General features: G+C 68.7%; 41 protein-coding genes (1 of these 41 running past the window's edge). 19 read left to right on the plus strand and 22 right to left on the minus strand.

Translation table 11 applies throughout. The features are described from left to right. Positions 1 to 156: 156 nt before the first annotated feature. The 3 genes from ABD260_RS31405 to ABD260_RS31415 all read right to left on the minus strand — a co-directional run bounded on the left by ABD260_RS31405 (position 157) and on the right by ABD260_RS31415 (position 4,940). Positions 157 to 729, minus strand: coding sequence for an NADPH-dependent F420 reductase (locus ABD260_RS31405; protein ID WP_344239423.1), 573 nt, complete (start codon positions 727 to 729; stop codon positions 157 to 159). Positions 730 to 836: 107 nt separating this feature from the next. Beyond that, the gene (locus ABD260_RS31410) at positions 837 to 1,277 is read right to left on the minus strand and encodes an SRPBCC family protein (protein WP_344239425.1); all 441 of its coding nucleotides are present in this window, start codon (positions 1,275 to 1,277) and stop codon (positions 837 to 839) included. Positions 1,278 to 1,514: 237 nt separating this feature from the next. Continuing rightward, positions 1,515 to 4,940, minus strand: coding sequence for an error-prone DNA polymerase (locus tag ABD260_RS31415; protein ID WP_344239427.1), 3,426 nt, complete (start codon positions 4,938 to 4,940; stop codon positions 1,515 to 1,517). A 110-nt stretch (positions 4,941 to 5,050) separates the two neighbouring features. Here ABD260_RS31415 and ABD260_RS31420 point away from each other — a divergent pair, with 110 nt between their 5' ends. The 4 genes from ABD260_RS31420 (at position 5,051) to ABD260_RS31435 (ending at position 7,775) form a co-directional block, all read left to right on the plus strand. Further along, positions 5,051 to 5,695, plus strand: a complete 645-nt coding sequence (locus ABD260_RS31420) for a helix-turn-helix domain-containing protein (protein ID WP_344239429.1) — start codon at positions 5,051 to 5,053, stop codon at positions 5,693 to 5,695. Further along, positions 5,685 to 6,908, plus strand: coding sequence for an MFS transporter (locus ABD260_RS31425; RefSeq protein WP_344239431.1), 1,224 nt, complete (start codon positions 5,685 to 5,687; stop codon positions 6,906 to 6,908). The genes ABD260_RS31420 and ABD260_RS31425 overlap by 11 nt, the downstream gene beginning before the upstream one ends. Before the next feature lie 186 nt (positions 6,909 to 7,094). After that, positions 7,095 to 7,319, plus strand: a complete 225-nt coding sequence (gene infA, locus ABD260_RS31430) for a translation initiation factor IF-1 (RefSeq protein WP_344239433.1) — start codon at positions 7,095 to 7,097, stop codon at positions 7,317 to 7,319. Positions 7,320 to 7,439: 120 nt separating this feature from the next. Beyond that, entirely contained in the window at positions 7,440 to 7,775 is a 336-nt protein-coding gene (locus ABD260_RS31435; protein WP_344239435.1) for a hypothetical protein, read from the plus strand. A 45-nt stretch (positions 7,776 to 7,820) separates the two neighbouring features. Here the strand turns inward: ABD260_RS31435 and ABD260_RS31440 are convergent, their stop codons facing one another. The 5 genes from ABD260_RS31440 to ABD260_RS31460 form a co-directional block, all read right to left on the minus strand. After that, entirely contained in the window at positions 7,821 to 8,942 is a 1,122-nt protein-coding gene (locus ABD260_RS31440) for a baeRF11 domain-containing protein (protein WP_344239437.1), read from the minus strand. Positions 8,943 to 8,970: 28 nt separating this feature from the next. Further along, positions 8,971 to 11,082, minus strand: a complete 2,112-nt coding sequence (locus tag ABD260_RS31445) for a transglycosylase domain-containing protein (protein ID WP_344239439.1) — start codon at positions 11,080 to 11,082, stop codon at positions 8,971 to 8,973. Positions 11,083 to 11,103: 21 nt separating this feature from the next. Continuing rightward, the gene (locus ABD260_RS31450) at positions 11,104 to 16,614 is read right to left on the minus strand and encodes an ATP-binding protein (RefSeq protein ID WP_344239441.1); all 5,511 of its coding nucleotides are present in this window, start codon (positions 16,612 to 16,614) and stop codon (positions 11,104 to 11,106) included. 146 nt (positions 16,615 to 16,760) lie between these two features. After that, the gene (locus tag ABD260_RS31455) at positions 16,761 to 20,504 is read right to left on the minus strand and encodes an RICIN domain-containing protein (protein WP_344239443.1); all 3,744 of its coding nucleotides are present in this window, start codon (positions 20,502 to 20,504) and stop codon (positions 16,761 to 16,763) included. 157 nt (positions 20,505 to 20,661) lie between these two features. Next, complete coding sequence (locus ABD260_RS31460; RefSeq protein ID WP_344239445.1) at positions 20,662 to 26,889, minus strand: RHS repeat domain-containing protein; 6,228 nt, start codon at positions 26,887 to 26,889, stop codon at positions 20,662 to 20,664. Positions 26,890 to 27,038: 149 nt separating this feature from the next. Between ABD260_RS31460 and ABD260_RS31465 the strand changes: the two genes are divergently transcribed. After that, the gene (locus tag ABD260_RS31465; protein WP_344239447.1) at positions 27,039 to 28,403 is read left to right on the plus strand and encodes an FAD-binding oxidoreductase; all 1,365 of its coding nucleotides are present in this window, start codon (positions 27,039 to 27,041) and stop codon (positions 28,401 to 28,403) included. On the opposite strand, the gene ABD260_RS31470 is transcribed toward ABD260_RS31465, so the two are convergent. The 4 genes from ABD260_RS31470 to ABD260_RS31485 form a co-directional block, all read right to left on the minus strand. Next, the gene (locus ABD260_RS31470) at positions 28,393 to 29,136 is read right to left on the minus strand and encodes an amidohydrolase family protein (RefSeq protein ID WP_344239449.1); all 744 of its coding nucleotides are present in this window, start codon (positions 29,134 to 29,136) and stop codon (positions 28,393 to 28,395) included. The genes ABD260_RS31465 and ABD260_RS31470 overlap by 11 nt on opposite strands. Beyond that, positions 29,133 to 29,810 (minus strand): amidohydrolase family protein, encoded by a 678-nt coding sequence (locus ABD260_RS31475; protein WP_344239451.1) that lies wholly within the window; start codon positions 29,808 to 29,810, stop codon positions 29,133 to 29,135. Before ABD260_RS31475 ends, ABD260_RS31470 begins: the two co-directional genes overlap by 4 nt. Continuing rightward, positions 29,810 to 31,057 (minus strand): ABC transporter substrate-binding protein, encoded by a 1,248-nt coding sequence (locus ABD260_RS31480; RefSeq protein ID WP_344239453.1) that lies wholly within the window; start codon positions 31,055 to 31,057, stop codon positions 29,810 to 29,812. The genes ABD260_RS31475 and ABD260_RS31480 overlap by 1 nt, the downstream gene beginning before the upstream one ends. A 93-nt stretch (positions 31,058 to 31,150) precedes the next feature. After that, positions 31,151 to 31,612: a DUF5997 family protein gene (locus ABD260_RS31485; protein ID WP_344239455.1), complete on the minus strand. Its 462-nt coding sequence runs from the start codon at positions 31,610 to 31,612 to the stop codon at positions 31,151 to 31,153. 33 nt (positions 31,613 to 31,645) lie between these two features. Here ABD260_RS31485 and ABD260_RS31490 point away from each other — a divergent pair, with 33 nt between their 5' ends. Together ABD260_RS31490 and ABD260_RS31495 are read left to right on the plus strand one after the other, a co-directional pair. Beyond that, a complete protein-coding gene (locus ABD260_RS31490) occupies positions 31,646 to 32,449 on the plus strand; it encodes a LysR family substrate-binding domain-containing protein (RefSeq protein ID WP_344239457.1) in 804 nt (267 codons plus the stop codon). Between the two features lie 32 nt (positions 32,450 to 32,481). Next, positions 32,482 to 33,000, plus strand: coding sequence for a VOC family protein (locus ABD260_RS31495; protein WP_344239459.1), 519 nt, complete (start codon positions 32,482 to 32,484; stop codon positions 32,998 to 33,000). Between the two features lie 342 nt (positions 33,001 to 33,342). On the opposite strand, the gene ABD260_RS31500 is transcribed toward ABD260_RS31495, so the two are convergent. Beyond that, complete coding sequence (locus ABD260_RS31500; RefSeq protein WP_344239461.1) at positions 33,343 to 35,505, minus strand: GMC oxidoreductase; 2,163 nt, start codon at positions 35,503 to 35,505, stop codon at positions 33,343 to 33,345. Between the two features lie 194 nt (positions 35,506 to 35,699). Between ABD260_RS31500 and ABD260_RS31505 the strand changes: the two genes are divergently transcribed. After that, positions 35,700 to 36,470: an SDR family NAD(P)-dependent oxidoreductase gene (locus ABD260_RS31505; protein ID WP_344239463.1), complete on the plus strand. Its 771-nt coding sequence runs from the start codon at positions 35,700 to 35,702 to the stop codon at positions 36,468 to 36,470. 1 nt (position 36,471) lies between these two features. Here ABD260_RS31505 and ABD260_RS31510 read toward each other — a convergent pair whose 3' ends face one another. Beyond that, positions 36,472 to 37,479, minus strand: coding sequence for a glycoside hydrolase family 113 protein (locus ABD260_RS31510; RefSeq protein WP_344239465.1), 1,008 nt, complete (start codon positions 37,477 to 37,479; stop codon positions 36,472 to 36,474). A 61-nt stretch (positions 37,480 to 37,540) separates the two neighbouring features. Between ABD260_RS31510 and ABD260_RS31515 the strand changes: the two genes are divergently transcribed. Continuing rightward, a complete protein-coding gene (locus ABD260_RS31515) occupies positions 37,541 to 38,140 on the plus strand; it encodes a TetR/AcrR family transcriptional regulator (RefSeq protein ID WP_344239467.1) in 600 nt (199 codons plus the stop codon). On the opposite strand, the gene cpt is transcribed toward ABD260_RS31515, so the two are convergent. Continuing rightward, the gene (gene cpt / locus ABD260_RS31520) at positions 38,137 to 38,673 is read right to left on the minus strand and encodes a chloramphenicol phosphotransferase CPT (RefSeq protein WP_344239469.1); all 537 of its coding nucleotides are present in this window, start codon (positions 38,671 to 38,673) and stop codon (positions 38,137 to 38,139) included. The genes ABD260_RS31515 and cpt overlap by 4 nt on opposite strands. Before the next feature lie 9 nt (positions 38,674 to 38,682). Beyond that, entirely contained in the window at positions 38,683 to 39,930 is a 1,248-nt protein-coding gene (locus ABD260_RS31525; RefSeq protein WP_344239471.1) for an MFS transporter, read from the minus strand. Between the two features lie 96 nt (positions 39,931 to 40,026). On the opposite strand from ABD260_RS31525, the gene ABD260_RS31530 reads away from it, so the two are divergent. Then, complete coding sequence (locus ABD260_RS31530) at positions 40,027 to 42,006, plus strand: potassium transporter Kup (protein WP_344239472.1); 1,980 nt, start codon at positions 40,027 to 40,029, stop codon at positions 42,004 to 42,006. Between the two features lie 24 nt (positions 42,007 to 42,030). Here ABD260_RS31530 and ABD260_RS31535 read toward each other — a convergent pair whose 3' ends face one another. Next, the gene (locus ABD260_RS31535; protein ID WP_344239473.1) at positions 42,031 to 42,654 is read right to left on the minus strand and encodes a maleylpyruvate isomerase family mycothiol-dependent enzyme; all 624 of its coding nucleotides are present in this window, start codon (positions 42,652 to 42,654) and stop codon (positions 42,031 to 42,033) included. Between the two features lie 84 nt (positions 42,655 to 42,738). Between ABD260_RS31535 and ABD260_RS31540 the strand changes: the two genes are divergently transcribed. The 5 genes from ABD260_RS31540 to ABD260_RS31560 all read left to right on the plus strand — a co-directional run bounded on the left by ABD260_RS31540 (position 42,739) and on the right by ABD260_RS31560 (position 48,745). Then, on the plus strand, positions 42,739 to 43,953 hold the full coding sequence (locus ABD260_RS31540; protein WP_344239475.1) for a helix-turn-helix domain-containing protein: 1,215 nt from the start codon (positions 42,739 to 42,741) through the stop codon (positions 43,951 to 43,953). A 104-nt stretch (positions 43,954 to 44,057) separates the two neighbouring features. After that, positions 44,058 to 46,007 (plus strand): outer membrane protein assembly factor BamB family protein, encoded by a 1,950-nt coding sequence (locus ABD260_RS31545; protein ID WP_344239477.1) that lies wholly within the window; start codon positions 44,058 to 44,060, stop codon positions 46,005 to 46,007. 61 nt (positions 46,008 to 46,068) lie between these two features. Next, positions 46,069 to 47,295: a DegT/DnrJ/EryC1/StrS family aminotransferase gene (locus ABD260_RS31550; protein WP_344239479.1), complete on the plus strand. Its 1,227-nt coding sequence runs from the start codon at positions 46,069 to 46,071 to the stop codon at positions 47,293 to 47,295. Continuing rightward, positions 47,292 to 48,020 carry an amidohydrolase family protein gene (locus ABD260_RS31555; protein WP_344239481.1) on the plus strand — a complete coding sequence of 243 codons (729 nt, stop codon included), beginning with the start codon at positions 47,292 to 47,294 and terminating at the stop codon, positions 48,018 to 48,020. Before ABD260_RS31550 ends, ABD260_RS31555 begins: the two co-directional genes overlap by 4 nt. Continuing rightward, positions 48,014 to 48,745 (plus strand): amidohydrolase family protein, encoded by a 732-nt coding sequence (locus ABD260_RS31560; protein ID WP_344239483.1) that lies wholly within the window; start codon positions 48,014 to 48,016, stop codon positions 48,743 to 48,745. Before ABD260_RS31555 ends, ABD260_RS31560 begins: the two co-directional genes overlap by 7 nt. Before the next feature lie 55 nt (positions 48,746 to 48,800). On the opposite strand, the gene ABD260_RS31565 is transcribed toward ABD260_RS31560, so the two are convergent. The 4 genes from ABD260_RS31565 to ABD260_RS31580 all read right to left on the minus strand — a co-directional run bounded on the left by ABD260_RS31565 (position 48,801) and on the right by ABD260_RS31580 (position 51,739). Beyond that, positions 48,801 to 49,322 carry a GNAT family N-acetyltransferase gene (locus ABD260_RS31565; protein ID WP_344239485.1) on the minus strand — a complete coding sequence of 174 codons (522 nt, stop codon included), beginning with the start codon at positions 49,320 to 49,322 and terminating at the stop codon, positions 48,801 to 48,803. Positions 49,323 to 49,370: 48 nt separating this feature from the next. Further along, the gene (locus ABD260_RS31570) at positions 49,371 to 49,850 is read right to left on the minus strand and encodes a hypothetical protein (protein WP_344239487.1); all 480 of its coding nucleotides are present in this window, start codon (positions 49,848 to 49,850) and stop codon (positions 49,371 to 49,373) included. A 77-nt stretch (positions 49,851 to 49,927) separates the two neighbouring features. Next, the gene (locus ABD260_RS31575; RefSeq protein WP_344239489.1) at positions 49,928 to 50,584 is read right to left on the minus strand and encodes a CPBP family intramembrane glutamic endopeptidase; all 657 of its coding nucleotides are present in this window, start codon (positions 50,582 to 50,584) and stop codon (positions 49,928 to 49,930) included. 570 nt (positions 50,585 to 51,154) lie between these two features. After that, on the minus strand, positions 51,155 to 51,739 hold the full coding sequence (locus ABD260_RS31580; protein WP_344239491.1) for a TetR/AcrR family transcriptional regulator: 585 nt from the start codon (positions 51,737 to 51,739) through the stop codon (positions 51,155 to 51,157). Between the two features lie 46 nt (positions 51,740 to 51,785). Here ABD260_RS31580 and ABD260_RS31585 point away from each other — a divergent pair, with 46 nt between their 5' ends. Continuing rightward, entirely contained in the window at positions 51,786 to 54,200 is a 2,415-nt protein-coding gene (locus ABD260_RS31585) for a beta-glucosidase (protein WP_344239493.1), read from the plus strand. A gap of 18 nt (positions 54,201 to 54,218) precedes the next feature. Here the strand turns inward: ABD260_RS31585 and ABD260_RS31590 are convergent, their stop codons facing one another. Continuing rightward, positions 54,219 to 55,190 carry an ArsR/SmtB family transcription factor gene (locus ABD260_RS31590; RefSeq protein WP_344239495.1) on the minus strand — a complete coding sequence of 324 codons (972 nt, stop codon included), beginning with the start codon at positions 55,188 to 55,190 and terminating at the stop codon, positions 54,219 to 54,221. Positions 55,191 to 55,248: 58 nt separating this feature from the next. Between ABD260_RS31590 and ABD260_RS31595 the strand changes: the two genes are divergently transcribed. The 3 genes in view from ABD260_RS31595 to ABD260_RS31605 are tightly spaced (each overlapping or abutting the next) and all read left to right on the plus strand, a layout consistent with a single transcriptional unit that may run on beyond the window. Further along, entirely contained in the window at positions 55,249 to 56,535 is a 1,287-nt protein-coding gene (locus tag ABD260_RS31595; RefSeq protein WP_344239497.1) for an MFS transporter, read from the plus strand. Then, positions 56,447 to 57,262, plus strand: a complete 816-nt coding sequence (locus ABD260_RS31600) for an ABC transporter ATP-binding protein (protein WP_344239499.1) — start codon at positions 56,447 to 56,449, stop codon at positions 57,260 to 57,262. Before ABD260_RS31595 ends, ABD260_RS31600 begins: the two co-directional genes overlap by 89 nt. Continuing rightward, on the plus strand, positions 57,259 to 57,671 hold the 5' portion of the coding sequence (locus tag ABD260_RS31605) for a hypothetical protein (RefSeq protein WP_344239501.1). It continues 244 nt past the right edge of the window; the window shows 413 of its 657 coding nt (coding positions 1–413); its start codon is at positions 57,259 to 57,261; its stop codon lies beyond the right edge, outside the window. The genes ABD260_RS31600 and ABD260_RS31605 overlap by 4 nt, the downstream gene beginning before the upstream one ends.

Raw genomic sequence — 57,671 nt, forward strand, 5'->3', positions numbered from 1 at the left:
GGCGGTGAGATTCTGGGGGGCCACCCCGCCGTCTCAGGGGCCAGCCCCTGAGACGGCGGGCGGCGGGGTGCGGGCGGCGGCGTGGTGCCGTGTGGTGCCGCGTGGTGCCGGTGCCGTGTGGTGCGGGTGGGTTGGGGTGGGTGGAGGAGGTGCGGGTCAGGCGAGGGTGAAGCCGCCGGTCCAGGGGATTTTTTCGGCTGCGGCGAGGGTTAGTTGGAGGAAGCCCAGGGCCTCTAGTTCGCGTGCTCGCTTGAGGCCGCCGGCGTCGACGGCGCGCAGACCGCCGGCGGAGATGATCCCCGCGAGCAGCGCCTTGGCGTCGGCGTCGTCACCGGCGATCAGCACGCAGGTGGGCAGCTCTCCGGCCTTGCCCGACGCGACCGTGGCCGCGAACGTGGTGTTGAACGCCTTCAGCACCTTGGCTCCCGGCAACTTCCCGGCCAGCTCGCCGGCAGCAGACCCGTCCGCCGGAACAACCAGCGAGTCAAACGTCTCGAAGTTCAACGGGTTGGTGATGTCGACGACGACCTTGCCGGCCAGCTGCTCAGCACGATCAGCAACCACCTGGGCAAGCGCCGGGTACGGCACCGCCAGAATCACAACCTCGCCAGTCACCGCCTTGTCCTTGTCCCCCGAGCCGAACAGCTCCACGGTGTTACCGCCTTTGGCGACCACCGACGAGATCGCCTGCCCCATGTTCCCGGTACCGATGATGCTGACGTGCGTCATGCTTTCCGCTCCTTCGGTTATGGCTTCAACCCCGGACCAAACCGCCCAACCAACCGAACTCCTTGCTCCAGCCGAACTCCTTGAGCCGGCGAAACTCCTTGAGCCGGCTAGCGCGACTCGAGCAGTTCCTTCAGGCGGGCCAGGTCCTTGGTGTTCGCGCGGCGCATCGACGCTGCCATCAGCGGTGCGGCGATGCCGGCGAATCCACTTGGCTCGCCGCGGTTCCGCAAGGTCATCCGGGTGGTACCCACGCCGGCCGGAATCCACTCGTAGCTGGTCTCCATCGGGAACGGTCCTTGCGCCGTCCGCATCACCAGCCGCTGACCGGGCACCAGCTCGACCACCTCGTACGTGTACGTGAGCCGCCGTCCCAGGAAATGCGCGACGAAATCCATCCGCGACCCGACCGCGACCGGCGGCTCCGACTGCCACACCACCGACTCGATGTTCGCGTACCACTCCGGAGCGTTGGACGGATCACCCGCGTACGCCGCGACAACCTCCACCGGCCGGTCGATGACAAGCTCCGTCAGCACGTCGACTGCCATAACTCGAATGTAGCCCCCAGCAAGCACCTCACCCCAACCACCAGCAGCGCTCGGCGGCCCGGGTGAAGCTGCTGGTTCGGCGCAACCCCGCTCTGGCGGCCGACGCGACCGGCGGCCGCGCGCACCTGATGCGTCACGGGTGGGTGGTGCAGGTGGGTGGGTGGTGCCTTGGGTTGCGGGTGGTCCGGTGGTTCTGGAGGGGTGTGGCGGAGGGCGGGTGGGGGTCGGCTGGGGTGGTTAGCGGAAGTCGCGGGATTTGGTGCGGGTGGCTAGGGGGAGGCGTTGGAGGTGTTCGGCGGAGAGGTTGGTGACTGCGCCGGCGCGTTCGACGCGGCCGCGGATGATCAGGGCGGCGGCGTTGCGGGCGACGGCGGCGTGGTGGTGCCAGCAGCCGACGGTGATGATGATGTTGGCCATGCCGGTCTCGTCTTCGAGGTTCATGAAGGTGACGCCGGAGGCGGTGGCGGGGCGCTGGCGGTGGGTGACGACGCCGGCGACGCGGACGCGGGTACCGTTCGGCACTTCCTTGAGCTGGGCCGCGGACAGGATGCCCTCGGCGCGGAGCTGGTCGCGGACGCGTTGCATCGGATGGCTGCTGGTGGTGATCGACGTGGACCACAGGTCGGCCATGTCGGCCTCGACGTCGCTCATCCCGGGCAGGGTCGGCGGTGGCCCGGCCGCGGTGACGCCGGCCAGCTGCCCGGGACGTTCCTCGGCGGCCCGGCCCGCTTCCCACAGCGCCTGCCGCCGGTCGAGCCCGAAACCCTCGAACGCCCCCGCGGTCGCGAGCGCCTCGACCTGCGCGGCGGTGATCCCGGTCCGGCGGACCAGGTCGGCCATCTCGGTGAACGGCCCGCCGCGTTCCCGCTCCTCGACGATCAGCTTCGCGCCCTTCTCCCCGATCGTCCGCACCTCGGCCAGCCCGAGCCGGACCGCGAACGCACCGTCCCGCCGGTGCGCCGTGGTGTCGAAGGGAGCATCCGGATCGAAATCACCGACCGGCGGCTGCGGGTCGGCCAGGCACGCGTCCATCCCGGTCGGCCCGGTCAGCTCCTGCCCGTCGACCAGCAGCTCCAGCCCGGCGTCCACCCCGGACCGGTGCAGCTCCGGTCGCCGGATCTCGACCCCGTGCCGGCGCGCATCCGCGACCAGCGACTGCGGCGAGTAGAACCCCATCGGCTGAGCCCGCAACAGCGCGGCCAGGAACGCGGCCGGATAGTGCAGCCGCAGCCACGTGCTGGAGTAGACGAGCAAGGCGAAGCTGATCGAGTGTGACTCGGCGAAACCGAAGTTCGCGAACGCTTCGATCTTGGCGTAGATCTCGTCGGCCAGCTCGCCGCTGATCCCGTTGCCCGCCATCCCCGCGTACAGCTTGTCCTTCAGCGACGAGATCTTCTCGATGCCGCGTTTCGAACCCATCGCCCGGCGGAGCAGGTCGGCCTCGTCACCGTCGATCTCACCGACCGCCATCGCCATCTGCATCAGCTGCTCCTGGAACAGCGGCACCCCCATCGTCCGCTCCAGCACCGGCCGCAGCTTCGGATGCAGGTAGGTGATCGGCTCCTCCCCGGTCCGGCGGCGGATGTACGGGTGCACCGCACCGCCCTGGATCGGCCCCGGCCGGATCAGCGCGATCTCGGTGACCAGGTCGTAGAACCGGCGTGGTTTCAACCGTGGCAGCGTCGCCATCTGGGCCCGGGACTCGACCTGGAAGACACCCACCGAGTCCGCCCGGCAGAGCTGGTCGTACACCCCGGCTTCCTCGCGCGGGATCGTGTGCAGCTCCCACCCCTCGCCGATCTGCTCTTTGACCATGTCCAGGCAGTACCGCAGCGCGGCGAGCATGCCGAGCCCGAGCAGGTCGAACTTCACCAGCCCCATCCAGGCGCAGTCGTCCTTGTCCCACTGCAGAACCGTGCGGTTCTCCATCCGGGCGTGCTCGATCGGCACCACCTCGCCGACCGGCCGCTCGGTCAGCACCATCCCGCCGGAGTGGATGCCCAGGTGCCGTGGGAACTTCAGCAGCTCGGTCGCCATCGCCACCACCTGCGGCGGGATGTCGTGCTGGGTCGAGGTGATCTCCGGGCTCCAGCCGTCCACCTGTTTCGACCACGCGTCCTGCTGACCGACCGAGTACCCGAGTGCTTTGGCCATGTCGCGGACCGCCGACTTCGGGCGGTAGGAGATCACATTCGCCACCTGCGCCGCGTTGCGCCGGCCGTACTTCGTGTAGACGTGCTGGATCACCTCCTCCCGGCGCCCCGAGTCGAAGTCGACGTCGATATCCGGCTCCTCGGCCCGGGTAGTGGCCAGGAACCGCTCGAACGGAAGGTTGTACAGGATGCTGTCCACCGCGGTGATGCCGAGCGCGTAGCAGACCGCCGAGTTCGCCGCCGATCCCCTGCCCTGGCAGAGGATTCCGTTGTCGTGCGCGAACCGGACGATGTCCTCGACGATCAGGAAGTACCCCGGGAATCCCTTCTCCTCGATGACGTCGAGCTCACGCTCCAGCCGCTCGTACGCATCCGGTCGTTGCGCACGGGTCCCGTATCTCTGGGCGGCGCCCCGGAAGGTCAGCTCCCGCAACCACGACATCGGGTCATGACCCTCGGGCACGTCGCGCAGCGGCAGCTTCGGTTTCGCCCGGGCGAGGTCGAACGCGAGCTGCTCGGCCAGCGTCACCGAACGCGCCACCGCACCCTTGTACCGGTGGAAGCGGGCGGTCATCTCCGCGCCGGACCGAAGGAACGCCGCCCCGCTCGGCGGCAGCCAGCCGTCCATTTCGTCCAGGTCGCGGCGGGCCCGGACCGCCGCCAGCGCGGCCGCCAGCTTGTGCTCACTGGGGGCCGCGTAATGAACGTTGTTCGTGGCAACGACCGGGAGGCCGCGGTCGGCGGCCAGGGCGGCCAGCACCTGGTTCCGGGTGGTGTCCGTGGGCAGGTGGTGGTCGATCAGCTCGACCACCACCCGGTCCTTGCCGAACAGGGCAGTCAGCCGGTCCAGCTCCCACCCGGCCGCTGCCGGCCCGTTGGCATGGCCGCCGAGCTCGAGCGCCTGCCGGACCAGACCCTTCCGGCAGCCGGTCAGGATCACCCAGTGACCGGCGCCCTTCGCCGCCAGCCGCTCCAGCGAGTAGACCGGCTTCCCCTTCTCCCCACCGGCGAGCTGCGCCTCGGTGATTTCACCGGCGAGCCGGTGATACCCCTCCTGTCCTTCGGCGAGCACCAACAGGTGACTGCCCTCCGGGTCGGGCACCCCGTTCTGCGGACCGGTCAGGTCGAGCGACAGCTCCGCCCCGAAGACGGTCGGCAACGCGTACGCCGCCGCGGCCTCGGCGAACCGGGCCGCGCCGTAGAACCCGTCGTGATCGGTCAGCGCCAGCGCGTGCAGCCCCAGCCGGACCGCGGTCTCGACCAGGTCCTCCGGCTGGGAAGCACCGTCCAGAAAGGAGAAGTTCGAGTGCACGTGCAGCTCCGCGTACGGCACCGAATGCTCCGGGCGACGGACCAGGTCCGGTACGTACGGCCCGCGATGCTGGGACCAGGCCGGACTGTCCCCGCCGTCGCCCGTCACCGGCCGCCCACCATGACTCCCCGGCCGCGACCGATCCGACAGCTTCCGCTCCAGCTCCGACCACTTGATCGGCGGATTGTCGTACCCCATCCTCAACACCTCCCGTCGACGCCAAGAATAGAACACCTGTTCGAGCAAACGCCAATCGGAAACCCAGAAGAACTCTTCGCGAAGAACTCTTCTGGGTTTAGACTGAGGCCATGAGCGAACCCCCGGGCGACATCGTCCTGGACGCCGCCACCCTGCGAGTGCTGGCGCATCCCATGCGGCTGACCCTGCTTGAGCACCTGCGCCAGCGCGGCCCGGCGACAGCGCGACAACTCGCGGCGTACTACGAGATCGACTCCGGCGCGGCGAGCTACCACCTGCGGCGGCTGTCCGACGGAGGCCTGATCGAGGAGGACCACGAGCGCGGCACCCGGCGCGACCGCTGGTGGCGGGCTCGACATCGTTCGTCGGTGCACCAGCCGGCCGACAGCGATCCCGCTGAGCGGCAGGACAGCCGGGCGTACCTGAACGCGGTCCTGCTCGCATACAGCGAACAGCTACGCCGACTGGCCTACACGGCACCACTGCTGCCGGACGACTGGTACGAAGCGTCAGTGTTCAGCAACTACACGCTGCGACTGACACCGGAAGAACTGAACGAAGCAAAGGCCGAGCTGGCCGCGGTGATCAAGAAGTACCGCGACCGAGACACCACGACGGGCGTACCGGTCGCCCTCCAACTGCACGCGTTCCCACTGCTGGAACCGAACGACCCAGAGCCGAACACCCCAGAGCCAACCGATCCAGAGCCAACCGATCCAAAGCCAACCGATCCAGAGCCGACCGATGACGCTTGACGGCACCGCCACGCCCGCCGTCGCCTACCGCGACGGCAACGTCCTGCGCTGGGCAGCGGCCTACACCGCATCTGTCGGCGGCGACGTCGTCTTCTTCCTGACCCTGTCCTGGGCAGTGACCCGGATGGCCGGGCCTGCCGAGGTCGGCGCGGTGCTCGCCGTCGGAGCCATCCCCCGGGCGGTGCTGATGCTGCTCGGCGGAGTGATCGCCGACCGGTACGGACCACGCCGAGTGGTACTAAGCAGCGACCTCGCCCGCTGTCTGGTCGTGTTCGGCGCCGCCGCGCTGATGCAGTTCGCCGGAGCCGGACTGTGGATGTTGTTCGCCATCGCACTCGTCTTCGGCGTGATCGACGCACTGTTCATGCCTGCGGTCGGCGCGCTGGCGGGGCGGCTCACCGACCCGGGCCAGCTCGGCCGCGTGCAGGGACTGCGCATGCTGGCAGTCCGGCTCAGCAACGCGGTCGGCCCGATGATCGCGGCACTCGTACTGACCGCCGCAGGAGTCGCCGCCGGGTTCGGCCTGGCCGGCCTACTGTTCAGCTTGTCCGTCGGCCTGCTGCTGATGGTCCGCCTGAACCGCATCCAGCCCAACAGCGTACGAGCAGCAAACTCACCTTGGGGCGATCTCCAGGACGGACTGCGGCACCTACGCCGAAACCGGCAGCTGGCCCGGCTGGCTGTCGTGGTCGGGCTTGGCGAACTGTGCTTCAGCGGTCCGGTCGGCGTCGGCCTGGTCCTGCTGACCGCCGAACGGCACTGGAGCGCCGCCGTCCTCGGGTGGACCCTCAGCGCGTTCAGCATCGGCGGTGCCGTCGCCGGGGTGCTGCTCACCGCCCTGACACGCGTCCCGCGGGCCGGTGTCGCACTCGCATGCTCCCTGCTGATCACCGCCGTTCTGGTCGGCGCCCTGGGACAGGTCACGACGGCCGGCGCACTCATCGCCGGTTCCGCCGTGCTGGGTGTGACCAGTGGCGCGGCGTCGGCGATCGGCAACGCCCTGCTCCAGCACAAGACCGAACCGCAGTACCTCGGCCGAGTAGGTTCAGTGACTTCCCTGTGTACGTTGGGCCTGAGCCCACTGCTCTACCCGATCGCCGGTGTGGTCGCGGCTGCCTGGGGAACCGGGACCTTCTTCGCCGGCTGCGCGCTGGTCTGCCTGCTCGCAGCCGCAACCGCCGCGACCAAAACCATCCGTGGCTCCGAGCTCTAAACCAGTTGCCTACACCGGCAGGTGCGCTGTTAGCTTGCTGGAGTCCGTGACATCACAGTTGGAGGTGAGGCCCGATGAACGCTGCAGAGCGGTCGGTACTCCCCCACTCGTGGTCACGGGCGGGCGATTGACGTAGGTGTCGTCGGGAGTACCTGAAGAAGCCGGTACTTCCGAAGGAGCTACGTCATGAAATCTTCCAGCACGGCCATCGAAGTCGAGGGCATCGTCGTCGAATGCCTCCGCAACGCCAACTTCCGGGTCGAACTCAGCAACGGCCACAAGGTGCTCGCCCACATCAGCGGCAAGATCCGGAAGAACTACATCAAGATCCTCCCCGAGGACCGCGTCCTGGTGGAGCTCAGCCCCTACGACCTGAACCGGGGCCGGATCGTCTTCCGCTACCGCAACTGAGCCGAACCACCGATCCGAGCCGAACCGTCAACCTGAGCCGAACCGTTGTCGCCCATCCCACACACCTCCCGTCCCGATCAAGACTAGAACATGTGTTCGATCAGGCGTTAATCTGAAAACATGTTTGGTCGGTTCACGGTTCGCCCGTCCGACGACGGAACCAACAGGTTCGGCGTCTGGGACGGTGCGGTCAACGGGTGGCGTGCGACAGGAATCGACGACGAAGGGAAGGCGCGGGAGCTGGCCTCCGATCTTGATGTTCAATACGACGCGCACGGGCCGCGGGCGGCCGACGCGGTGCGGCACGTCGAACCCGCCCTGCGGGTGCAGCGGGCCAGTTGGTCGGACGGTGAGCTGGACGTCTGGGTCCGCGAGCACGGCGAGTGGATCGGCCGCTTCCGGGACCAGGACGGCAACGTCGTCTGGGTCCCGGGCGCGGACCTCCGACCGCTCTGAGGTCCCGGGCGCGGACCTCAGACCGCTCTGATCCCGCGCCAAGACCTAGACCGGGTAGCGGAAGATCGCGGCGGCCGCCGCCTTCTCGGGGACTTCGTCGGTACGGACGGCCAGGACCCGCCCGCCGGACTGCAGGGTTCGGCGGGCGAGTTCGTCGATGACGCCGTAGCTGGTGGCATCGTCGGCGGCCGGCGTGATCACGCCGGTTTCCTCGTCCACCTGGCCGGGGAACTTGTCGTCGATGTCGACGATCAGCGTGCCGACGGCGCCGAAGGTGGCGGCCCGGGCGATGGTGGCGAGGTCGGTGGAAGCGCGGCCTTGGGCGAAGCGCTGGTCGTACAGTTCGCCCACTTCGGCCAGCTGCTGGGCGTAGATCTGGTCCAGTACCGGCCGTGCCGCCGCCGCGAGGTCCGCGTCGGTGGCCTCTTCCGGACTGCCCGCGATACGCGGGGCAGCCAGATGTGGATACGTGTTGACCGACCGGTAGATCGCGTCCAGCGGCTCGGTGGCGGCAATGATCAAGGGCAGTTCCAGCCCGGTCAGTACGCCGCGCAGCGCCTGGTCGATCTTCCGAGCGTACTGGCGCAACCGCACCTTCTGGCCCTCGGAGCCCTGGATCCGGCCCACCGGCGCCCGGTCGGCGATCGACGACTTGCCGGCCGCCGACGCCGCGTCCTTCGGCAGCCCAGGGACCTCGACCGTGAACGGCGGACCGTCCCGCGTCACCTCGACGAGCCGCACAGCGCCACCGGCCAGCGCGAGCACGAACGCGGCCTGTGGAAAAGTCACCGCCCGCAGCAGCGGCTTCAGATAGAACCGGTCCCCCACCTCGACCAGGCTGGTCAGCTGGTTCGGCAGCCGGTACGTGGTGAGGCCGCCCGGCCACGCGAACACGGCCAGACTGCGCGCCTGCTCGGCCCAGAACCGGTTGTCCTCGACGAGTTCGTCCAGCGACTCCCGGATCTCCTCGGCCGTACGCCGGTCCGCACCAGCCGCCTCGAACTGCCGGGACGCCTCCGTGGCCAGGTTCTTCAGCTCGATCCGGTCCGCTTGCGCCTCCTGGGTGACCGGGCTGGTCGGCAGATAGATCGAGACGCTGAGCGGATCCCGCGCCCCGATCAGCCGTTCCAGCTCGGTCCGTGCGGGTATGTCCGTGTGCAGCGTCATACGCCCTCCCCTGTCACCGAGCCGAGGCTCAGCGGTTCGGCTTGGTCCCTGGTTTGTCGGATGCCGGCGGCTTCGGGTTCGGGTCACCGATCATCTTGCGGGGCGGTGCGACGAAGCGTGCGTTCGGCAGGCCGCGGACCGCGCCCTGCATGGCCGTCTCCCAGAGCGGTCCGGCGGTTCCCGAACCGGTCGGGTCGGCGATGTCGCGGCCGTTCAGCGTGTGCCCGTACATCAGGTTCGTGTACGGCAGGCTGGCGTCCGCGACCACCGCGGCCGCCGCCAGGTTCGGCGTGTACCCGGCGAACCAAACAGCCAGGTTCTGCTGGATCGTTCCGGTCTTGCCGCCCATGTCCCTGGTCCCGAACCGCAGCTTGCCACCGGTACCGCCCGGCATCATCACCGCGCTCAGCACCCGGTTCACCCCATCGGCGACCTGCCGCGGCAGCACCTGCTTGCAGTCGAACCCAGGCCCCGGAACCGGCCGCCCGGCCTTGTCCCGGACCGAGGTGACGACCAGCGGCTTGCAGTACTTCCCGCGCGCCGCGAAGGTCGCGTACGCGTTCGACAGCATCAGCGGCGTCACGTACCCGACGCCCAGTGTCATCGACACCACCTGGTCGAGCGGCTTGATCGACTGCGCGTCGTACATCCCGAGGTGTGAGGCGATCCGCGCGATCGAGCACAGCCCGGTCCGCTGGGACAGTTGCAGGAAGTACGTGTTCGTCGAGTACCGCGCTGCTTCGACCATCGTCAGGTCACCGCTGTGGGTCGAGTTCTTCGGCTGGTACGTCGGGTCGCGGGTCCAGCCGGAACAGGTCCGGAACCGCTGGTTCCGCAGGTCGATCTGCTCCGGTGAGTTGATCCGGTAGTCCATCGGGATGCCCTTGGACAGTGCCGCCGCGATCGTGAACGCCTTCATCGTCGAGCCGTTCTGGAAACCACCGTACCCACCGGCGTACGACTTCTCGACGTTGTAGTTGTAGTTGGTGTGGTACCGCCCGTTCCCGTACGGCTTGCTCTGCACCATCGCCTTGACCAGGCCGGTGCCCGGCTCGACCACCGTGATCGCGGCCACCGCCGTGTCCCGGGGCTTGGTGTGCTTGGCGATCGAAGCCTGCGCGGCCGCCTGCATCTTGGGGTCGAGCGAGGTACGGATCAGCAGTCCACCGGTCTTCAGGTAGTGATCGCGCTCCTTGACGGTCGCGCCGAGCGCCGGGTTGGCGAGCAGTTTGGAGACCGCGTACTCGCAGAAGAACGGGTACCGCGAGTTGGCGCACCCGTTCGGCACCGGCTCGACCTTGGCCAGGTCGATCGGCGTACGCAGCGCCTGGTTCGCCTGCGCGACCGTGATCACGCCGAGCTCGAGCATTCGTTTGATCACGACGTTCCGGCGCGCGGTGCCCCGGGACAGGTTGTTCACCGGGTTGTAGCCGGTCGGGTTCTTCACGATGCCGGCCAGCAGCGCCGCCTGCGGAAGGGTGAGCTCGGCGGCGCTGGTCCGGAAGTAGTGCTGCGCGGCGGCCTGGACCCCGTACGTGCCGGCGCCGAAGTTCGCCAGGTTCAGGTACCGCTCGAGGATCTCGTTCTTGGACAGCTCCCGCTCGACCGCGATCGCGTAGCGCAGTTCGGCCAGCTTCCGCTCGTACGAGACCTCGGTCGCCTTCGCCCGCTGTTCGGCGGTCCGCGCCTTCTCGACCAGGCTCATCTTCACGTACTGCTGGGTGATGCTCGATCCGCCCTGCTGCACCGACCCGCCGGACTGGTTGCGCAGCATCGCCCGGAGCGTGCCCTTGAGGTCAAGCGCGCCGTGCTCGTAGAACCGGGAGTCCTCGATCGCGACCATCGCCTTGCGCATGATCGGCGCGACCTGGGTGAGCTTGACCGGTAACCGGTTCTGCTCGTACAAGGTCGCGATCAGGCTGCTGTCCGCGGCCAGAATCCGGCTGCGGACGGCCAACGGATTGCTCTGGAACTCCTTGGGCAGGCTTTGGACGGTGTCCGCGACACTCGCCGTGCCGCGACCGGCGAAGCCCGCGAACGGGACCGCCAGCCCGGCCGCCAGCGCACCGGACAACACACTCACCACGATGAACATGATCATCGAGCGAGCCCACCTGCGACCGCCCCTGTCGGCACGCATTACTCCAGGCTAGACCACCGATCACTCTCCGGGTACCCCGGATTTGATTGCCTCGATCAACTGTGGCCGCAGTTCGCGGGCGCTGATCACCGCGTCGACCGAGCCCACCTCGCGGGCCCGCTCGATGCTGTGCACCCGGTCGAACTCGGTCGCGACCTCGCCCAGTTTCTCTGCCCTGACAACGATCCGGACGTCCGCGAGCTCGGTCGCGAGCGCCGCCCGCTCCGCGCCGGACGCGTCGCCGACCCGCTCGGCCAGCGCCGCGACCCGCGGGTCGGCGGCGGTCCGGGCGTCCACCTCGGCCGCGAAAACGACCGCCGCGGCCGGCGCGCCGCCGAGCACCGAGGCGAACGATCCCTCGACCGCGAGCACGGTCATCGACGGGTTCAGCGACTTCGAGAACACCACGAACGCGCCGCCGTGGTACCGGGAGACGACGCAGAACACGATCGGGCCGCGGAAGTTCACGATCGCCCGGCCGATCTCGGCGCCGTACTCGAGCTGCAGGTTCCGCATCGAGTCCGGCGAGCCGTCGAAGCCGGACAGGTTCGCCAGCACCACCAGCGGCCGGTTGCCGCTGGCCGAGTTGATCGCCCGCGCGACCTTCTTCGACGACCGCGGGAACAGCGTGCCCGCGGTGTACGTGTCCGGGCCGTCGGTGGGCGGGAAGCCGCGCCGCGGCACCGACTTGGACTCGATCCCGACCAGGCAGACCGGGTACCCGCCGAGCCGGGCGTCCTGGACGACCGCGGTGTCCGCGTCGGCCATCCCGGCCCAGCGCTCCAGCACCGGGTGGTCCTGGTCGGTGACCGCCCGCATCAGCGTGCGGATGTCGAACGCCTTCTTCCGGTCCGGGTTGGTGGCCGCGGAGAAGATCTCGCCGATGGTCTTGAAGTCGCTCCCGGCCGCCTCGTGCGGGTACGGCGTGACATCGCGATCGATCGGGTCGGAGGTCGGCGCCCGGCGCGGGCCGTGCTCCCCCGGCACGACGTACGTGTGGTCGTAGTGCGTCATCAGTACGTCGCGGGCGCCCTTCAGGTCCGGCGCCCAGTACTGCGCCTGGCCGTTCGGTCCCATCACCCGGTCGTACCCGCCGATGCCGAAGTTGTCCTCGGCCGACACGCTGCCGGAGAAGTCCAGCGTCTGCTTGCCGGTCAGCACCATCGCGCTGTCCGGCGTCATCACCAGGATGCCCTTGGTGTGCATCAGCATGGTCGCTTCGGCGTTCCAGTACGGTTGCGCGCCGACGTTGATGCCCGCGACCACGACGTTGATCTCGCCACCGTCCTGGGTGAACTCGACGATCCGCTTCAGCGCCTTCGCGACCCAGTCCATGTTCTCGGTGCCGGAGTCCATCGAGATCCGGGCGCCGGCGGACAGCGAGTACCACTCGACCGGCACCCGCATCCGCTCGGCCAGGTCGAGCGCGGCGATGATCCGCGAGCACTCCGCCTCGGCGACCGCGCCGAGTGCCTTGGTCGGGTCACCGCTGAGCGCCACCCGGGTGACGCCTTCGGGGTACCGCTCGGTCGGCGTGGTGACGAGGCCGAGAATGACGCCCGCCTTGTTCAGGCCCTTCGCCCGGTCGACCGGTACCAGGTTGCCGCTGTCGTCCAGGTCGTGCTCGACGAACGTACCGCCCTGGCCCGCGACCATGCCGCTGACCTCGTACGGGTAAATGGTGTTCCGGCGCTTCGACCGCTGCACCTTCTGGGCGTAGTCGTCGAGCGGCAGCAGCCGGCCGGTCGGCGGCTGCTCGATCGAGGTCACGACCCCGGCGCCGTGCTGGTAGTAGAACCGCGCGGCGACCGGGTTGATCGAACCGTCCGGCGCCGCGACGTCGCCCTGGACCAGCACTTCTTCGATCCCGGCGCCCGCGGTCATCGGGGCGATGTTGCGCTGCAGCGCGGTCACCTCGTCGAGCTGGACGTCGACGACCGGCCAGATCTGCACCCAGACGTGGTTCATGTCGAGCTTCGCGCCGGCCGCGCCGCGCGCCGTCCGGGCCCGGCGGATCGCCTCCAGGCAGTTCGAGATCGCGCGCTCCGCGTGCGGCAGCGACGTGACCTGGCCGTCCTCGTCCCGGGCGACCGCGAACTGGCGCACCTGGGCGAGCGCGACCAGCCGCCGGTCGGCTTCGTTGTCGCGGGCGACGCAGTAATACAGCAGCACGTCCTCCGGCGCGTCCAGCCGGGTGATCCGGAAGTCCCGCAGCCGCCACAAGTTCAGGCGGCGGCCGACCATCGGGTGTACGCCGCGAACGTTGTCGTCCTCGATCATCGACCCGCCGGCCGGGCGATAGGTGAAGTACGAGACCGGACCGCCCTTGCCCGGCGCGACCGCGACCGAGATCCGGCGTACGCGCTGGGCGATCGGCAGGTCGGCGACCATCCGGAGGTACTGATCCGCGGCGTCCTGCTGCGACTCGGGCAGATCCGGCCCGTACAGATAGAGCTCGACAACGGCCTCATGACCCGCGGGGCGAGCGTCGATCCGCGCGGTCAGCGCCTGCGACAGCACACTGCCCGGGTCGGCCAGCTCCGCGACCGTACCGACCGTTGTGACCAGGTGGCTCGGGCGGTCGTCGATCGTGTAGTCGGCGGTCGCGAACGGCCGGCCGTCGACCGCGAAGTCGCGCAGGTCGTGCAGCTCGTACTCGCGGTAGTGCCGCCGGACGAGCACCTCGAGCATCGGCTCCCGCTCGCTCCAGCCGCCCTCGAGCCGCTGCGCGAGGAACCGGACGATCGGCTCCGGGATCGCGGCCAGCGCGTCGATCCGCTCCTGCCGGTTCGGCGCGTCCGGACGCGCGGCCAGCTCGGCGATCTCGTCACTCACGCCCGCGATGACGGAGGCACGCTCGGCGTCCACCTGCGGCTGGTCGAACCAGCGGAACCGCACGCTCCGCGCCAGGTCACCGACCACCGGGAAGCGCAGCTGCGTGGCCAGCACCAGGCGGTCCAGCAGCTCATGGACGGACTCGTCGAGCGGTGCGGCCGGCAGCGGCTCGGCGATCCACCGCTGCAGCACGGACGTCACCAGCAGTACATCCGGAGTGGACCGCAGCTGCGCCAGGAAGATCCGGAAGACCGCCTCCTCCAGCTCGGGGCTCCGCTCCAGACCAGTCACGCCGTAGTTGCTCATCACCCGCGTCAGCCGCGCCTGGAATTCGGCCGGCAACCCGCCACGATCCGGGTCGAGACTCTGCAGGTACGTGTAGAAGTACTCGCGCGGACTGTGCACCCGGTTCTCGATGGTGGTGTCCGTACCGGCCGGCCGGTTCCGGCTCAGCTCGACGAAGTCGGCGAACACCGTCATCAGCTCGATCTCCGCACCGATCGGAGGACCGTCCTGCGCGGCCAGCTCGGAGCGGGCGGCGAGGTAGTCGGCGAGCATGCCACCCTCGTCCCGCGGGTCGATGTCGAACCCGAGCAGCATGCTCCGCAGGTCGTCCAGCCCACGCTCCACCCGCTCGGCCGCGGACTTTTCGCCGGTCCCGTTCGGCAGGTCCAGCTCGACGCCATTCTGCACCGGAGCGGCCTCTTCGGCCGCTTCGTCCGCCACCGGCTCCAGCCGGAGCAGCGGCGCGCCGGTCTCCACCTGGCTGCCCGTCGAGACGAGCAGCTCCTTCACGATCGCCTTGAACGGCGCGTACAGCACCGTCTCCATCTTCATGCTCTCCAGCACGAGCACCGGCGCACCGGACTCGACCTCGGTACCGGTCTGCACTGGCGTCGCCACCACAAGAGCAGGCGCGGGCGAACGCAGTACGCCACCCTCGTCGCGGCTGACGCGGTGCGTCACACCATCGACCTCAACCAGGTGCACCGGACCGTGCGTCGCCGTCACCAGGCGGAACCGCTGCCCGCCGACGACCAGCCGGCTGGTGTACTCGTCCAGCCGCTCCAGCTCCGCGTCCACCACCTTCAGGTGATCGTTGCCGTTCCCCACGCCGACCCGGAACCGCTCCGGACCGATCCGCGCCACCGTCACCCGGTAGCTCGCGCCGCGCAGCTTCAGGTCGATCGCCCGGCCGACCTCGTGCTGCACCTGCGGACGGCCACCGTGCGCGGTCTCCAGCAGCCGCGTACGTTCGACCTGCTCGGCGTCCTCGTATCCCTCGATCGCCGCCGCGACCAGGGCGATACCGGAGTGCCGGTGCGAGACCAGGCGGCCCTCGGCACGAACCCGGTCGATCCAGCCGGTGTCGGCGCTGCCGTCGATCACCTCGGGCTGGTCCAGCAGATCCAGGACGAAGCTCTTGTTCGTCGCACCGCCCTCGATCAGCACCGTGGTCGCGGACATCGCTCGCCGCAACCGCGCCAGCGCCTCGTCGCGGGTCCGCCCGTACCCGATGATCTTCGCGATCATCGAGTCGAAGTCGGCCGGGATGCTGTCGCCCGCGCTGACCCCGGTGTCGACCCGGATGCCCGGTCCGGCCGGGAGGTCCAGGACGGCGATCCGGCCCGGCGACGGCGCGAAGTCGCGGTCCGGGTCCTCGGCGTTCAGCCGGGCCTCGACCGCGTGCCCGCTCTCCAGCGGCTTGCTGCCTTCCAGCCGGCCACCCGACGCGACGTGCAGCTGGGCCTTGACCAGGTCGAACCCGGTGGTCAGCTCGGTGATCGGGTGCTCGACCTGGAGCCGGGTGTTCACCTCGAGGAACGCGAAGCTCTTCTCCCCCGGGTGGTACAGGAACTCGACCGTCGCGGCGCCCCGGTAGCCGACCGCGAGCGCGAGCCGCTCGGCCGACGCCTTCAGCTCCTCGACCTGGGACGCGGCCAGCAGCGGCGACGCGGACTCCTCGATCACCTTCTGGTTCCGGCGCTGGACCGAGCAGTCCCGGACGCCGAGCGCCCACGCGGTGCCCTGACCGTCCGCGATCACCTGCACCTCGACATGCCGGGCGCCGGTGACCAGGCGCTCCAGGAACACGACACCGCTACCGAAAGCGCGGGCCGCCTCGTCGCTGGTTCGCGCGTACGCGTCGGAGAGCTCGTCGGCCGACCGGACCACCCGGATGCCGCGGCCACCACCGCCGGCCGTTGCCTTCAGCATCAACGGGTAACCGATCCGCTCGGCCGCCGCGAGCGCCGCGTCCAGCGACTCGACCGCCCCGCGGCTCCACGGCGCCACCGGGACGCCGACCTCCTCGGCGATCAGCTTGGAGCCGATCTTGTCGCCGAGCTTGCGCATCGCTTCGGCCGAGGGGCCGATGAAGGTGACACCGATCCGGTCGCACAGCTCCGCGAACGCCGGGTCCTCGGCAACGAATCCCCAGCCGACCCAGGCGGCGTCCGCCTTCGTCTCCCGCAACGCCCGCTCCAGCACCGCCAGGTCCAGGTACGGCCGCGCGGCCGCCGGGCCCAGCGGGTAGGCCAGGTCGGCCTCCCGGGCGAAGGTCGCGGTGCGCTCGCTCTCGGTGAACAAGGCCACGGTTTCGATCGGGTCACCGCCCTCGGCGTTGACTTCTCGGACCGCGTTGATCAGCCGCATCGCGGCTTCTCCCCGGTTCACTATTGCGATACGCTTGAACATCGACCGCCTCCGTGTCTCACCCTGAGCTTCGCGGCCCGTGCGCTCCCCTGGATCGCAGGAGACCGCTGCCGCTGGCACAGGGTTTCAGCATGTCGGCGTTACCGTCGAGTCGGCCCCCCTCTCAGGCGTGTTCCGGGTGCTGCTAGTCAGTTCATCGGGGTCAGATTCCAGCGTTGACACTGCCCGTTCCAGTACGGCCAGGTGATCACGTCGGCGCCGGCCTGATCGCTGCAGCCGGCCACATCCATCGATCGGCCGGACGTGTTCTGCAGGATGCTCCACGAGCCGTCGATCGCCGGTTCTATCCGCCACAACTGGCACTGCGCGCTGTCACTCGGAGTCACCGGAAGCACTGGCGACGCGTTGCTGCCCGGGCACCCCTGGACGTCGACGTTCCGCTGTGAGTTCGGGTCGTAGATCTGGTAGACGTCGTCACCCATCGGCTTGAGCTGCCAGCGCTGGCACGGGCTGCCCGGCACCCAGTCCCACATCCGGATCTCGCTACTGGTCGGAACTGTTCCGCAGTCCTGGATGTCCAGTACCTTGCCGCCGCGCACAGCTGCCAGCTTGTACCGGCCGTCCAGCGTCTGACCGGTGAACACCGGACGCAGCAGCCACTGCTGGTTCGCCTGTGCGGTACAGGTCTGCTGGACGACGGTGACTGCGTTACCGAGCGAGCTGTCCGGTACCGCAGCGCACTTACTACTGTGTGCGAAGCGCAGTCTGACAACTGTGTCGTAGCTACTCCCTTCGAGGTACTCCACAGTCAGCTGCTGATTGCCAGTCCCGGAGCAGGGCCACTGCAGCAGCGGGGCGTTGTCGTCCTGGCGCATGTCCTCGACGTCGAAGCACCGTGGCTTGCCGTCGTCCTTCCCACCGTTCCCATGCACGGTGTGCACCTCGAACTGATCCGTACCGGCGATCTGCGCCAGTCGGAAGCGCTGCTGGATGTTGCCATTGCACTCGTACTGCTGGATCGGCGCAGCGTCCGTCTGACTCGCGCCCGGTACGTCCAGGCACTTGCTGCTGTGCCGTGCGACCAGCTCGTACGCCCGGTTGTCGATGTCGAACTTCGGTCCGGTGGTCGCACCGACTGTGGCCTCGCGCCAGCCGGACGCCGGTGCTCCGAAGGCTGATCCGGTCGACGCCAGGATCGAGACGTCCCGTCCACCGTTGTCCAACGCGTACACCAGTGCGACATCGTCCTTGCCGTCGGCGGTGTAGTCGCCCGCACTGAGCGCCGCCTTCGCCGGGTCGAGTGCACCGCGGTACCACTGCGCCTCGGTCATCGCGGTACCGCTGGAGACGAACGCCCGCAGTGCAAGGTCGTTCTGTCCGTACTCGTACATCGCGACGAGGTCGTCCTTGCCGTCACCGTTGACATCCGCTACGACCGGCTTGCTCTTGTCCCAGCAGTAGTCACCTTCGTACAGCGTGGTGGGCGTGGCGCTGAAGGACGTGCCGGTTGACTTGCGCACTGTGACTTGCGTACGGCAGGCGCCGAGGTTGGTCATGTCAACCAAGTCGTCGCGGCCGTCACCGTCCACGTCAGCAAGCAGTGGTGCGCTACGGGACCAGTCCCCCGTCGTACTCACCCACTGCACCGGAGTACCGAGGTTGCCGCCGGGGAACAGCATGATCCGCCAGCCGCCGTTGCCGTTGTCCAGCTGTACGGCTACGTCGTCCTTGCCGTCGCCGTTCACGTCACCGGAGATGATCCGGGCGCCGCTGAGCGGCCAGCCGGCCGAACCGGAGTACCAGACCGGGTTGGACGGAGCGTCGTACCGGTTGCCGTCCGACTTCAACAGGTACGCCGCGACGCGCCGGCCGGCCTCCTCGCGGAACAGCATGATGTCGGCTCGCTGATCACCGTCGAAGTCGCCCTGCACCGGTCGGGTGCGGTACAGCGCGAACCCACCGTTCTCACCCGAGTCCCAGGCCAGTGTCCCGGTCTGCAGACCTCCTGGCTTGGCGAACACGTTCCAGACCGCGGTCCGGCCCCAGCCGTGGTCCAGCACCGCACTGACATCCGCACGGCCGTCGCCGTTGATGTCACCACGGACCCTGGGGATCTGGGTGGTGTTCGCGGACGCGACCAAGTCGTACGCACGGGTGACCGCGCTGACATTGCCGGCCCGGTCGACCGCGCGGACGTACAGCCGCCGCTGCGGGATGCCGGTTTGTGGATCCGGCCAGACTGTCACGGGCAGCTGCACCGTACCGTCCGGTCCGGCTTTGATGCGGGAGAGCACCCGGTCCTGCTGGAAGCCGTACATGTATTCGGCCACGTCCGTGTCGGCTGCGGCCGGGCGGAGCGTCACCACACCGGTCGTACGCGCTGGGATGCCTTCCTCACCGTCGGGCGGGAAGTCGGTTGAGGCCAGTTGCGGTACGGCCGGTGGCTGCGCGTCCAGTACGAAGTAGCAGCGTGGGCTCTCGGCACCGTACTCGATGCCGTCGTCCGCGACGTTGTCGTTGCTGCTGGCAACGTAGTAGTACGGTACGCCGGGCGCCAGTGCACCGGACGGGAGCTGCGGCCAGGCGAACGCGGCGCCGGAAGTGGTTGTGCTGGAGGTGGACTCGTAGGCAACTGCGTTGTTGTCTGCGCGGCGGATCGACAGTTTGGTGACCAGGTTGTCGTTGTCGGGATCGCTTGCCACTGCTGAGAAGGACGGTGGGACGAGGCCGCTGACCACGGTTGGGGTGGAGGCGGGGCCGCAGGGGCGCGGGCGGGAGAAGTTCACCTTGTCCGGCGGGCGCGGTGCGTTGTTGTAGCGGACGACCAAGGCGGCGGTGTCTGGGCGGAACTTCTTCCACTGGTACTTGTTGCCCTCGTCCGGTGCGCGCAGGCCGAAGGTGGCGGTTGAGGTACGGGTGCTGGCGACGTCCTGCACGGTGCTTTTCACCGCGTCGCTGGTGAAGCGCATGCTCATGTCGGGTTGGTGGCCGGTCCAGGCGTTGCCGCTGGCCTGGGCCAGTTCCTGTTGCCAGTGGTTGGTCGAGTTGTTCCAGGTGAGTGGCTGGTTGGCGTCGATGCGCGCGGTACGCCAGAGGGCGGCCGGGGTTGGGCTGCCGGAGGGCGAGTGGTCCAGGACGATGTCGAAGGCCGCAGAGACGACCCGGGAGCCGGCCAGGGCGGTGGTGTCGAAGCGGAAGAACGAGCGGTACCTGACGGCCAGGTCCCAGGAGAGACCGACCTTGGCGCCTTCGGCTCGGTCGTAGTTCCAGTACGACTCGTCGGGGGCCATTTGGTTGACGTGCGTCCAGAGCTGGGCGCCGGTGGTCCAGGACGGGTCTACGTACACGGGATACTTGGTGGTTGGGGAGGTGAGGAGGGCGCGGTCCGGTACGACGGAAAGGCCGGAGCGGGTTCGGGTGGTGGGCATGGTGGTGTGGTGGGCTGCCCCGTCGGCACTGTCCCACATGACTGCTTTGTCCGCGGCGAAGATCGGGCGGTTCTTGTTGTCCACGGCGACTGTTGCGCCGTTGGTTGCCGGTTTGACGTGGACTCCGCTGGTGGTGAGGCCGAAGTCGAGCGTGCGGAGGGCGGTGGCGGCTTGGCGGTTCTTCACCACTAGTACCTGCGCAAATCCGTCTACCTCGGCGCGGATCTTGAGGTCGATGCCGGGGAGGACTTCTTGGTAGGTGGCGGTCGGGCCGTCGAGTTGTGGTGCCGGCAGAGTCGTCGGCCAGCTGAGGCCGAGCCGGTTGTTGCCCTCGGCTACTGACACCAGCCCCCGATCACCACCACCCGACAGCACCACGTCCGCAACCGCGGCCTGCGGACGCACCTTCCCGTCCGCTCCCACCCGCAAGGTGGTGTCGACCGGCACCCACCCGTCCCCCCGCCGCACCCGCACCGGCGCCGGATGCGCCACCAGCGTGTGCATCCCAGAAGAGTCAACCGAAACCTCAGTACTCTCGGTCAGCTCCACCCGCGGCTGCGCAGCAGGCGCCGGCGCGGCGGTTGGCTGGGCGGCATTGGCGGGTGTGGTTGCCGGTGTCAGCAGGAGCAGCGCCACACAACCGGCAACCAGACCGCGGCGGCTAGCCACCGAGGCCGTCCCACCACTTGACTACGTCGAGGACTCGGCGCAGGAGGTCTCCGCTGAGGAAACCCTTCCATCCGGTACTGGTTCCTGACATCGACTCGAAGTCCTTGCTGTCGTAGTTGTTCTTCCACTTCGGGGTGCCGTCGGGGTACTTGGTCGGGTGCGGGTTGACCTCCTCGACCGTCTCCGCCTTCCAGTCCTCCCGTTTCGGGTTGCCGACCTGTTCGCGGATCTGCTCCTGGATGTCTTCCCACCGGCGCTTCTGTTCGGCGCGCTGCTGGGCCCGCTCCTGCTTGATCCGCTCGCCGACGTTCCCGCGGTTCGGCTTCTCCGGTTTGTTCGGCGGCCGCGGACCGTTCGGCCTGCCGCCGGGTTTGGGCGTCTGCGGTTTCGGCGGCGGCCGCGGCGTGTTGGGCTTCGGTTTGACCACGTCCGGCGGCTTCCGCGGTGGCTTCCGGATCTTGTCCGCGATCTTCTTGTAGATCCACTTGATCTTGTTGATCACCTTGATCACGAACTGGGTGATCCGTTGCTCGATCACTTTGATCACGGTCCGGAACTGTTCGACCCAGCGGGTGACCTGATGGGTGACCTTCTCCCACAGCCAGCGGAGGAAGTTCCAGACCTTCTCCACCACCCACTCGACCACCTGGACGAGGATCTTGACGATCTCGTACAGCAGGAACACCGCGACCACCACCACGACCGCGATCAGGATGACCGGAATCACCACCGGGATCGCGACGATCGCGAACCGGCCGTCGGAGTCCTCGAAGGTCGCCGGGTTGTTGTTCGCGTACGCGTACCCGTTCAGCTGTTGCGGTTCCTGCGCATCGATCTCCGGATCGACCGAGATGAACCGCCCGGTCACCGGGTCGTACTCGCGCGCACCGAGATGCACGAACCCGGTATCCGGATCGGTCACCCCTTTGTGGAAACCGCGCTGCCCCGGCCACTCACTCGGTGCGGTCCCCCGGGTTTCCCCGTACGGAGTGGTGCGCCGCCGCTGAACCGCCTGGCTGGTGGCATCGACCGCGATATTCGGTGTGCCGTGGATGTCGGCCAGCAGCCAGCTCAGTTTGCCGTCGGCCCGTACCGCGACAACGTCGTCGCCGAACGTGTAGTACCGGGTGCCGTGCAGCTTCCCGTCCTTGTCGAGCTGCACCTCCGTTTCACCGAAGTACAGCGTGGTACCGCTGGAGTCGCGGCGCAGGATCCGGTTGCCGTCACCGTCGTACACGAACGACGAGCCCTTGCTGGACGCCGATAGCTTGCCGTCCTCGGTCCAGCTCAGCGTCTCGGTCGCACTGCCTTGCGTACGGGTGGTCAAGTTGCCGGTCTGGTCGTACCCGTAGCTGTTGGTCGTCGTACCAGCCGGTCCGGTCGTGGTGACGCTCTTCAACGCGTTCGGTTGGGTACCGACGCCGTACGTGTAGGTGCTGGTCGTGGTGGCGCCAGTAGGTAGCACCTTCTTCTCGGTCTGCCGGTTGCCGGCCTTGTCGAACGTCCAGCTCTGCCAGTACGGCGCCGGACCGCCCAGACCCGCAGCAGTGGGTGATGTGGCACAGTCACCCGAACCAGGTGTCCATGCCTGCGTCAGCCGCCGCAGGTAGTCGTAGTTGAAGCACTGCGTGTCAGTAGCCTCGCCACTCGCAGTGGACGGGGTGTCGGAGATCTTGGTGATGTTGCCGGCCGGGTCGTAGTTGTACTCGGTGTCGGAGATCCGCCGCGGCGACAGTTCGCGGTCCGTCACCACCCGGCTCACCCGGCGCGTCCCGTACTCGTACTCGAACCGCTGCTGCACCCAGCGCCCGTTCGCGGTGCCCAGCGTCAGCGTGTCGGTCTCTTCGAACGGCGTGTAGCTGCTGCGCCGTACGTAGGTCCCCAGCTCGCTACTCATCGACGTCGGCAGGCTCTGGTCGTTGTAGTTCACCGAGAGCGTTTCACCGGCCAGATCACCAACGGCAGGCAACGTACGGCTCGCCAGCTTGCCGTCGGCTGTATAGCTTTGCGACACCGCATACGTGCCGGCCAGCGCCCCTTCCGCCTGCGGCAGCGTCACCGACTGCCCAGTAGGTCGTCCAGCGTCGTCGTACCCGGTAAACGCCGTCGTGTACGCGTTGCCGCCCACGTACCGCGTAGTGGAGGTCGGTCGCCCCGCGGCGAGTGTGTCGTACGTCCACGCGATCTGCACCGGTCCGGTCACCGATCCGCTGCGCTGCGACGTCTTCCGCCCGATGTCGTCGTACGTGAACGCCGTCGTCACCTGTCGCGCGTCAGTACTGGAAACGATCTGGTCCGCCGCGTTGAAGGTGTACGTCGTCGTACCGCGATCCGGATCGGACTCCGAGATGCGCCGGCCCTGGATGTCGTACTGGTACCGCCACACGTTGCCCGCGGCATCAGTGATCGTCTGCAGCTGGCCGAGCGGCGTGTACGTGTACTTGGTGCTGTCGTACGCACCGCTCCACGTGTCGCCCTGGTACTGGCGCAACTCCGTGAGCCGGCCGCGTGCATCGGTGATCCGCGTCGTCGGTGCCTGTCCCTGCGGTGGGTCGACGCTCTGCCGGGTCGCGGTGAACTGGTGGCTGGTGCGGTACTTCTCCTGACCCTCCGACTTGTAGATCTGCGCCGACGGCCGGTCCGCACCGTCCCAGACAGTCACCTCCTGCTTCGGTACAACCGCGTCGTCGACGTACAGGATCTCCGTACTCGGCAGTGCCTCGTTGTAGTACGCACCGGAGACGATGCTCTGCTTGCCGCGACTGTCGTACCGGTAGTCCGTGATCAACCGGCCACCAGCGGGCGTACCCTCCTGCGTCTGGCGAAGCCGCTGCAGTCCGTCGTACAGGTCGTACGTGACGTCGTACCGGTTGTCGCCGAGCCGGGCCTTGGTGATGATCGCGGACGACGCGTCACCGCGCAGCAGGTACTCGTACTCCACGTCCGCCTGACTGCTGGACCGGGCATGCCCCGGATGCCACACCTTCGACGTCCGGCCGAGCGGGTCGAGTGTCACCTCGGCGCGCTTCCCGTCCGGTGAAGTCGCCGCGATCTGTTCACCGAAGGCCGGCTCGAACTCCTCCGACGACTGCAGCCCGTTCGGCGCGTACTGGATGACCTTGGTGGTCGGACCGTACTCCGGGCTGAAACTGGTCCGCGACGTCTTCCCAAGCGCGTTGGTCAGACTGGTGCGCCGCCCGTACGGGTCGTACGTCGCGGTGAACACAGTCTCGTACTTCGGGTTGCCGCTGCTGTCGAACCCGGACAGCCGCTCGCCCTTGGTCGGAACACCACGGGTCGGTGTGGCGGTCAGTGAGGTGTTGTCGTCGTAGTAGACCCGCTCATCGCTCAGTACCTGGTCCTTCGTCCACGGCTGATCGCACCCGACAGACACCGTCTGCTCACGGGACAACAGCTCTTGCAGACCGGTCGCAGCGTTATCCAGGTACTCATAGCGCGTGCAGGTGTCGTCATCCGGCGTACTGGCGTCATTGGCCAGCTGCTTCGACAGCAGCCGGCCCTTGGCGTCGTACTCATGCCGGTTCGCCACCTGCAGTACGCCACCGTCCACCGCCTGGTACTGCGTGACGCCCTTCTGACCAGTCAGATAGGCGTACCGAGTCCCCCATGGCCGTGACTCGACCGCAGTGGGCTGTGGCGAACGCCAGTAGTCGTTGATGGTCTTGTTCACCACAGTGGAACCCGCGTACGTGATCTGCTCACGTACTTGGCCAGAGAACTCATCAGAGTCGTCGACTGCTGTCCCAGTGGAGTCAGTCAGCTTCACTACGCGTGCTGAGCCGTCGGCCTTCCGGTCGCCGTTCATGCCCCGGTAGTACAGCGTGTCCGTCACTGACTGCGGCTCAGCAGCAGCGCCCTTGACCAGCCGCACCCGCTCGTAGCCGCGCCACTGGTTCCAGGTGTGCGTGGTCGTGTCAGCCAGACCGTCCTGTTCGTCGTAGTGCCAGGCAGGCGTACCGACGTACTCGACCTTGCTGGTCACCGGGACGGGTGCGGCGGGCACGCTGCTCGTCGCACTCCGGTCCACCTCGTTTGCCTCGGTCACGACGTACTTGTGGAACCAGTCTTGTCGCTCGGCCTGATCCGGTGGTGTCCAGCGTTGCGGATGGCACAGCTTGTCGTTGTTGGCCGGATCGGGCAGGTTCGCCGCGGTGCACTGCTTGTCGGAGTACTTGACCGCCAGGTCACCACCGGTCCCGTAGTGAATGGCCTGGACCCGGAACCACACCATGTTCGGCAGGTTCGGGTTGGCCGGGTCAACGCGGTTGTCGAGCCCGATGCCGTCGAAGTTGGTCTCCGGCATCTGCAGATCACCACCGACCTTGCCGGTCGTCGACACCGCTTCCAGCCAGAGCGCCCGGCCCGTACCGGCACCATTGGTGTACTCGTGCCGCAGGGTCCACGTCTGCACGTCATTGAACCCACTGGGCCGCCAGACCTGCGTAGTGACCTGGGCCAACCGCTTCTGCGTCCAGAACGTCGGTGTGTAGTGGTTGTCGCACTTTGTCGCGCTAGTACACGCCAGGTCGAACGGAGTGTCCGGGTAGGTCGCCGGCTGCGTCGGGCCGCAGTTCGTACCCTCACACCGCTCGGCCATGGTGAACAGCACCCTGCCGACAGCGTTCTGCGTGTACACCTGGCCGTCGCGCTGGCCGTACTCGATCCGCTTCAGGTTGGCGGCTCGCACGTACGAACTCACTGTGGTCGCCGTGGCGGTCCGGGCGTAGTTGTTGGTCTCGTTGTCGTAGAACAGGCTCATCGTGTTGCCGTGCCGGTCGACGACGTAGTCGAGGTTCCAGCGGAACGCCTGCTGGCACCACGAGTCCGCGAAGGCGCTTCGGTTGCACTGCTCCCCCGCGTTGTTGCCGAACACCGGCATCGTCATCGCCGAACCGGTCTCGGGATTGCCGGCGGTCCAGCCAGGAAGGCGGTTCAGGCCGAAGTAGAACTTCGTACCCTCCTTGGTGGTGACGCGCCAGTACTCACCCTTCTCGTTCGCCGCGATCCCGTCGTCGCCGTTCGCCGTACCCCAGAGCTTCTCGATCACGGTGCCGTCGTCACCGCGCAGCCGCCAGGTCTCCGAGGTGCTGGTCTTGGCCACCAGGAACAGGTCGCCGGACTTGCCGGTCATCCCCAGGCTGGCGTTCTCGGTGGCAAAGCACATGTCGCCGGTGATCTTCGTACCGTTGTTGCCGGCGTCCTTCGAGCAGCTCTTGAACTTGCGCTCGATCGCACCACCGCCACCGATGTCAAAACCCTGGCCGGCCGCGGACACCTGGTTGTTCGAGGAGGAGGTCAGGCCGTCGAGGGACGAGGACGAGTACTGGAGCGCGACGGCTGGTTGCGGGCCGCCGATCCCGGGCGGGGCGTCGATCGGCAACGACCACTCGAACGCACCGGACGGTCCACCGATCGTCCACTTCGCCGCGCCACCGGACAGCTCACCCTTGCTGTAATCACCGCCTCCACCGGAATCGGCCGCGGCCATCGTCAGCGTGGTCCCGGTCGGCACCTCGGCTTGCAAGGTTCCGTCACCTTTGTTGCTGGTAGCAACGGACTTGCCGGCGGCGGACAGCCGCAACCGGTTCGACCAGCCGCCGCCGTAGGTGTCCTGGAACGCGGAATAGTCCAGCGTCAGCCGGACCTTGCCCGCGGTCGCGACACCATCCGCGCGCTGGACCTTCACCGTCAGGGCGTCACCTTGCCGGCCCGACATCGAGACCCGGACCTTCGCCGGGCCGCCGGCCGTACCAGTAGACATCCACGTGCGGGTGGCTTCCGTTCCGGGACCGATCCAGATCGGCAACCCGGCGGCCTTCTGCTTGGTTTCGGCGGGTGCGCCGGACAGCAGCGCGTTCCACCGGCCGAGCTTCGTACCGTCACCCGGTTGCGGCACGGCGACCTCCGCCGAACCGGCCGACGGCCAGCTGACCTGCCGCGTACGGGCCTGGGCCGCATCGGCCATCGCCGGATCAGCGCCCTGCCGGGCCGGTTGCGCTTCGACCCCGGGGACGGACTTGTCCTTGCGAAGCACGATCTTCGGGTCCGGTTTCGGCGCACCGGCGGTCGCGGTGAATCCTTGCTGCTGATTCCCGGCCAGCAGGGACAGGCCGAGGACGAGAGAGACGGTTGTGCGCAGGCTCCGACGCAGGACAGGGCGGCCGCTGCGCACCTGGGAACGATCCGATTGGGCGGTCATCGGGTCTCCTAGGGAGGCGGTGATCACAGGGTGATGCAGCTTGTTGCGCTCCGCGACCTTTTCGATCGGCGTCGAAAAACCGCGTGCGCTGTGACCCTCCCGAAGGAAAGACTTCAGCTCAGGGTGGGACTCAGGGAGGGAAAGAAAGAATGAACGACTTGATCAATCAGTTGCGGGACGCGGTCGCCGGTCCGGTGCTGGCCCGCGGCGACGACGGGTACGCCGCGGAACTGTCCGGATTCAACCTCGCGGTGACGCACACGCCGGACGTGGTCGTCGGGCTGACGTCCGAAGCCGACGCGTCAGCGGTCGTCCGCGCCGCCGCCGCGAGCGGCACACCGGTGCGCGTGCTCGCCACCGGCCACGGCATCCCCGTGCCGATCCAGGACGGCATCGTGGTGACCACGACCCGGATGACCGGCGTGACCGTCGACGCCGCGACGAAGATCGCGCACATCTCCGCCGGCAGCCGGTGGGAAGAGGTCATCGCCGCCGGCACGCCGCACGGTCTGGTACCGGTGGCCGGCGCGTCCGACCAGGTCGGCTGCATCGGGTACACCCTCGGCGGCGGCCTCGGCCCGCTCGCCCGCACCTACGGCTTCTCGTCCGACTGGGCCCGCGGTTTCCGGCTCGTCACCGCGACCGGCGACGTACTGAACGTGAACGCGACCGAGAACCCGGACCTGTTCTGGGCCCTCCGCGGCGGCAAGGGCGGCTTCGGCATCGTCACCGCGATGGACTTCGAACTCGTCGAGCTGCGCACCCTGTACGGCGGATCGGTGTTCTTCGACGCCGAGCACATCCCGGCCGTCCTCGGCACCTGGGCCGACTGGACCAAGTCGCTCCCCGAAACCGCGAACTCCTCGGTGGTGATCCTCCGCCTCCCACCGCTCGAGTTCATCCCTGCACCATTGCGCGGCAAGACCGTCGCGAGCGTCCGGTTCGCGTACGTCGGTGACGCCGCCGAAGGTCAGCGCCTGTTCGAGCCGATCCGCGCCGCCGGGACGCCGCTGATCGACGCCGTCGGCGAGATGCCCGGCAGCGACCTCCCGCTGATCCACAACGACCCGAAGGACCCGACCCCGTCCTGGGACCGCGGCCTGCTGCTCTCCGAACTCGACGCCGACTTCGTCAGCACGTTCCTCCAGGTGGCCGGCCCCGACCAGCAACTCCCGATGATCGCGGTCGAACTCCGCCACCTCGGCGGCGCCACCACCCGCGACCTCCCCGAAACCACCGCCGTCGGCGGCCGCACCGGCGCCGCGACCCTGGCCATGATCGGCGTCCCCGACCCGGCCCTCTTCGACACGGCCCTCCCGGCCGCCGCCGACGCCGTCCTCACCGCCCTCAAACCATGGATCAACCCCGAAACCACCGTCAACTTCGCCGGCGCCTTCACCCTCCCCGGCTCCTACAAAGCCTCCTGGCCCACCAACACCTTCACCCGCCTAGCCGAACTCCGCACCACCTACGACCCCAACCGCGTCTTCCCGTACGGCCCGGTCAACGCTTGAGTAAGCGGGTCATCGTGCCGGCCAGCAGTTGATCGCGGTCGGGCTGGGTGATGGGGGCTAGTTGTACTCGGCCCAGGCCGACTCGGAGGTCGAGGAAGAGGGCGTCGGAGCCGAAGGCCATTCGGTGGGCGCCTACCTCGGCTACGAGGCGGGCTACGTGGCGGGCGGTGGTGCGGGAACCGCAGAGCTCCAGGGTGACGTTGGGGTGCTGGTTGGTGACCTCGGCGGCGGCTGGGAAGCCGGCGGGGAACAGGCCGGCGTGGCCCATCAGGAGTTCGACTGACGGGTACCGGGCGGCGACTGTAGCGAAGTGCGCGGGGGCGCACCACGGGGAGCCGAACATGCCGTGGGACAGGACGATGCGGTCGTGTTCGGCGGCGAGTTCGAAGGCGGCGGCGTACGCGGGACCGTCCAGGGCGTACTCGTGGGTGTCCGGATGGAGCTTCAGGCCGACGATGCCGGGGCGGGTGAGCAGGTCGGCGGTTCGGGCGCGCGCGTCCGGAGCGTGCGGGTCGAAGACGGCGTACCCGAGGAAGCGTCCGGGATAGCGGTCGAGCTCCTTGAGGAGCAACGCGTTACCGGCGGCGGCGTCGGGGCCGATGGCGAGCAGATGGGAGACGCACATCGTGCTGACGCCGCACTGGTCCATCACCCGGACCAGGCTCGCGGTCGAGCTGTCCGGGATCGCGAACGCGTACCAGGAGCCGAGATGCCCGTGCGCGTCGATGATCATCCGATCAGCTCCAAGATGTTGCCGCCGGCAATCAGCTCGATCTGGTCGGCAGGGAGTTCAAGGTGATCGAGCTGGTACCGCGGACCCGCATCGTCGGTGATCGGTGCGCCCGTGCCGAACAGGACGCGCTGCGCACCGTACCTCCGGACCATCCACTCGACCGACAAATGCCCGCACAAGGTCGCGGTGTCGACGCGGAGCTGAGGATGTACGTCCATCAGATCCGCGAGCTCACGCAACGCGCGGTAGCCGGTGTTGATCAGCACGATCCGCAGCGCCGGCACCGACGTTGCCAGTTGATGCACCGAACCCGCGCTCTCCAACGCGAGAAGTACGGTCACGTCACGCTCGGCCAGCTCCCGCGCCGTCGCGAGACCGTGCGATCCGGTCAGCAAGAACCGATGCTCCGAAGGACATAACCGTACGATCCGTGCGTCCGCCGGCGCCGTGCAGCCGAGCGGACCGGGCACCACGACCGGTACGCGGATCAACCGTGGATCGACCGGAAGCTCAGCCGCCGTGGTTGGGTCGTAGTACAGGTCATGCGAGTGCACGACACAGGCCGCGTCAATCGCTATCCGGTCGAGCTCGGCCAGCAGTCCCGGCGCGTCCTTGCTCGGTACGTCGTCCGTGGTGATGGGTCCGATGATGCGATTGACGTCGACGACCCGCATCAGCGCTGCCGGGCGAGCAGGTCGTTCGCCTGCTTCGCGGCATCGTCGAGGCCTTGCTGCGGCGTCTTCTTCCCGGTCAGTACGGCCTGGATCTGCACCGCCACCAGGGCCATGATCTGTCGCGCGGCCGGATTCACCTCACCCGAGTACGCGTACTGCAAGGCGTCATCGAACTTCTTCGACCGTGCATCGCTTGCCGGTACGGGCGCATCGGTCCGCGGGGACAGGAAGTTCGACGCGGTCGCCATGCTGATCTCTTGCTTCGGCTGCGTCATGAAGCTCAGGAACTTTTCGGCGGCGTCGACGTTCTTCGATCCCGCGTTCACCGCCAGTCCCCCGGGCAGGCCGAAACCGACGCGCTTCTTGTTCTGCAGCGGCACACCGACGATCACGTTCGCGGCACCCCAGCTCGGCGCCACCGTCTGTACGTCCGTCAGCGTGTTCGTGAAACCCATCGCTGCCTGGCCGCGGCCGAGCGCTTGGTCGGCGACCAGGTTGGTGTTGCTCAACGCGCTCTTCGGGATGGCGCCCTCGTCATACAGGCCCTTCAGGAACGTCAGCGCCTCGACGCCCGGCGCCTGGTCGAACGCGACCTTCTTGCCGTCCGCAGCGAACACCGAACCGCCGGCCTGCCAGAGCAGCGGGTAGAAGCTCAGGTTCAGCGAGGTCTCCGGCGAGGCGGAGTAGTCGAGCGTCGCGACTCCGGCCCGCTTGAGCTTCGGCGCGGCGGCCTTGATCTCGTCCCAGGTGTCCGGCGGCTTGCTGATCCCGGCCTTGTCGAGCAGCTTCTTGTTGTAGATCGTCGTGGTGACCGTGTGATAGATCGGGACCGCGTACAGCTTGCCGTCGACGGTCAGCGCGTCGAGTGCACCGGACAGGAACTTGTCCTTGTCCTTCTCCAGCACCTTGTCGACCGGCGACAGCGAACCACCGGTGACGAACTGCGGGATCTGATCCGGACCGAGCAGCAGCACGTCCGGGCCTTTGCCGCCGGAGAACGCGGTCGCCAGTTTCTGATCCCGGTTCGCCCACGGTTGCTGCTCGATCCGCAGGTCGATGTCCGGGTTCGCCGTCTCGAAGTCCTTCTCGATCGATCCCCAGTACGCCGTCGACTTCTGCTCGTCGGCGATGACCGGGTACATCCAGACGGTGACGGCCGGTTTGGCCGCGGTCTTTCCCTGGCAAGCTGCCGCCGTCAAGGCGATGGCGGCGACGGTCACCAGACTCACGAACCGGTTGCGGCGCATCCGACCTCCCGCTGCTCTTTTTCGGCCATGACCGAAACTACAGCGGGTCTGTGGGCCGGCGTCAACCCCTGGTGACGAGCCGACGCCGACTGGTTACCGGCGGCCAGGCCGCTTCGGCTCGGTGCGCCGCTGCCCGGCCTGCTTCTGCTCGGCCATCTTCTGCTCGGCCTTGTCCTGCTCGGCGCGCTTCTGCTCGGCGGCCAGCCGGCGGACGTCCGCCTGGGTCTCGCGCTCGTGCCGGAGCCAGTCCGGATCGGCCGCCTTGATCTCCTCGATCTCGGCCGTCGTCAGCGCGTCCGTCACCCCGGCCCGGGCCAGGCCGCTGATCGACACCCCGAGCTTCGCCGCGACCACCGACCGAGGGTGCGGACCGTCGCGCCGGAGCTCCCGCAGCCACTCCGGCGGGTCCGCCTGCAGCGCGTCCAGTTCGTCGCGCGAAACCACCCCGTCCTGGAACTCCGCGGGCGTCGCCGGCAGGTACACCTCGAGTTTCTTCGCCGCGGTGGCAGGCTTCATCGTCTGCGTGGATTTCCGGGGAGTATTGCGCGCCGTCATGGCAGCAGCGTAACGCCCGGTAACCTCAGCACCGTGACCGGATTCCGGCTGGGCTACGTTCCCGGCGTGACACCCGCCAAATGGGCCCGGATCTGGGGCGAGCGGCTGCCGCGCGTTCCGCTCGAGCTCGTCCAGGTCACGGCGGCGGAGGCGCCCGGTTCGATCCGTGGTGCGGAGGTCGAGGCGGCGCTGCTGCGGTTGCCGATCGACCGCACCGGCCTGCACGCGATTCCGCTGTACGTGGAGCAGTCGGTGGTTGTCGTACCCAAAGACCATCTGATCACCGCGGCGGACGAAGTCACGGTGGACGATCTCGCCGACGAGCTCGTGCTGCACCCGTTGGATGACGTACTCGAGTGGGATCGGCCGCCCGGGCGGGTGATCGCGGAGCGGCCGGTACGGACCGGGGAGGCGATCGAGCTGGTTGCCATGGGCACCGGCGTGCTGGTCGTACCGCAATCGCTGGCGCGGCTGCATCACCGGAAGGACCTGACGTACCGGCCGGTGGTGGGGGTGCCGGAGTCGCAGGTGGCGCTGAGTTGGCCGGAGGAATCGGCTTCCGAGTTGGTCGAGCAGCTGATCGGGATCGTGCGCGGGCGGACGGTGAACAGCAGCCGCGGAACCGCGCCCGCTGAACCGCAGAAGACCGCGCCCCGGAAGGACGGCGCCGGGCAGAACGACGGCGGAGGCCGGAAGGACGGCGCTGGTCGGAAGGGTGCTGCTGGTCGGAAGGATGGTGGGGCCGGGAAGGGTGCTGCGGCGCCTCGGAAAGGTGCTGCGGGGCCTCGGAAGGGTGCCAAAGCGGGCAGTGCGCGGGGGAAGAAGCGGCGTCGCTAGAATTCGGTTGAGTCTTCAACTACTATGGCGGTATGGCGATCTTCCGGTTGAACCACGCGGTCCTGTACGTACGCGACGTCGCGGCGAGCGTCGCGTTCTACCGAGACGTCCTCGGCTTCGGGTACACCGAGACCGGTGACGCCATCCCCGGCGCGGCGTTCCTGCGGGCGCCGGGGTCCAGCAACGACCACGACCTCGGGCTGTTCCAGATCGGTTCACAGGCGGCGCCGTCGGGTGCCGGGCGGACGTCGGTCGGGCTGTACCACCTCGCCTGGGAGGTGGACACCCTCGGTGACCTGGAGGACCTGGCCGCGGCGCTCGGCGCACACGGCGCACTGGTCGGCGCCTCCGACCACGGCACCACCAAGTCGCTGTACGGGAAAGACCCCGACGGGCTGGAGTTCGAGATCGTCTGGATCATCCCCGCCGCCCTCCTCACCGCCGAGGACCGCAACAAAACCGGCATCACCCGCCTGGACCTCCAGTCCGAAATCACCAAGTACGGCCGCGAAACCCACAGCGGAGTAGGCATCTCCCGCACCACCGCCTGAAACTTCCACCACAGATGCTCCGCTCGCCGCTGCGCGAGCGAGCTGACACGACGGGTGCAGGTCAGGTCCACCGCGGATGATCCGCTCGCCGATCAGCTGACGCGGGCGCTGTAGGTCCTCAGCGGATGACCCGCTCACTGATGCGCGAGCGAGCTGACTCGGCGGGTGGAACAACAGGTCAGGCAGGTGCTTCCGGGGCACCTCATCTGCGGGTCAGCTGGGTGGTTCTGGGGCGGGTCAGCTGTGGGTGACGTGCGTGGTCCCGGGGCGCGCGAGCTGCAGGTCAGGTGGGTGGTTCTGGGGCGGGTTAGCTGCAGGTCAGGTGGGTGGTTCTGGGGTGGGTTAGGTGTGGGTGAGGTGGGTGGTGATGCGGAGGGCGTTGGCCAGGACGGTGAGGACTGGGTTTACGCCTCCGTTGGTGACGTGGAGGGAGGCGTCGGTGATCCAGACGTTGGGGTGGCCCCAGATGCGGCCGTTGGGGTCGGTGACCGAGTGGGCTGGGTCGGTGCCCATTCGGCAGGTGCCGGCCTGGTGCTGGCCGGTGCTGGCCTGAGCTCGGGTGCCGACAGTGCCGACGGCGGTTCGTGCGGCACCGGCTTCCTCCAACCATGCGGCAGCCTTCGCGCTCATGAAGGCGTGCGCGCGAACATCCTCGGGATGGATCGACCCGCTCGTCACCACCACCGGATTCCCGAACCGGTCGACCACCGAAGGATCGACCCGGACCCGCGACTCCGCCGACGACATCTCCTGGATCGGCCCGACCACGCGCACCATCCGCCTGAGTTCCCGTCGCATCGCCTGCTTGCTCGCCAGCCCGGCCCGCGGGATCAACCCGGCACTCGTCAGGTAGTCATAGGTAGCGGCAGGTGTCGGCACGAACTCGTTCGCGAGCATCCCACCCCCGACGATCCCGTCGTTCCCATGCCGGAAATCACACGTCGCGATCGACGCCCCCGGCCCGGCGAAATCGGTCACCTCATCGTCGAACAGTCCGACCGCACCCGCGTACACATGAGCCTGCAGGTGCCGCCCGACCTGATCGTGGTTGTTGCCGATCCCGTACGGCTCGCCGTCGTGCGCGCTGTTCAGCAACAACCGCGGCGTCTCGGAAGCACCCGCGGCCACGACCACCTCCGCGCAGGAAACAGTGCGTCGCCAGATGTGCCCGTACGCGTCCGTGCCCACCAGCGCGACGCCGACAACCCGGCCGGATGAATCCGTGATCAGCCGTTCGGCGGTTGTTTCGGTGACGAGAGTGCAGTTGCCGGTGGCGAGCGCGGCCGGAAGAGCGGTGTTGTGCGTACCGCCCTTCGCCTCGACCGGGCAGGCGAAGCCGACGCACTGCGCGCAACGTACGCACGCGGAGCGTCCTTGGTATTCGGTCGAGTTGATCAGCAGCGGTACGTCGAGCGTGCCCCAACCGAGCCGCCCGGCCGCGTCCGCCAACCGGTGCGTGGGGCCGGTGTGCGGGAGTGCGGGCATGGGCAGAGTGCGCGGTTCGTGCCACGGGTCGGTGCCGGCGCCGCTGACCCCGAAGCGGTGTTCGGCGAGGGTGTAGTACGGCGCGAGGTCTTCGTACGAGATCGGCCAGTCGGAAAGGGCGCTGCCGTCGGGTACGCCGTAGGTGGAGGCCATCCGGAAGTCCAGTGGTACGAAACGCCAGGCCTGCGCGCCGTACACCCGCGTACCGCCGCCGACTGTGAAGGCGTTGTTGCCCCAACCACCGTCCGGTGGAAGCACGTGGGTCCGTACGCCGTCCACCACCGAGATCCGCGGGCGTCCTTGGGGGTCGGGGTCGGTGGGCGCAGGTAGTCCGGCGACGGACCGTGGGTTCCGCAGGTGGTCGCGGGCCAGCTCCGCGGTCGACGGATAACTCCCCAGCTCCACGACCAGCACCGACCGCCCCGACTCGGCGAGCACCTGCGCCGCCGCGCCTCCACCTGCGCCGGAGCCGATCACCACGCAGTCATACCGCTCCCCCAGCGCGTCTGGAGCCGTCACCGTCAGTCGCGTCCCCGCGCTCTCAAACTCCCCCGACCGCCACCCCACAGGCGCCCAACCCGCCGACTCCCAGCCCGCCGCGCCCGAGTAATACCCCTGCGCCACCAACCACACCAACCACCCACCATCCCCACCAGCCAAAGCCCCACCCAGCACCCCCGCCCCCGCAGCAGGACCACCACCCACAGCACCACCGCCCTCCACACCACCTGCAGCGTCGGCGTGGGCGTCGGTGCGGGCGCGGGCGTCAGCGCCATCGTCGGTGCGAGCGTCAGCGTCGGAGCGGGCGTCGGTGCGGGCGTCAGCGCCAGCGTCGGTGCGGGCGTTCGCGGCTGCGGTGAGGGCGCGTTGTACTCGTGGGAGCCAGTCCGGGCGGTCCGTCGTCAGGACGCGTTCGACGAACTCCACCACCCCGCCGGCTGCCGACGGACTCTCATCCGCCGGCACAACAACTTCCGCCAACCACTCCAGCAATTCCCGCTGCTCTCCGGAAAGCCGCACCCCCGAATCCTTCCACGCCCAACCATCCCACCGCCGCCCCTCAGGCATGTCTCCCAGCCGACCCAGGCACCGAAGAACAGGAGGTAGTCGCAGACCACCTAGTGCACCTGAGCGTGCAGACCGCCGTGCGTACACCGTCTCGCCAGTGCACTACCTGTCCTTCGGTACGCAATCGGGGCGTTAGCGTGAGCCGTATGAGTGGACTGTTCGATCTGTCAGGTGTGGTGGCGGTGGTGACCGGGTCCAGTCGGGGGATTGGGTTGGGCATCGCGCGGGCGTTGCTGGGGCAAGGCGCCTCCGTGGTGGTCAACGGGCACCCGGCGGATGAGACCGCGGCGACGGTCGCCGAACTGTCCGGTGAATTCCCCGGGCGCGTCGTCGGGAGGCCGGGCGACATCACCGACCCCGAGGTTGCCGAAGGGCTAGTGGCAGCGGCCGTACGCGAGTTCGGTGGGCTGGATCATCTGGTCTGCAACGCCGGCATCGACGTCATCAAGCCGGCAGTCGAATACACGCCTGACGAATGGGACCGCATCCTCGCGGTCAACCTGCGCGGCGCCTTCCTCCCCGCGCAAGCAGCCGCGCGCTATTGGATCGCCCACGAGCGCCAAGGTTCGGTGACGATGACCTCGTCCATCGCCGGCCAGATCGGCATCCCGACGCTCGCGCCGTACGCGGCCAGCAAAGGCGGGATCAACCAGCTCGTCCGCACCCTCGCCGCGGAGTGGGCCTCGCACGGCATCCGGGTGAACGCGGTCGCGCCCGGGTATGTCGCCAACATCATGGACAGCGTCACCGCCCACGACGACCCCGCCTCGGATCAGCGGATCAGCACCTTCACCCCACTCGGCCGCCGCGCCACCGTCGACGAAATCGCCGCCCCGTACGCGTTCCTCGCCGCCCCGGCCGCCGCATACGTCACCGGCGCCGTCCTCCCCGTCGACGGCGGCTACACAGCCACCTGAATCACCGGTTCGCGTTCAGCTCCGCGAGCTTGCCGAAGACCTCTTTGCGTCGCCAACTGCCGTCGTCGTCAACAGCGACCAGCCCGTACGACGAGAGGTCGAGATCGTGCCGCGGATCCTCCGGCCGATGCGGCAAACCGAACCCGGCGAAACTGAACCAGAACGCCGCCGCCAGCTCGATCCGGTCGAACTCCTCGACAAGCCCGAGCAGATACTCCACTTGTTCCTCCTCGTCCCGCTCGAAAGTCCCCTTGATGACGGGCGGGTCGGCACTTCGGTCGACGATCATCCACCCCGCACCACCACGCGCGCCCGCGCCCCGGTACGCACAACACCCGAACTCGGTGGCAACAACCGGCTTCCCCCACTTCGCCCGCGCCGCCAACTCGTCCGCAAAGGTCGCAGCGTTGCCGGCGTCCCGGTACGCGTCGACGGCGACGATGTCGTACAAGTCCCAGTTCACGTCCTCCCACATCCCGGCGGCGTACGTGATCCGCCCGGCGAAAACGTCCCGTGCGGCGGCCACCAGCTTCCGCTGCACGTCGCCCCAGCGCGAGAGCCCCGCCTGCAACTGGGCGAGCTTGTCCGGATCCGTCCAGGTCGCGGGATCGCCCATGAACGCGAGCCGCTCCCCCGAGCTCTCACCGGGGACAAGCCCCTTGCAGAACACGGACAGCTCGCAGCCCAGCACGAGCACAACCTCACCGCGACCGGATTGCCGCAAGCCCTCCGCACGAGCGGCACAAGCAGCCAGGAAGGCGATGTACTCCGACGGCTCCAGATCCATCGGCATCGGGGAGAACCACAGATCGAGGCCCGCCGCCAGCGCGGCCTCGCCGGCGACCACGAGGCGGTCCGGATCGGTACCGACCACACGAACCGCAGGCGCATGCAGCTCCCGAGCGATCACCTCGAAGTCGTACCGGACGGCCGCCGGGTCGAAGCGGTCGCGCGTACTACGGCCGTCGTACTGCAGGCCGGTGTCGTAGTTCACCCCGATCGAACGCATGACCAGCAGCGTACAAGTAAACTCATACTCAGTACATGTTTTTATCGAGTATGGTTCAGCCGTGGAGCAGCCAGGGCGGCGGGAGCGGAAGAAGGCGGAGCTGCGGGACCGGATCTCGACGGTCGCGACCGGGCTGTTCCTGGCGCGCGGGTTCGACGCGGTCTCGGTGACCGAGGTGGCCGAGGCGGCGGATGTCGCGCGGCCGACGGTGTTCGCGCACTTCCCGCGCAAGGAAGACCTGCTCTTCGACCGCTACCCGGAGGCCGAGGCGCTGGTCGTTGCCGCCGTCAACGATCGCCCGGACGGTACGTCGGCGGTCGCCGCGCTGTCCGGGCTGCTGGTCCGGCTGGCCGACGAGGGCGACCCGTTGGCCGCGATGCGCAGCCAGTTCAGCCGTTTCTGGGAGGTGGTCGCCGAGTCGCGTACGCTCCAGGCCCGCGCCCGGGAACTGCTCGGACAGATCGAGCGGGCGATCGCCGACGCGATGGAGCAGACCGGCGTACCCGAGCCGCGCCTGACCGCCGCACTAACGGTCGCCGGCTACCGCGCCGTGCACCTGGAGTCGCTGCACCGGATCCTGTCCGGCGAAGCCGAGACCGTCGTCGCCGCCGACCACCGAGCGCGCATCATCCGCGTACTCGGCGCGATCGACCGGATCTAACCCTGTACGTACGCGGCGATCGCCCGCGCGCAGTCGATCGACTCGGTGTGGGACGTGTCGACCTCCACGTCGTACTTGACACCCTCATGCACCACGACCGCCTGCTGCTCGGCCATGCCACGCGCGCGGTCGCCGCGGGCGATCTCCCGGCCGGCGGCGATGGCGGGATCGCAGCGTACGCCGGCCCAGACCGTCTCCACGTCGCCGATCGCGTCCTTCCACCGCTGCTGCGAGGACGGTCCGCCGAGGAACACGTCGTCGACGATCACCCGCCCACCGGCCCGGCACATCGCCACGATGCCCGCGAGCCAGGCCGCATCCAGCCGGCGGAACCCAGGCCCGACCGTCACCGCACCGTCCGGCCCGATCACGATCCCGTCCGCCGAGCCCTCCATCCCGGCCGGCAGCGCGGCCACGAAATCGTCCACGCTGAACGCCAGCCACGGCTCGTCCAGTACGGCCTGGAGGCACCGGACGATCCCGGTCTTCCCCGAGCTGGACCCACCGTTGACGATGATCAATCGAGCAGTCACCGCGCAAGATTAACCGCAGGCGCCGGCCGCAGCGCGAGCACTTTTCGGCTCACTGGTCCGGTGCGCGATCGCCAGGAACGGCACCGCCAGCAACTGAACGCCGGCCGTGAACAAGTACGCCGTCCCGTACCCCCAAACGTCCGCCGCGCGGCCAAGCGCCGGCTGCGCCACGACCCCGCCGCCCGACGCGAGCAGGTTGTCGAAGGACAGTACGGTCGCGCGCTGCTCCGACGGGATGTACGAGTTCAGGTACGCCTGACGCACCGGCGTCATCCCGGCGAACACCGACCCCCACACGATCAGCAGAACCAGCGCCGCCCAGAACGACGTCACCAGCCCCAGCAGCGCGATCGCCGCACCGGACACCACCACCGCCCCGATCAGCAACACGATCCGATCCCGGAAGACCCGCGACAACCGCGCCGCCGACAACCCGCCCGCGATCTGCGCCCCGGCAACGATCCCCGCGGACAGACCAGCGATCGCGTACGAGTCGGTGCGACCGTACAACTCCAGCAAATACGGCTGCGCGGCGTAGAACCCGTACACGCTCACCCCAGCAGTGAACGGCCCGGCCAGCATCACCCAGCGGACCCGGCGATTCACCAGACCGTTCTGTACGGACGCGCGCACGATCGAACCCATCTCCGCGCGCACCGACACCCGCGCTTTCGGCGTGAACCCGAGGTCGTGCATGGACCGCCACGCGACCACGAAGGTGGCCACCAGCAACAGTGCGCGCACGGCGTACGGCACCCCGAGGTTCGTGACCTGCGCCAGTACGCCGCCGCCGATCGACCCGGCCATCATCGCCACGCCGTTCGCCACCTGCCCTTTCGCGAACGCGGCATCCAGCGACCCCTCGTACCCCGTCGCACGCAACCCGTCGACCAGCCAGGCATCGGTCGCGCCACTGAAGAACGTGAACCCGAGACCGAGCAACATCGACACCAGCGCCCACAGCACGAACGGCGCGTGCACCCGCCACAGCAACAGATAGAGCAGCGTCGTCCCGATCAGACAGACGGTCCCGAGCAGGTACGACGTACGCCGCCCGATGGTGTCCGCGACGACACCGGTCGGGACCTCGAACAGGACCATCCCGGCGGTGAAGAACGCGTTCGCGGCGAACGCCTGGCCGACGCTGAGACCGGCGTTCAGCAGGAACAGCGTGTTCACGCCCCAGATCATCGACGACGCGCCGGTCGCAACCAGGCACAGCGTCAGGTACGTCCTCAGCACCCGCTCCGGTGTCATCCGGCACCTCCTCCGCAGTCACCGGAAACGTCGGAGCCGGGGCGGTGACCTCGACATGCGTCCCAGTAGCTCCCCGGGCGGGTATCGTCCGAGGATGTGACGGATCAGCAAGAGCCTGCCGGACAGGACTCCGCAGCCACGACCGCGGAGCCTCCGGCCGGCTCCCACGGCAGCCAGGCGCGCGACACGGCCAAGCTGGCGGTGATGGTCGGCGCCCTCGGGGTCGTGTTCGGCGACATCGGCACCAGCCCGATCTACACCCTGCAGACGGTGTTCAACCCGGCCGACCCGCACCCGGTTCCGGTCAGCGACAACAACGTGTACGGCGTGGTGTCGCTGATCTTCTGGTCGGTGATGATCGTCGTCACCGTCACGTACATCCTGCTCACGATGCGCGCCGACAACGACGGCGAGGGCGGCGTGATGGCGCTCATCACGCTGCTGCGCAAATGGCGCTCCACCCACCCGGGCCGGCGGGCGGCCGCGGTGCTGGCGACGGTCGGCCTGTTCGGCGCGTCGCTGTTCTTCGGCGACGGCATGATCACCCCGGCGATCTCGGTACTGTCCGCGGTCGAGGGACTCAAGCTCGTGCAGCCGTCACTCGGCGAGTACGTCATCCCGATCACCGCGGTGATCATCACCGTGCTGTTCATGGTCCAGCGCCGCGGTACGGAGTCGGTCGGCCGGGTCTTCGGGCCGGTGATGATCGCCTGGTTCACGGTCATCGGCGTGGCCGGAATCGGCGGCATCCTCACGCACGCCGCGATCCTCAAAGCACTCTCCCCCACGTACGCGATCGGGTTCCTGGCCGGGCACTTCCACATCGCGTTCTTCGCGCTCGCGGCGATCGTGCTGTCGATCACCGGCGCCGAGGCGCTGTACGCCGACATGGGCCACTTCGGCCGCCAGGCGATCAGCCGCGGCTGGCTGTTCCTGGTCCTGCCGGCCTGCACGCTCAGCTACATGGGCCAGGGCGCGCTGATCCTCAAGGACCACGCGAACATCAGCGGCCCGTTCTTCCTGCTGGTCCCGAGCTGGGGCCGGCTGCCGCTGGTGCTGCTGGCGACGGCGGCGACCGTGATCGCGTCACAGGCAGTGATCACCGGCGCCTATTCGGTGATGGCGCAGGCGGCCCGGCTCGGGTACCTGCCGCGGCTGCGGGTCACGCACACCTCGGCGACCACGATCGGCCAGATCTACGTACCGTTCGTCAACTGGCTGCTGTTCGTGTCGGTGCTGACGCTGATCTTCGCGTTCCGCAGTTCGGCCGCGCTGGCGTACGCGTACGGGATGACCGTGACCGGGACGATCAGCATCACCACGCTGCTGTTCTTCTATGTCGCGCACTACCGCTGGAACGTACCGAAATGGCTGATCGCGGTCGGCGCGGTGCCGCTGCTCACGGTCGACCTGCTGTTCATCGCGGCCAACCTGACCAAGTTGCTGCACGGTGCCTGGTTGCCGCTGCTGATCGCGCTCACTGCGTTCACGGTCATGACGACGTGGCAGCGCGGTCGCGAGGTCGTCACCGCCGAGCGCGAACGCGTCGAGGGGTCGCTGCAGGAGTTCATCGACGAGTTGAGCTCCGGCAAGCTGCCGGTCCGGACCGTCCCGGGTACGGCGATCTTCCTGAACCGTGGCGGCGTCAGCGCCCCGCTGGCGTTGCGGGCGAACGTCCGGCACAACGAGGTCCGGCACGAGCACGTCGTGATCGTTGCCATCGACACCGAGCCGGTCCCGCGGGTCGCCGAGGAGAACCGGGTGACGGTGAACGACCTCGGGTACGGCGACGACGGGATCACCCACGTCACGATCAGGTTCGGCTACATGGAGCGCCCGAACGTACCGGCCGCGCTGGCGCTGCTGGATCCGGCCGACTCCGAGGGGCCGCTCGATCTGGACAACGCGTCGTACTTCCTGTCCAAGATCGAGCTCCGGCGCGGCAAGGAACGGACGATGGCCGGCTGGCGCAAGCAGCTGTTCCTCGCCACCTCACACATCACCGCGGACGCCGCCGAAGCCTTCAGCCTCCCCCGCGACCGAACCGTCATCATCGGCTCCCACGTCGAGGTCTAGCGCCAGTCCGACTTGAGCTTGCCGCTAGAGCCAGGGCGGGAGGGGCGGGGCGGGGTGGCCGTCGGCGGTGCGGACGTCGGTGTAGGGGCGGCCGGACAGGTAGGCGGCCAGTTCTGGGAGCGGGCCGGTCAGGTCGGGTACGTCACCGCGTTGCTGGCGGATGTCCGTGCACAGGGCATCGAGGAAATCCGCAGGCAGGTCGGCGAAGGTGATGCCGGTACCCAGGTCGACCGCGTGGATCAGCACCTCGCGCGACCGCATCCACGGAATCCGCGTCGCCGGCACCACCGCGCCCTGGGAGGTCCGAACCCGTGCCTGCCACTGCTCGTCCGTCAGCTCGCCGAACGAGTCCGCCAGCGCCCGCGCCGACTCGTCGAACCAGGTCCGCAGCTCGTCCGCCGGGCGTCCCGCCGACGCCTCGATGTCGGCGTTGCGGGCCTCCCGCGACGGGTACATCGGCCGCTCCTCGCCGGTGCGGGCCCAATGCACCAGGTTGCCGAGCGCCGCCGCGTTCAGCGACAGATGCGCTGCCACATGACCACGCGTCCACCCCGGCAACAGCGATTCTCCGTCGAGCCCCGCCAGCTCTGCCAGCGCGCCGCGGCACAGCTCCGTACCTTCGTCGATCCATTCGTGCACCCGGTCCATGAGGGGAACGTAGCCGACGACGGCGCGGGTTGTTGCGGCGGTGGGGTGATCTGGTGAGACTGAGCCGGTGAAGGAAGGCCGCTGATGGTGACGACGATCGGAGTGGTGGGGCCGGCTGACCTGGTCACCTCCAGTAGCCGGATCGTCAAAGGGTTGCGTGGGGTCGAGGTCGTCCCGCTGCGGTACCGGCGCGAGACGGACACGCCGAAGGTGATGGCCGACGCGCCGGGCAGTGTCGACGCGTGGCTGTTCACGGGCGTCGTCCCGTACCAGATCGCCGCCGCGCAGGATTTGCTCGACCGCCCGGCCGCCCATGTGGAGTACACCGGTGCGACGCTGATGCGCGCCCTGGTGCAGCTGCTCCGCGAGGGGCGGGACGTGACCTCGCTCAGCATCGACGTACTCGATGAGGCCGAGGTCCGCGAGACGTTCGACGAAGTCGGTCTGCCGACGCGGGGCGTCCGCGTACTCCCGTACCGCCCCGGTCTGAGTCTGGACGACATCCTCGCCTTCCACCACGAAGCCAAGGCGACGGTCGCGATCACCTGCCTGCGATCCGCGTACGAGAAGCTGCGCACCGAACAGGCCACGCTCCGCCTGGCGCCCTCCGTGCACTCGGTGCGTACGGCGGTCAACAGCCTGCTGCTCCGCCATGACGCACTGCGCAGTGACGATGCGCAGATCGCGCTCGGCCTTGTCGAGATCTCGCCCGACGCCGAGCCCGCGCTGCACCGCGAGGCCGGCACGCTCGGCGGCAGCGTGATCCGGTACGACGACAAACGCTGGCTCGTGATCGCGACCCGCGGCCCGCTCGAGCAGGCGACCGCCGCCTTCACCGAGCTGGGCATGCTGACGCGGTTGAAGGAGCAGTTCGGTCCAGTGCGGATCGGGTTCGGTATCGGCGGGTCCGGCACCGAGACCGAGGCGCTGGCCCGGCGCGCGCTGGGCCGTGCGAAGACCGCGGGGCGTACGGCCGCCGTCGTGTCACTGCGCAACGACATCGACCTGGTCCTGGTCGGCGGCGCCCCGCCGCGCGCCCAGCAACGGTCGAAGCTTCAACTGCTCGCGCAACGGGCCGGACTGTCGAAGGCGACCCTCGAACGGCTCCAGGAGCTGGTCCGCGCCACCCCGGAGGACGGCCTGACCACTCGCTCGGTCGCTGATCACCTGGGCATCCAGCCGCGGACCGCCCGGCGGGTCCTGAACCGGCTGGAGCGCGCCGGCCTGGCCGACGCGACCGGAACCCAGCTCGGCACCGGCAGCGGCCGCCCGCTCGTTGTGTACCGCGTGCACCTCTGATCGCGTTCAGAGCTGATTGTTTCCCGAACGGTTGACGCAGCAACGCGCGCCCGGCTAATTTCAGCCATGACCGTAATTCGGTGCGCGCTGCCCTGGGAGGCCTTGTGGACAAGCGATTCGCACGACGCCTGATCACCGCCCTGTTCGGACTCACCCTGACCATGAGCGTTGTGACCCCTGCCGACGCTTCAATTCCGGCCACGCCCGAAACTCCGGAGGTAACCAGCCTCGGGCCAGCCTCCGCTGTCACCTCGACCAGCGTCGCCGAGCAGGTCGGCGACCGGATCTGGACCATCACGTCCGGCGTGTCACCGGTTCAGGTCGGCGCCTTCGACCCGGTCGCCAAGACCGTCGACCGCAAACTCTCGCTGCCCACCGGCGCCGGCGCGTGGGCCATGACACATATCGGCACCGACCTGTACATCGGTCTGTACACGCCCGGTGATGTCTACAAGGTCGACACCACCACCGGCACCGCCACCAAGGTCGCGCGGTTCGGCTCATTCATCTGGTCGATCGCGGCCACGCCCGACGGCAAGATCGTCGCCGGTACCTATCCGGACGGCGCCGTGCACGAGTACGACCCCGCCACCGGCGCGACCCGCGCGTATGGTGCCGCGGTCGCCGGTGAGCAGTACGTACGCAGCATCGCCGCCGATGCGACCACGATCTACGCGGGCGTCGGCACCAAGGCGCATCTGATCGCGATCGACCGCGCGACCGGCGAACGCCGCGACGTGCTGCCCGCGAAGTACGCCGACCGTACGTTCGTCGCCACGCTCGCACTCGACGGGACGAAGCTCGCCGCCAGCCTCTCCCCCACCGGCACCATGCTCGTGTACGACACCCGCGACCTGAGCAACCCGGTCGAAGTGCAGGTGCCGGCCGGCGATCAGTACATCACCGCGATCACCTTCGCCGGCGCGGACATCTATCTCGGTACGCGCCCGTCCGGCTCGTTGTTCCGGTACCGCGACAATGCGCTGACCAGGCTCGGTTCGCCGTACGACGGGGCGTACTTCAACCGGATCTTCGTCGACGGCGCGACGATCCGCGCCGAGCTGACCAGCCAGGTCGTCGACTTCGACGAAACGACCGGGACCTTCACCGGAACCGACCTCGGCCAGGCCGGGCTGCCGCCCGCACCGGAGCAGGCGATGGCGATCGCGGCCACCTCGACGTCCGTACTGGTCACGGGCAAGGCCGGCATCCAGGTCCACGACCTCGCGACCGGTGCGAGTACGCGCGCGTTCCTGCCCGGCGAGGCCAAGACCCTCACACCGGTCGGCCGCAGCGTCTACCTCGGCGTGTACACGCTGGCGCGGCTGTGGCAGATGAAGCCGGACGGTTCGGACCTGCACGAGCTCGGTCAGATCGGCAACGAACAGACCCGCCCGACCGACGAGGCGTACGATGCCCGCTCCCGTACCTGGCTGATCTCCACGGAGCCGGACTACGGCAAGTTCGACGGCACGCTGGTCGAGCAGCACCTGGACACGGAGAATGGCATTGGACAGCGCGAGGTACACCGCGGGGTCGTACCGCAACAGTCGGTCCGCTCGGTCACCACCGGCGACGGGATCGCGTACCTCGGCGGGGCGACCCGGAACAGCCTCGGCACCGACCCGATCTTGCCGGAGGCAACCATCGTCGCCTTCGACCTGCGCCGGAACAAGACGCTCTGGGAGACCACGCCGCTGGCGAAAGCGCAGAGCTACAGCGACGTCGTGCTGTACCGCGGCCGCCTGTACGCGACCACCGACGACGGCCGGCTCGCCGTCCTCGACCCACGCACCGGCGACGCCCTCACCAGCACGACCATCGGTACCGGGCAGAGCCGGCTCGTGATCGCCCGCGCCGGCCTGTACGGCACGGACAGCAAGCGAGTCTTCAAGATCACGCCCGCGCGCACCGGCGCACCGGCGGTCACTAGTGTGGTCGAGGGACTCGGCGCGCAGATCTACAGCTACCCGCTGATCACCGCATCGCACACCGGCGACGCGCTGTACACGATCAAGGGCCGCGACCTGATCCGGATCGGCAACCTGCCCTAGCCCAGCCGGAATCAGTTGCAGCCAGCAGTTGCCGTCAGCAAACATCGGAGGGATTGCCGGAATGGACAACAGCCAGCTCGCCAAGGACGGCGGTCCGCCGGTCCGGACCGATCCGCTGCCGTCGGTGATGGATGCCAGCGGGCGCCGGTTCGGCGACGACGAGGTCAAAGCGGTCGAGCGGGTGCTCCGGAGCGGCATGCTGTCGGCCACCTGGGGTACGGAGGTGCCCGCGCTGGAGCTGGAGTTCGCGAGCCTGCTCGGCGCCGGGTACGCGGTCGCGTGCAGTTCGGGTACGGCCGCACTGCACTTGGCGGTCGCCGCGGTGAATCCGGAGCCTGGTGACGAGATCATCACGACGCCGATCAGCGACATGGGCACCGTCTTCCCGATCATGATGCAGAACGCGGTGCCGGTGTTCGCGGACGTCGATCCGGTCACGGGCAATCTCACGCCCGAGACGGTCGCCGCCGCGATCACGCCGCGGACCAAGGCGGTCATCGTCGTACATCTCTTCGGCAAGCCGGCCGCGGTACGGGAGCTGCGCGAGCTGTGCGACCAGCACGGCCTCCTGCTGATCGAGGACTGCGCCCAGGCGTACCTCGCGCCGGTCGGCGACACGTACGTCGGCCGGATCGGGCACATCGGCTGCTTCAGCCTGCAACAGACCAAGCACATCAGCGCCGGTGACGGCGGTCTGACCGTCACGGACGACGCGCAGCACGCCCGGCGGATGCGGCTGTTCGCGGACAAGGGCTGGCCGCGCGATACGGATGAGCGTACGTACCTGTTCCTCGCACTGAACTACCGGATGACCGAGCTGGTCGCGTCCGTCACGCGCGCCCAGCTGAACCGCGTCCGCGGCGTGGTGCAGGATCGGCGCGACGCTGCGCTGCGAGCGACGGCCGGGATCGCGGACCTCGCCGGTGTGACTGCGCCACCCGACGGACATGATCACGTGTACTGGCAGTATCCGCTGATCATTTCCGAGGCCGCCGGTGATATGCGCGAGTGGGCTGCCGCGCTGACCGCCGAGGGCATTCCGGCGAACGGTGGCTACCTGACCAGTCCGCTGTACGCCGCACCGGCCGTCCGCGAGCGCGTCACCTACGGCAAGTCGGGGTTCCCGCTGCAGGACGTGTCGTACCCACCTGGTCTGTGCCCGAACGCCGAGGAGCTGATCAACAACCGCCTCCTCGTCCTGCCCTGGAACGAGAACTACACCGATCGCGACGTCGACGACATCGTCGCCGCGATCCGGAAAGTCCATCGCGCGTTGGAGGCGTCATGAGCACGGAACCGGTGCTGCTCGATTGCGACATCCTGATCGGGCATGACGTGACGACCGGACGGTGGAGCGAGCCGGAGCGCGTACAGGAGGTGTTCGCCGCGGGCGGGATCTCCGGTGGGGTCGTGTCGTCCTTGCGGGCGGTGCACTTCGACGTACCGTCCGGGAACGACGAGGCGGCCAAAGTTGCTGACGGCAACGGGTGGACCGCGTGCCCGGTGCTCGACCTGCGCGACCCGCTCGGCGCGGAGAAGGAGCTGGAGCGGCAGCTGGCCAGTGACGCGCCGCCGCGCGCGGTCCGGCTCGCGCCGAGCGCGCAGCACGTCGAGCCGAGGTACCCGGCGTTCGGGCATGTTGTGCAGCTGCTCGTCGAGGCCGGGCTGACGATCTTCACCGAGGGCGACGTCCGGACGATCGGGCCCGCGTTGCGCGGTCTCGGCGCGCGGGTGGTGTTCCTGGACACGCACTTCTACTACCTCGGCGACTTCGTCGTGATGGCGCGGTCGGAGCCCGGCTTCCACACCTCAACCCGGATGCTGACCGGTCCGGACTCGCTGGAGATCGTGGCCGGCGAGGTCGGTGCCGAGCGGCTCGTACTCGGGTGCCGGACGCCGTTCCACGAGACCCGCTCGGTGCTCCGCCGGCTGCTGTCCGCCAAGCTCAGCCCGGACGAGATCGCCCAAGTCGGCAGCCGCAGCCTCACCTCTCTCCTGGAGCCGTCATGCTGATCGACGTTCACGCCCACTGGGGTCCGTGGTTCTTCTCGATGGACGTCGCGAGCATCGACGTCAACATCGACGGGATGGACCGGTTCGGCATCGACCTGCAGCTCGTCTCCTCGATCGAGGGCATCGTGTACGACGCGCCGGCCGGCAACCGTTCGCTCGCCGAACAACTGCCCGCGGACCCGCGGCTGCGGGGCATGCTCGTAGTGGATCCGCGGCGGTTGGACGCGGCCCGTGCGGATCTCGACGAGCTGCTCGCGGGCGACGGGCGATCGCGGTGGGTCGGGGCGAAGATCCACAGCGAATACAGCCGGACCCCGATCAGTTCGCCGGCGATGCAGGCGGCGGTCGAGCTGACCACGGAGTACGGTCTGCCGACGCTCGTACACACCTGGGGTGACACCGTCGTCGACCTTGCCGATGTTGCTGCGCGGGTGCAGGGGGCTCGGGTGCTTGCCGGTCACATGGGCGCGTCGGGCTGGCCGCGGGTGCCGGAGGCGGCGGAGCGGTCGGACCGGATCTGGTTCGAGCCGTGCTGGTCGGCACCGGAGGCGAACCGGATTCGGTGGGTGCTGGATCAGATCGGGTCGGATCGGTTGATGTTCGGTACTGACGCGACGCTGATTGATCCTTCGGTTGCGCTGGGGGCGTTCGAGGCGGCCGAGCTGAGCGAGGTGGAGCGCGAGGCGATCATGCACCGGAACGCGGAGGCCCTCTTCGGGGTCTGAGCGTCTTCGCGGTAAGAAAAGGCCGCCTGGTGACAGTTTTGTTCCGGAAAGCGGGTCAGGTGGTGGTGAAGACGAGGATGTCGTGTTCGGGGCCGCGGACCTCGGGCTCGTGCCAGCCGAGGTGGCGGTAGAACGCGATCGCGTCGTGGTTCTGGTTCCAGGCGAGCAGCCAGGCGCGGGAGCGGTCGCGGGTGGCGGTTTCGAGCAGGCGGCGCGCGAGCCCGGTGCCGCGGGCCTGCGGGAGTACGCCGAGTTCGTCGACTTCGAAGGCGCCGATCAGGAGTTCCTCGACCTGTTCCGGGCCGATCCGGTCGAGCACACTGCCGTACGCCCGGTCGGTGCGGAACGGCGCGGGCGTCGTCCAGCCGGTCAGGAAGCCGGTGATCTGGCCGTCGTCCGATCGCTCGATCCAGGCGTGGAAGCCGTCTCGCTCGGCGTCGGATTCGAGGCGCGTACGGAACGCGGCGCGCGTCTGCTCGCGATCACGGTGCTCGAAGGGTGGTGCGGTGAAGACTTCCACGTACGCCGTGGTCAGCTCGTCCGCGATGTCCAGAACGTCCCGCCCATACGTATGCACCGCTCCAACCTAACGAATGGAGCGGTCGCATACGAGGTGCGCTTGGGGTCAGCTCGTCCGCGCGGTCGCCGATTCCAGGTTGTCCGCCGCGTCCGCCGCGCCCGCCGGCTGGGCGGGCATCGCGGCGGGCGCTGGGGTGGACGTTGGGGTGGCGGTCTCGTCCAGCGCGGTGCCTGGTGACGCAGGTTGCGCTGTGCTGGATGTGGTGGCCGGTGCGGTGGCCCGTTCAGTGGCTGGCGCGGTGGCCGGCGCGGTGCCGGCGGTGGGCGGAGCGGGCATGGCGGCGATCGTCTCCAGCTCGCTCCGGAACTGCGGCAGCATCCAGCGCAGCGGCTGATCGAGCACCCGCGCGATGGTCGCCTCGTCGACCCGGAGCAGGCCGCCGATCCGGGCCAGGGCGTCCGGCTCGTCGGTGGCTGCGTACAGCAGATGGACCACCTCGTGCCGATGCGCGAACACGGCCAGCGCGGCGGCGGCCAGCCCGGCGTCGATTTCTGGCGGATTCGTGATTTCCCCGTTGACTGTCACGACACCAACAACCCGATCCGGGGCCGATGGGTTACGTGTCAGTCGTCTCAGGATGTAAACACTTTCTCAGGGAGTTCTCAGCCTGGCAGCCAGGAAACCTTCCCGAGCAGGTACGTGGCGCCGATCAGCGCGCCGGTGTCGATCAGCGTGTGCGCGACCACCAGCGGCATGATCCGGCCCCAGCGGCGGTACAGGTAGGTGAAGATCACGCCCATGATCACGTTGCCGGCGAAACCGCCGAGGCCTTGGTAGAGGTGGTACGAGCCGCGCAGGAGCGCGCTGGTGGCGGTCGCTTGGCGGACCGACCAACCGAGTTGGTCGAGACGATGGTTGAGGTAGCCGAGGACGATGACTTCCTCGAGGATCGCGTTCTGCGCCGAGACCAGGACCAGGATCGGGATGCGCCACCAGTAGTCGGGGAGCTGGGACGGGTCGACGGTCAGGTTCGTACCGGTCGCGTGGGCGCCGAGGTAGAAGAGCAGTCCGGCGCCACCGATCACGGCCGCGATCGCCGTACCCCGCCCGAGGTCCCGGACCCGATCCCGCAGGTCGAACCCGATGCTCCGGAACGACTCCTGCCCGCGAACCAGGAAATGCCCGACCAGCGCGACCGGCACCAGCGCCGTCACCACCGCGAACAACTGCCAAGCCAAGTCCAGCCACGGCCGCCCCGGAGCCCGAGACCCGACAATCACCGCCGTCTGCCCACTGATCGGCTTGGCCGAGGTCAACACCCCAGTAAACGAAATAACCGCCGCAACCCCCGAAGCCCCCAACGACAACGCCAACACCAACCAGACCTCCCGCGTCAGCACCCGCCGCCCATGCCCTGCGGACAAGCCGACAACAGATGAGTCGCCAGCACCCGCTAGAACAGCTGGTGGCGCTCCAGCAGGTGCTGTGGTGGGACGTGGGGCACCCGCTGGAGCAGGCGACCGCGCCGCACCACCCGTCGCGGGGGACACACCATCGGCCGCACCAGCTGGAGCAGCACCATCCGCTAGAACAGCTGGTCGGGCTTCGGCGTCCATTGCCTCGGAGGACAGAGCAGGACCTTCCGGTGGAGCAGTTGGTGGGGTGCCGGCGTCCTTCGTGGCGGGCGGGGCGGAGGGCGATGCAGCCCCAGCCGGCGGGGCAGGTGGCTGCACCGCACCATCCGCTTGAGCAGCCGGTGGCGCTTCAGCAGGTGCTGTGGTGGGAGGTGGGGAGGCCGCACCCGTTGGTGCAGGTGACTGCGCCGCACCACCGGCTGGCGGGAGCGGTTCATCCGCCGGGCTGGGAGATTCGGCGGGGGTGGTCATGGGTCAACTATTGCTCGGTGGGGTGGTCAACAGGGAGAGGAGGTGGTCGAAGAGGTCGCCGGGGTTGGTGGTGAGGTTGTATTGGGACTGGATTTGGAGGCCGTCGGAGACGGCTATCAGGAGGGTGGCGATTGTTTCGGGGTCGGCGGTGGGGGTGAAGGTGCCGGCGGCCTGGCGGGTGCGGACGGCGTCGGCGAGGGCGGCGCGGAGGTGGGCGTAGCGGTCCACGAAGTAGTCGTGGGCGTGATGCTCCGGGTCGCCGGCCTCGGCGGAGAAGGTGGAGTAGAGCTGCACCAGTCCAGGCACTGTGCGGTTGTGCCGGATGACAACAGCGAGCCCCTCGATCGAATCGTCGGTGTCGAACCGCTCCCGATCGGCTTCGTCGCGCGCCCGTAGCACCGCCTCGAACAGCTTCTCCTTCGAGCCGAAGTAGTGCAGCATCCCGGCCTCGCTCAGCCCGGCCGCGGCGGCCAGCTCACGGGTCGACGTCTTCCGGTACCCGTGCCGCGCGATCACCGCCAGCACCGCCCGCAGCAGCTCGGCGCGCTTCGCGACCCCCTTGGCGTACGGACCCCGGGAACTCGTCATACCCAAAACCTAGCATCACTCGGTTTTCGGTCGTACAGTTTTCGGCATGAACGCCGCGACGGATTTCGACGACCTGCTCGTCCGGCTCTCCCTCGAGGAGAAGGTCCGGATTCTGACCGGCCAGGACTTCTGGTCGACCCACCCGCTGCCGTCGATCGGCCTCCGCTCGATGGTGCTGTCGGACGGGCCGAGCGGCGTCCGCGGCGCGCTCTGGGACGAGCGCGACCCGTCGCTCAACCTCCCGTCCGCGACCGCACTCTCCTCGTCCTGGGACCTCGACGTGGCGCACCGCTACGGCGTCGTCTCCGCACAGGAGGCCCGCCGGAAGAACGTCGACGTCGTACTCGGCCCGACCATCAACCTGCACCGCTCTCCCCTCGGCGGCCGCCACTTCGAGGCGTTCAGCGAGGACCCCGTCCTGACTGCCGAGCTCGCCGCCGCGTACGTGGCCGGCGTTCAGGAGCTCGGCGTCGGCGCCACCCCGAAGCACTACGTGGCGAACGACTTCGAGACCGACCGCTTCACCGCCAACGTGGTGGTCGGCGAGCGCACGCTCCGCGAGGTGTACCTGCTCGCGTTCGAGAAGGCCGTCACCGAGTCGAAGGCGTGGCTGGTGATGAGCGCGTACAACTCGATCAACGGCGCGACCGCCTCCGAGAACGACCTGCTCGAGACCCCGCTGAACACCGACTGGGGTTTCGACGGCGTCGTGGTCAGCGACTGGACCGCAGTCCGCAGTGTGGAGAGCGCCAAGTACTCGCAGGATCTCGCGATGCCCGGCCCGATCGGCGCCTGGGGCGACGCACTGGTCGAGGCGGTCCGCGCCGGCGAGGTGAAGGAGGAGGCGATCGACCGCAAGGTCCGTCGCATCCTCGCGCTCGCCGCCCGCGTCGGCGCCCTCGAAGGGTACGAGAAGCCGCCCACCCAGCCGGTCGACGGCATCGCGTTCGCGCGTACGGCTGCCGCCGAAGGCACCGTCCTGCTCCGCAACGAAAACGAACTCCCTTGGCAGGCCAGTGCACTGCAACGCGTAGCAGTCATCGGTCACAACGCCCGCGACGCCCGGACCCAAGGCGGCGGCAGCGCGACCGTCGTCCCGAAGTCGGTCGTGTCACCGCTCGACGGCCTCCGTGCCGCACTCCCGAACGCGGACATCACCTACTCACTCGGCGCGGTAGTCCAGCAGGGCGTCGCCGAGCTCCCACTCAGCACAATGACAAACCCGGAGTCCGGCGAGCCCGGCGCCCGCGTACGCTTCCTCGCCGCTGACGGCACCGAGCTGTTCGCCGAGGACCGCTTCGCCAGCGCCCTCGTGTACCTCGGCACGACCGCGCCGACCGGCGAGACCGCGGTGCTGGAGTTCCGCACCACCTGGACGCCGGCCGAGTCGGGCGCGATCCAGCTCGGGTTCGCGTCGGTCGGCCGCGGCCGGATCTTCGCCAACGGCGACCTGCTCCGCGAGGACGTCGCGGTCCCGGTGGGTACGGACCTGGGCGCTGCCCTGCTTTCCCCGCCGTCGATCGCCGCTCCGCTGACCGTCACCGCCGGACAGCCGATCGACGTCCGGATCGAGCTCGAGCCACCGAAAGCCGAGGGCGGTCTGGGCGGCGTCGTCGGCCTCACGGTCGGGGTCGAGCCCGCCGACAACGACCCACAGACGCTGATCGACGAGGCAGTCGCCGCGGCCCGGGCCGCCGACGTGGCGGTGGTTGTCGTCGGCACCAACTCCAAGGTCGAATCCGAAGGCTACGACCGCACTTCGCTCGCGCTGCCCGGCCGCCAGGACGAGCTCGTCCGCGCGGTCGCGGCCGCCAACCCGCGGACGGTCGTGGTGGTGAACGCCGGCTCGCCGGTGCTCCTCCCCTGGCGTGACGACGTCCAGGCCGTCCTCGCCACGTACTTCGGCGGCCAGGAGTACGGCAACGCACTCGCCGACGTACTCCTCGGGCAAACCGAACCGGGCGGCCGGCTGCCAACCACCTGGCCGCGCGAAGAGGCTGACGTACCGGTCATCGACGTCACCCCGAAGGACGGTGTCGTTCGGTACGACGAGGGCGTACACATCGGCTATCGCGCTTGGTTGAAGGCCGGCACCGAACCGGCGTACGAGTTCGGCCACGGTCTCGGGTACACGACGTGGGAGCTGTCCGACTTGCGCGCGAACGATCCGTCGTCGGTCGCGCTGACGGTCCGCAACACCGGCGAGCGGGCCGGCAAGCACGTCGTCCAGGTGTATGCCGAACGCCCCGAAAGCGCGATCGACCGGCCGGCGCGCTGGCTGGCCGGGTTCGCCGTCGTACGGCTCGAGGCCGGTCAGGCCCGCGAGATCACCGTCAATCTGCACGAGCACACCTTCGAGCACTGGGACGGCGGCTGGACCACCGAGCCCGGTGCCTTCACGATCCGAGCCGGCTCGTCGGTTTCGGACCTGCCGCTCTCCACGGAGCTGCAGGTTCGTTAGCTGCCCGGCTGCACGAGCTCAACGGGGCTCGGGGCGGTTCGACGCCGGTCGTCGCGTCACGCGGCGGCCGGTGTCGGACTGCCAGTACAGCACGGACCGGCCGGAGCGACGCCGTTCGAGCAGACCGGCGTCGGTGAGGGCGCGCAGGTGGCCCGAGATCGTCGCCAGTGACAGCCCGGTCGTTGCCACCAGCAACGTCGTACTGACCGGCCGCGCCGCCGCGACCAAGATGTGCGCCCGGTTCCGCCCGAGCAGTTGGACCAGCGGCTCGTCCGGGGTCGCGGTGGTCGCGAAGATGCCAGTCACCGGGTACGCCAATGCGAACCGATCCGGCAATCGCCAACTCACGTTCACCCGCTGGGTGTGCGTGGCCAAAAACAGTAGGTCCGCCCCACGAACATCGGTCACCGGATAATCCCAGCGGTTGACCTGGATCCGCCCGTCGCCGAGCCAGCGCACATCCGATCCGAGCCCGTTCAGCACACCCGACCACCCCTGCTCGCTGAGCCGTGAGGTGCGCGACACGATGTCCGCCTGCAGCAGCCGGACGCGCCGCGGCCAGTCCGGCTCGACCGTCGCGCTCCAGATCCACCGCAGCAGCTCGGCCGCCTCGGCAGCAAGTCCACTGGTCTCGACCAGCACGGTCGGCAACGGCGTACGCACCACGCTCAGGTCGGCGCGGATCTGATCGTCGGACAGCGCGAGCAGCAGTTCGAGCTCGTCCTCCAGCGTGAGGTCCGGCCCGAGCGGCGGCACGGTCAGGAAGTCGGCGGCCCAGCTCGTACCGAAAGCGTTGTCGATCAGCGCCGCCCAGACCGGATGCGCCGCGAGTTGCTTCCGGTACGCCGGCAGGTGCGCATCGCGCCACGCCCGGTACCAAGGCTCGACCGGTGCCCTCAGCAGCTTGAGCGCCGCCACGGTCTCGGTGAATTGGGACGTGCCGAACCGGGCATTCGCCAGGGTGTCGGCATCGACCAGGAACTCGGACAACGTTTCGCCTCCAGCCGAAACTGTAGGCGGTACCGGGCCGTCCGTCGATGCTCCCGTCATGAGCATGGCCATGAGCACCTACCGGGCGATCTTCGCCAACCGTGAGTTCCGCAACCTGTGGCTCAGCAGCGCGCTCGGGAACGCGTCCGCGACCATGACCAGCCTGACGCTGGCGATCGTGGTCGACGCCGCGACCGGGTCCGCGCTGCTCGCGGCGGCGATCATGTTCGGCCCGTCGCTGGCCCAGGTGCTCGGACTCTCGACCTTGATGTCGGCGGCCGACACCGCCCGGCCGCGCCGGATTCTCACCTTGCTCGCGGTCCTGACCGCGGTCGAGGTCGGCGTCCAGGCCGCCTTCGACCTGTCTCCGGTGGTCCGCCTCGGGCTGGCGCTCGCCCTCGCGTACGGCCTGTCGATCGGCTCGGGCGTCCGGTGGGGCCTGCTCGGCGAGGTGCTCGGCACCGATCAGTTCGTACTCGGCCGGTCGGCGATGAACTTGTCGGTCGGCGCGATGCAGATCGCCGGCTTCGGTATCGCCGGCATCCTGCTCCAGGCGGTCAGCGCCTCGACGGTGCTCTGGATCGCGACCGGATTCGCTGCTGTGTCCGTACCGGTGATCCGCCTCGGCCTTCGCGATCGCGCGCCGCGCCGGGTCGCTCGTACCAGCCTGGCCGAGACCTGGCGGGCCAACCGCCTCCTGCTGGCCCAGCGGCGTACGCGGCCGCTCTTGCTGGCGCTGGCGCTTCCGAACGGGTTGATCGTCGGCTGCGAAGCGCTCTTCGTCCCCTACGCCGGGTCGCGCGCCGGCTGGCTGCTCGCGGCCGGTGCGGCCGGAATGATGACCGGCGATCTTGTCGTCGGCCGGTTCCTGACCCGCGAAGGCCGCCGGATCGCCGGGCAAGGGCTTCGCTTCGTGCTCGCCGTACCGTTCCTCGGGTTCGCGTTCGACCTGCCGATCGCGGTGCTCTGCGTACTGGTCGCGATCGGCAGCAGCGGGTACTCGGCCTCGCTCGCGCAGCAGGAAGTACTCGTCGATCTCACACCGCTCGACCTGCGCGGGCAGGTCCTCGGCCTGGAGGGAGCGCTGCGGACCACCACCTTCGGCGTAGTCGCGATCCTGGCCGGCGCGCTGGCTGACCTGACCGCGACGGCACCGGCGATTGCGGTCTTCGCCGCCGCGTCGCTGCTGACGTCGATCGTCCTCACCCGGCCGCTCCACCGGGTGATGCGGCCCAGCGGCTGGATAGGCTCGCCGCATGACGATGGTCGGCCTGCGGAGTGTCTCCAAGCGGTTCGGGCGACGGGAGATCCTGACGGAAGTCGACCTGCAGGTGAATGCGGGTGAACTGCTCGCCTTGGTCGGGTCGAACGGCTCCGGGAAGTCCACTGTCCTCCGCCTGATGGTCGGCCTGTCGCGTCCCACAGCGGGGACGGTCGAACGCAACGCCCGCGTGGTCAGCTACGTACCCGATGTGTTCGCGTCGCACGATCGGCTGTCGGCATCGTCGTACTTGCAGCACCTCGGGCGAATCCGCGGACTCGATACGAGGACAGCACGAAGCCGCGCGCACGAACTACTCGATCGCCTCGCACTTGCCGGCGGTGCGGACACACCGATGCGCAAGCTGTCGAAGGGCAACGCTCAGAAGGTCGCCGTCGCGCAAGCCCTGCTCACACCGCCCGAGTTGCTGGTGTTGGATGAACCTTGGTCCGGCCTGGACTCCACCGCCCACGGCACGCTGCGCGAGCTGCTGACCGAGTCCGCCGAACAGGGCGCGGCGGTCGCCTTCACCGAGCATGCGACCGAGGTCGTCCGCTCCACCGCCACCCGAGTCTGCGAGCTCAAACGCGGCCGGCTGGTACCCGTCGATCACAAGCCGGCGCTGACCGAACTCGTCATGATCCCCGGCGCCGCGATCGACTGGGCGCGCCATCCCGATGTCGTCGAGGTACGCCACACCGACGCCGGCGTCATCGTGATGATCCCGACCGGACGTCACGATGACGCGCTGCTGACCGCACTGAACCACGGCTGGTCGATCGTCACCGTACGGCAGGTGAAACCGGAATGAGCGCCTTCTACCGCTACCTGTTCACCAGCGCACTGCTCTCCCAGCGGTACTTGCCGCCGACCCTGATCTTCCTGGCCGCGATGGCAGTCGGTACGACCTCCGACAACGGACCGCTCCAGTCGTCGTACTCGTTCTGCGTACTCGCCATGCTGGTCTGCACGACCTGGCTGACCGTTGCCATCGTCAACCATGAGGACCCGACCCAGCGGACCATCACGCTGGTCATGATCGGCAGTTCCTTACGCGTCCTCGCGATCACGGTCGCGGTGGTGGTGACGTGGTGCCTGCCGCTGCTCGTGATCGGTCTTGCCTACCCGATCGTCACCGGCAAGCACGATGTACGGGCGGCCGACCTCGCTGTCGGAGCGGTCGCACAACTCGGCGCCGCGATGATCGGTATCGCGATCGG

The sequence above is a fragment of the Kribbella hippodromi genome (assembly GCF_039531045.1).
Classification (GTDB): domain Bacteria; phylum Actinomycetota; class Actinomycetes; order Propionibacteriales; family Kribbellaceae; genus Kribbella; species Kribbella hippodromi.

Bases quoted from the DNA above. Each gene is read 5' to 3' on its own strand.
- ABD260_RS31405 (WP_344239423.1), bottom strand. From the start codon at position 729: ATGACGCACGTCAGCATCATCGGTACCGGGAACATGGGGCAGGCGATC.
- ABD260_RS31410 (WP_344239425.1), bottom strand. From the start codon at position 1,277: ATGGCAGTCGACGTGCTGACGGAGCTTGTCATCGACCGGCCGGTGGAG.
- ABD260_RS31415 (WP_344239427.1), bottom strand. From the start codon at position 4,940: ATGGGGTACGACAATCCGCCGATCAAGTGGTCGGAGCTGGAGCGGAAG.
- ABD260_RS31420 (WP_344239429.1), top strand. From the start codon at position 5,051: ATGAGCGAACCCCCGGGCGACATCGTCCTGGACGCCGCCACCCTGCGA.
- ABD260_RS31425 (WP_344239431.1), top strand. From the start codon at position 5,685: ATGACGCTTGACGGCACCGCCACGCCCGCCGTCGCCTACCGCGACGGC.
- infA (WP_344239433.1), top strand. From the start codon at position 7,095: ATGAAATCTTCCAGCACGGCCATCGAAGTCGAGGGCATCGTCGTCGAA.
- ABD260_RS31435 (WP_344239435.1), top strand. From the start codon at position 7,440: ATGTTTGGTCGGTTCACGGTTCGCCCGTCCGACGACGGAACCAACAGG.
- ABD260_RS31440 (WP_344239437.1), bottom strand. From the start codon at position 8,942: ATGACGCTGCACACGGACATACCCGCACGGACCGAGCTGGAACGGCTG.
- ABD260_RS31445 (WP_344239439.1), bottom strand. From the start codon at position 11,082: ATGCGTGCCGACAGGGGCGGTCGCAGGTGGGCTCGCTCGATGATCATG.
- ABD260_RS31450 (WP_344239441.1), bottom strand. From the start codon at position 16,614: ATGTTCAAGCGTATCGCAATAGTGAACCGGGGAGAAGCCGCGATGCGG.
- ABD260_RS31455 (WP_344239443.1), bottom strand. From the start codon at position 20,504: ATGCACACGCTGGTGGCGCATCCGGCGCCGGTGCGGGTGCGGCGGGGG.
- ABD260_RS31460 (WP_344239445.1), bottom strand. From the start codon at position 26,889: ATGACCGCCCAATCGGATCGTTCCCAGGTGCGCAGCGGCCGCCCTGTC.
- ABD260_RS31465 (WP_344239447.1), top strand. From the start codon at position 27,039: ATGAACGACTTGATCAATCAGTTGCGGGACGCGGTCGCCGGTCCGGTG.
- ABD260_RS31470 (WP_344239449.1), bottom strand. From the start codon at position 29,136: ATGATCATCGACGCGCACGGGCATCTCGGCTCCTGGTACGCGTTCGCG.
- ABD260_RS31475 (WP_344239451.1), bottom strand. From the start codon at position 29,810: ATGCGGGTCGTCGACGTCAATCGCATCATCGGACCCATCACCACGGAC.
- ABD260_RS31480 (WP_344239453.1), bottom strand. From the start codon at position 31,057: ATGCGCCGCAACCGGTTCGTGAGTCTGGTGACCGTCGCCGCCATCGCC.
- ABD260_RS31485 (WP_344239455.1), bottom strand. From the start codon at position 31,612: ATGACGGCGCGCAATACTCCCCGGAAATCCACGCAGACGATGAAGCCT.
- ABD260_RS31495 (WP_344239459.1), top strand. From the start codon at position 32,482: ATGGCGATCTTCCGGTTGAACCACGCGGTCCTGTACGTACGCGACGTC.
- ABD260_RS31505 (WP_344239463.1), top strand. From the start codon at position 35,700: ATGAGTGGACTGTTCGATCTGTCAGGTGTGGTGGCGGTGGTGACCGGG.
- ABD260_RS31510 (WP_344239465.1), bottom strand. From the start codon at position 37,479: ATGCGTTCGATCGGGGTGAACTACGACACCGGCCTGCAGTACGACGGC.
- ABD260_RS31525 (WP_344239471.1), bottom strand. From the start codon at position 39,930: ATGACACCGGAGCGGGTGCTGAGGACGTACCTGACGCTGTGCCTGGTT.
- ABD260_RS31535 (WP_344239473.1), bottom strand. From the start codon at position 42,654: ATGGACCGGGTGCACGAATGGATCGACGAAGGTACGGAGCTGTGCCGC.
- ABD260_RS31540 (WP_344239475.1), top strand. From the start codon at position 42,739: ATGGTGACGACGATCGGAGTGGTGGGGCCGGCTGACCTGGTCACCTCC.
- ABD260_RS31550 (WP_344239479.1), top strand. From the start codon at position 46,069: ATGGACAACAGCCAGCTCGCCAAGGACGGCGGTCCGCCGGTCCGGACC.
- ABD260_RS31555 (WP_344239481.1), top strand. From the start codon at position 47,292: ATGAGCACGGAACCGGTGCTGCTCGATTGCGACATCCTGATCGGGCAT.
- ABD260_RS31560 (WP_344239483.1), top strand. From the start codon at position 48,014: ATGCTGATCGACGTTCACGCCCACTGGGGTCCGTGGTTCTTCTCGATG.
- ABD260_RS31580 (WP_344239491.1), bottom strand. From the start codon at position 51,739: ATGACGAGTTCCCGGGGTCCGTACGCCAAGGGGGTCGCGAAGCGCGCC.
- ABD260_RS31585 (WP_344239493.1), top strand. From the start codon at position 51,786: ATGAACGCCGCGACGGATTTCGACGACCTGCTCGTCCGGCTCTCCCTC.
- ABD260_RS31595 (WP_344239497.1), top strand. From the start codon at position 55,249: ATGAGCATGGCCATGAGCACCTACCGGGCGATCTTCGCCAACCGTGAG.
- ABD260_RS31600 (WP_344239499.1), top strand. From the start codon at position 56,447: ATGACGATGGTCGGCCTGCGGAGTGTCTCCAAGCGGTTCGGGCGACGG.